At 74.5% G+C, this 51,531-nt stretch carries 45 protein-coding genes (1 of these 45 only partly in view); 21 read left to right on the top strand and 24 right to left on the bottom strand.

Features of this window, described 5'->3' with window-relative positions:
- Window positions 1–150 precede the first annotated feature (150 nt).
- Window positions 151–1,092, bottom strand: coding sequence for a DeoR/GlpR family DNA-binding transcription regulator (locus tag ACFV3R_RS08355; protein ID WP_385577543.1), 942 nt, complete (start codon window positions 1,090–1,092; stop codon window positions 151–153).
- A 256-nt stretch (window positions 1,093–1,348) separates the two neighbouring features.
- Window positions 1,349–2,788: an NAD(P)H-quinone dehydrogenase gene (locus ACFV3R_RS08350; RefSeq protein ID WP_385577465.1), complete on the bottom strand. Its 1,440-nt coding sequence runs from the start codon at window positions 2,786–2,788 to the stop codon at window positions 1,349–1,351.
- 294 nt (window positions 2,789–3,082) lie between these two features.
- Between ACFV3R_RS08350 and ACFV3R_RS08345 the strand changes: the two genes are divergently transcribed.
- From ACFV3R_RS08345 to ACFV3R_RS08335, 3 genes are all read left to right on the top strand, one after another.
- Entirely contained in the window at window positions 3,083–3,520 is a 438-nt protein-coding gene (locus ACFV3R_RS08345) for a gamma-glutamylcyclotransferase (RefSeq protein ID WP_385577462.1), read from the top strand.
- Between the two features lie 94 nt (window positions 3,521–3,614).
- Window positions 3,615–4,436 (top strand): purine-nucleoside phosphorylase, encoded by an 822-nt coding sequence (locus ACFV3R_RS08340; RefSeq protein ID WP_385577459.1) that lies wholly within the window; start codon window positions 3,615–3,617, stop codon window positions 4,434–4,436.
- A 62-nt stretch (window positions 4,437–4,498) separates the two neighbouring features.
- Window positions 4,499–6,217, top strand: coding sequence for a phospho-sugar mutase (locus ACFV3R_RS08335; protein WP_385577456.1), 1,719 nt, complete (start codon window positions 4,499–4,501; stop codon window positions 6,215–6,217).
- Window positions 6,218–6,275: 58 nt separating this feature from the next.
- Here the strand turns inward: ACFV3R_RS08335 and ACFV3R_RS08330 are convergent, their stop codons facing one another.
- Window positions 6,276–6,917, bottom strand: a complete 642-nt coding sequence (locus ACFV3R_RS08330) for a PH domain-containing protein (protein WP_385577453.1) — start codon at window positions 6,915–6,917, stop codon at window positions 6,276–6,278.
- A 199-nt stretch (window positions 6,918–7,116) separates the two neighbouring features.
- On the opposite strand from ACFV3R_RS08330, the gene deoC reads away from it, so the two are divergent.
- The 3 genes from deoC (at window position 7,117) to ACFV3R_RS08315 (ending at window position 10,589) form a co-directional block, all read left to right on the top strand.
- Window positions 7,117–8,112: a deoxyribose-phosphate aldolase gene (deoC, locus tag ACFV3R_RS08325; protein WP_385577540.1), complete on the top strand. Its 996-nt coding sequence runs from the start codon at window positions 7,117–7,119 to the stop codon at window positions 8,110–8,112.
- Between the two features lie 97 nt (window positions 8,113–8,209).
- Window positions 8,210–9,640 carry an aldehyde dehydrogenase family protein gene (locus tag ACFV3R_RS08320; protein WP_385577537.1) on the top strand — a complete coding sequence of 477 codons (1,431 nt, stop codon included), beginning with the start codon at window positions 8,210–8,212 and terminating at the stop codon, window positions 9,638–9,640.
- Entirely contained in the window at window positions 9,633–10,589 is a 957-nt protein-coding gene (locus tag ACFV3R_RS08315; RefSeq protein WP_385577450.1) for an aldehyde dehydrogenase family protein, read from the top strand. Before ACFV3R_RS08320 ends, ACFV3R_RS08315 begins: the two co-directional genes overlap by 8 nt.
- Window positions 10,590–10,630: 41 nt before the next feature.
- Here ACFV3R_RS08315 and ACFV3R_RS08310 read toward each other — a convergent pair whose 3' ends face one another.
- Window positions 10,631–11,098: a hypothetical protein gene (locus tag ACFV3R_RS08310; protein ID WP_385577447.1), complete on the bottom strand. Its 468-nt coding sequence runs from the start codon at window positions 11,096–11,098 to the stop codon at window positions 10,631–10,633.
- A 283-nt stretch (window positions 11,099–11,381) separates the two neighbouring features.
- On the opposite strand from ACFV3R_RS08310, the gene ACFV3R_RS08305 reads away from it, so the two are divergent.
- The gene (locus ACFV3R_RS08305) at window positions 11,382–11,981 is read left to right on the top strand and encodes an ATP-binding protein (RefSeq protein WP_385577534.1); all 600 of its coding nucleotides are present in this window, start codon (window positions 11,382–11,384) and stop codon (window positions 11,979–11,981) included.
- A gap of 143 nt (window positions 11,982–12,124) precedes the next feature.
- Here ACFV3R_RS08305 and ACFV3R_RS08300 read toward each other — a convergent pair whose 3' ends face one another.
- A complete protein-coding gene (locus tag ACFV3R_RS08300) occupies window positions 12,125–12,937 on the bottom strand; it encodes a SigE family RNA polymerase sigma factor (protein ID WP_385577444.1) in 813 nt (270 codons plus the stop codon).
- A gap of 383 nt (window positions 12,938–13,320) precedes the next feature.
- On the opposite strand from ACFV3R_RS08300, the gene afsQ1 reads away from it, so the two are divergent.
- The 5 genes from afsQ1 to ACFV3R_RS08275 all read left to right on the top strand — a co-directional run bounded on the left by afsQ1 (window position 13,321) and on the right by ACFV3R_RS08275 (window position 17,491).
- Window positions 13,321–13,998 carry a two-component system response regulator AfsQ1 gene (gene afsQ1 / locus ACFV3R_RS08295; protein ID WP_385577531.1) on the top strand — a complete coding sequence of 226 codons (678 nt, stop codon included), beginning with the start codon at window positions 13,321–13,323 and terminating at the stop codon, window positions 13,996–13,998.
- Window positions 13,896–15,713, top strand: coding sequence for an ATP-binding protein (locus tag ACFV3R_RS08290; protein WP_385577528.1), 1,818 nt, complete (start codon window positions 13,896–13,898; stop codon window positions 15,711–15,713). Before afsQ1 ends, ACFV3R_RS08290 begins: the two co-directional genes overlap by 103 nt.
- 29 nt (window positions 15,714–15,742) lie before the next feature.
- Window positions 15,743–16,414: a hypothetical protein gene (locus ACFV3R_RS08285; protein WP_385577440.1), complete on the top strand. Its 672-nt coding sequence runs from the start codon at window positions 15,743–15,745 to the stop codon at window positions 16,412–16,414.
- 210 nt (window positions 16,415–16,624) lie between these two features.
- Window positions 16,625–17,182, top strand: coding sequence for a VanZ family protein (locus ACFV3R_RS08280; RefSeq protein WP_385577437.1), 558 nt, complete (start codon window positions 16,625–16,627; stop codon window positions 17,180–17,182).
- Between the two features lie 78 nt (window positions 17,183–17,260).
- Window positions 17,261–17,491: a PspC domain-containing protein gene (locus tag ACFV3R_RS08275; protein WP_385577434.1), complete on the top strand. Its 231-nt coding sequence runs from the start codon at window positions 17,261–17,263 to the stop codon at window positions 17,489–17,491.
- Between the two features lie 97 nt (window positions 17,492–17,588).
- Here the strand turns inward: ACFV3R_RS08275 and ACFV3R_RS08270 are convergent, their stop codons facing one another.
- Entirely contained in the window at window positions 17,589–17,933 is a 345-nt protein-coding gene (locus ACFV3R_RS08270) for an ATP-binding protein (RefSeq protein ID WP_385577431.1), read from the bottom strand.
- Between the two features lie 196 nt (window positions 17,934–18,129).
- Complete coding sequence (locus ACFV3R_RS08265) at window positions 18,130–19,251, bottom strand: adenosine deaminase (protein ID WP_385577428.1); 1,122 nt, start codon at window positions 19,249–19,251, stop codon at window positions 18,130–18,132.
- 411 nt (window positions 19,252–19,662) lie between these two features.
- On the opposite strand from ACFV3R_RS08265, the gene ACFV3R_RS08260 reads away from it, so the two are divergent.
- The gene (locus tag ACFV3R_RS08260; protein ID WP_385577525.1) at window positions 19,663–20,520 is read left to right on the top strand and encodes an alpha/beta hydrolase; all 858 of its coding nucleotides are present in this window, start codon (window positions 19,663–19,665) and stop codon (window positions 20,518–20,520) included.
- Window positions 20,521–20,568: 48 nt separating this feature from the next.
- On the opposite strand, the gene ACFV3R_RS08255 is transcribed toward ACFV3R_RS08260, so the two are convergent.
- Window positions 20,569–21,681: a LysR family transcriptional regulator gene (locus tag ACFV3R_RS08255; RefSeq protein WP_385577425.1), complete on the bottom strand. Its 1,113-nt coding sequence runs from the start codon at window positions 21,679–21,681 to the stop codon at window positions 20,569–20,571.
- A gap of 111 nt (window positions 21,682–21,792) precedes the next feature.
- Between ACFV3R_RS08255 and ACFV3R_RS08250 the strand changes: the two genes are divergently transcribed.
- On the top strand, window positions 21,793–23,103 hold the full coding sequence (locus ACFV3R_RS08250) for an MFS transporter (RefSeq protein WP_385577423.1): 1,311 nt from the start codon (window positions 21,793–21,795) through the stop codon (window positions 23,101–23,103).
- A 102-nt stretch (window positions 23,104–23,205) separates the two neighbouring features.
- Here the strand turns inward: ACFV3R_RS08250 and ACFV3R_RS08245 are convergent, their stop codons facing one another.
- Window positions 23,206–23,793 carry a Uma2 family endonuclease gene (locus tag ACFV3R_RS08245; RefSeq protein ID WP_385577421.1) on the bottom strand — a complete coding sequence of 196 codons (588 nt, stop codon included), beginning with the start codon at window positions 23,791–23,793 and terminating at the stop codon, window positions 23,206–23,208.
- Window positions 23,794–24,130: 337 nt separating this feature from the next.
- On the opposite strand from ACFV3R_RS08245, the gene ACFV3R_RS08240 reads away from it, so the two are divergent.
- The gene (locus tag ACFV3R_RS08240) at window positions 24,131–25,318 is read left to right on the top strand and encodes a 4-hydroxybenzoate 3-monooxygenase (protein ID WP_385577419.1); all 1,188 of its coding nucleotides are present in this window, start codon (window positions 24,131–24,133) and stop codon (window positions 25,316–25,318) included.
- A gap of 91 nt (window positions 25,319–25,409) precedes the next feature.
- Here the strand turns inward: ACFV3R_RS08240 and ACFV3R_RS08235 are convergent, their stop codons facing one another.
- The 13 genes from ACFV3R_RS08235 to ACFV3R_RS08175 all read right to left on the bottom strand — a co-directional run bounded on the left by ACFV3R_RS08235 (window position 25,410) and on the right by ACFV3R_RS08175 (window position 41,753).
- Entirely contained in the window at window positions 25,410–26,687 is a 1,278-nt protein-coding gene (locus tag ACFV3R_RS08235; protein ID WP_385577417.1) for a thymidine phosphorylase, read from the bottom strand.
- Between the two features lie 128 nt (window positions 26,688–26,815).
- Window positions 26,816–27,277 (bottom strand): cytidine deaminase, encoded by a 462-nt coding sequence (locus tag ACFV3R_RS08230; RefSeq protein ID WP_385577414.1) that lies wholly within the window; start codon window positions 27,275–27,277, stop codon window positions 26,816–26,818.
- Window positions 27,274–28,572, bottom strand: coding sequence for an ABC transporter permease (locus ACFV3R_RS08225; RefSeq protein ID WP_385577411.1), 1,299 nt, complete (start codon window positions 28,570–28,572; stop codon window positions 27,274–27,276). The genes ACFV3R_RS08230 and ACFV3R_RS08225 overlap by 4 nt, the downstream gene beginning before the upstream one ends.
- Entirely contained in the window at window positions 28,569–29,708 is a 1,140-nt protein-coding gene (locus ACFV3R_RS08220) for an ABC transporter permease (protein ID WP_385577408.1), read from the bottom strand. The genes ACFV3R_RS08225 and ACFV3R_RS08220 overlap by 4 nt, the downstream gene beginning before the upstream one ends.
- The gene (locus ACFV3R_RS08215; protein ID WP_385577406.1) at window positions 29,705–31,480 is read right to left on the bottom strand and encodes an ABC transporter ATP-binding protein; all 1,776 of its coding nucleotides are present in this window, start codon (window positions 31,478–31,480) and stop codon (window positions 29,705–29,707) included. The genes ACFV3R_RS08220 and ACFV3R_RS08215 overlap by 4 nt, the downstream gene beginning before the upstream one ends.
- 289 nt (window positions 31,481–31,769) lie before the next feature.
- The gene (locus tag ACFV3R_RS08210; RefSeq protein WP_385577523.1) at window positions 31,770–32,816 is read right to left on the bottom strand and encodes a BMP family protein; all 1,047 of its coding nucleotides are present in this window, start codon (window positions 32,814–32,816) and stop codon (window positions 31,770–31,772) included.
- A gap of 164 nt (window positions 32,817–32,980) precedes the next feature.
- The gene (locus ACFV3R_RS08205) at window positions 32,981–34,324 is read right to left on the bottom strand and encodes an amidohydrolase (protein ID WP_385577520.1); all 1,344 of its coding nucleotides are present in this window, start codon (window positions 34,322–34,324) and stop codon (window positions 32,981–32,983) included.
- Window positions 34,325–34,525: 201 nt separating this feature from the next.
- The gene (locus tag ACFV3R_RS08200; protein ID WP_385577403.1) at window positions 34,526–35,137 is read right to left on the bottom strand and encodes a DJ-1/PfpI family protein; all 612 of its coding nucleotides are present in this window, start codon (window positions 35,135–35,137) and stop codon (window positions 34,526–34,528) included.
- Between the two features lie 16 nt (window positions 35,138–35,153).
- Entirely contained in the window at window positions 35,154–36,158 is a 1,005-nt protein-coding gene (locus tag ACFV3R_RS08195; RefSeq protein WP_385577400.1) for a GlxA family transcriptional regulator, read from the bottom strand.
- A gap of 122 nt (window positions 36,159–36,280) precedes the next feature.
- A complete protein-coding gene (locus ACFV3R_RS08190; RefSeq protein ID WP_385577517.1) occupies window positions 36,281–37,387 on the bottom strand; it encodes a hypothetical protein in 1,107 nt (368 codons plus the stop codon).
- A gap of 382 nt (window positions 37,388–37,769) precedes the next feature.
- On the bottom strand, window positions 37,770–38,714 hold the full coding sequence (locus ACFV3R_RS08185) for an N-acetylneuraminate synthase family protein (RefSeq protein ID WP_385577397.1): 945 nt from the start codon (window positions 38,712–38,714) through the stop codon (window positions 37,770–37,772).
- 226 nt (window positions 38,715–38,940) lie between these two features.
- Complete coding sequence (locus ACFV3R_RS08180) at window positions 38,941–40,281, bottom strand: cytidylyltransferase domain-containing protein (RefSeq protein ID WP_385577394.1); 1,341 nt, start codon at window positions 40,279–40,281, stop codon at window positions 38,941–38,943.
- A 140-nt stretch (window positions 40,282–40,421) separates the two neighbouring features.
- Entirely contained in the window at window positions 40,422–41,753 is a 1,332-nt protein-coding gene (locus ACFV3R_RS08175) for a DUF6716 putative glycosyltransferase (protein ID WP_385577391.1), read from the bottom strand.
- A 187-nt stretch (window positions 41,754–41,940) separates the two neighbouring features.
- On the opposite strand from ACFV3R_RS08175, the gene ACFV3R_RS08170 reads away from it, so the two are divergent.
- The 4 genes from ACFV3R_RS08170 (at window position 41,941) to ACFV3R_RS08155 (ending at window position 46,845) form a co-directional block, all read left to right on the top strand.
- Window positions 41,941–42,918 carry a glycosyltransferase family 2 protein gene (locus ACFV3R_RS08170; protein WP_385577388.1) on the top strand — a complete coding sequence of 326 codons (978 nt, stop codon included), beginning with the start codon at window positions 41,941–41,943 and terminating at the stop codon, window positions 42,916–42,918.
- Complete coding sequence (locus ACFV3R_RS08165) at window positions 42,918–44,300, top strand: polysialyltransferase family glycosyltransferase (protein ID WP_385577385.1); 1,383 nt, start codon at window positions 42,918–42,920, stop codon at window positions 44,298–44,300. Before ACFV3R_RS08170 ends, ACFV3R_RS08165 begins: the two co-directional genes overlap by 1 nt.
- Before the next feature lie 356 nt (window positions 44,301–44,656).
- On the top strand, window positions 44,657–45,805 hold the full coding sequence (locus tag ACFV3R_RS08160; RefSeq protein ID WP_385577382.1) for an acyltransferase family protein: 1,149 nt from the start codon (window positions 44,657–44,659) through the stop codon (window positions 45,803–45,805).
- 113 nt (window positions 45,806–45,918) lie between these two features.
- Window positions 45,919–46,845 carry a class I SAM-dependent methyltransferase gene (locus ACFV3R_RS08155; protein WP_385577379.1) on the top strand — a complete coding sequence of 309 codons (927 nt, stop codon included), beginning with the start codon at window positions 45,919–45,921 and terminating at the stop codon, window positions 46,843–46,845.
- 161 nt (window positions 46,846–47,006) lie between these two features.
- Here the strand turns inward: ACFV3R_RS08155 and ACFV3R_RS08150 are convergent, their stop codons facing one another.
- Entirely contained in the window at window positions 47,007–47,660 is a 654-nt protein-coding gene (locus tag ACFV3R_RS08150; RefSeq protein ID WP_385577376.1) for a TetR/AcrR family transcriptional regulator C-terminal domain-containing protein, read from the bottom strand.
- A 70-nt stretch (window positions 47,661–47,730) separates the two neighbouring features.
- Here ACFV3R_RS08150 and ACFV3R_RS08145 point away from each other — a divergent pair, with 70 nt between their 5' ends.
- Together ACFV3R_RS08145 and ACFV3R_RS08140 are read left to right on the top strand one after the other, a co-directional pair.
- A complete protein-coding gene (locus ACFV3R_RS08145; protein ID WP_385577374.1) occupies window positions 47,731–49,302 on the top strand; it encodes an FAD-dependent oxidoreductase in 1,572 nt (523 codons plus the stop codon).
- A gap of 75 nt (window positions 49,303–49,377) precedes the next feature.
- On the top strand, window positions 49,378–50,919 hold the full coding sequence (locus ACFV3R_RS08140) for an FAD-dependent monooxygenase (protein WP_385577371.1): 1,542 nt from the start codon (window positions 49,378–49,380) through the stop codon (window positions 50,917–50,919).
- Window positions 50,920–51,026: 107 nt separating this feature from the next.
- Here ACFV3R_RS08140 and ACFV3R_RS08135 read toward each other — a convergent pair whose 3' ends face one another.
- A protein-coding gene (locus ACFV3R_RS08135) for a gluconate:H+ symporter (protein WP_385577368.1) crosses the window boundary here: on the bottom strand, window positions 51,027–51,531 show its 3' portion. Its footprint extends 893 nt past the window's final position; 505 of the gene's 1,398 nt are visible here — the last part of the coding sequence; the start codon falls outside the window, past its right edge — the gene reads right to left on this strand; the stop codon is at window positions 51,027–51,029.

Here is a 51,531-nt window from a genome sequence, read left to right as displayed (position 1 = left end):
CGGGCCCGCACCCGCACCAGCCACTTCGCAGCACTTTGCCCCGTCGAGCTGACGCTCGACGGGGCAAAGCAGGGCCCGAATTAACCAACAGCGTCCCGCTCACGTGGCGTCGGGTCCCTGAGCGTGTGGCCGGGTCCGGCAGGGGGTGTCTCAGCGCCGCCGCGGCGCCAGGTCGGCCACCCGCCCCTGGGCGTCGCCGAGGACGGCGGCCGAGCGCAGCGGCGGGCTGCCGGGGTGGTTGCGGCGCTGCCCCGGCAGGGGGACGTCGCGGTGCGGGGCGCGGCGTGCCCTGGGGGACTGCTCGGCAGTGCCGGTGGTGGGGCCGCCGGGGGGCTGCGGCGCCGCCGGCGGTTCGGCCACGGAGACCTCCACGCCCTGGTCGGCGAGCGCCTGCAACTCGGTGGCGGCGCGGTCGTCGTGGCCGGGCGGGGCGTCGGTCACCAGGCGGGTGATGCAGTCGGTGGGGACGGTCTGGAACATGGTGTCCGTACCGAGCTTGGTGTGGTCGGCGAGGACGACCACCTCCGCCGCAGCCTGCACCAGGGCGCGGTCGACGCTGGCGGAGAGCATGTTGGAGGTGGACAGGCCGCGCTCGGCGGTCAGCCCGTTGCCGGAGAGGAAGGCCCGGGTCACCCTCAGGCCCTGGAGCGACTGCTCGGCGCCGCTGCCCACCAGGGCGTAGTTGGAACCCCGCAGGGTGCCGCCCGTCATGACGACCTCCACGCGGTTGGCGTGGGCCAGTGCCTGCGCCACCAGCAGGGAGTTGGTGACGACGGTCAGCCCGGGGACGCGGGCGAGCCGGCGGGCCAGCTCCTGCGTGGTGGTGCCCGCGCCCACGACGACGGCCTCGCCCTCCTCGACGAGTCCCGCCGCGAGGTCGGCGATCGCCGTCTTCTCGGCGGTCGCCAGGTGGGACTTCTGCGGCAGGCCGGACTCCCGCGCGAAGCCGCCGGGCAGGACGGCACCGCCGTGCCGGCGGTCGAGCAGGCCCTCGGACTCCAGCGCGCGGACGTCACGACGGACGGTGACTTCGGAGGTCTGGACGACACGGGCCAGTTCCCGGAGCGAGACCGCTCCGTTGGCGCGCACCATCTCAAGGATCAATTGACGACGTTCTGCAGCGAACACGAAACTGACAGTAACGCCAACGTCCGTCGCTTTTCAGCAGCTTGCACCGAATATCGGAAGTTGACCGCTTCTTGGCCTTCACCGTGATATAGGGATGACCACTTGGGATATGCCGGAGGCCACCCCACGGCCTCACGGTGCGTCACGGGCAGGTCGGGCCGCCCGCGGACCGGCGCGCCACACCGCGAAGACGTGTGGCGCGCGCCGGCTCGTGCGGCCCTCAGTCGCTCTCGGCGGTCTTGCGGGTGTGGAGCTGCCGGGCGACCTCCGCGATGGAGCCGGAGAGCGAGGGGTAGACCGTGAAGGCGCTGGCGATCTGCTCGACGGTGAGGTTGTTGTCGACCGCGATGGAGAGGGGGTGGATCAGCTCGCTGGCCCGGGGGGCGACCACCACGCCGCCCACCACGATGCCCGTGCCGGGGCGGCAGAACAGCTTCACGAAGCCGTCCCGGATGCCCTGCATCTTGGCGCGCGGGTTGCGCAGCAGCGGCAGCTTGACCACCCGGGCGTCTATGCGGCCGGCGTCCACGTCCGCCTGCGAGTAGCCGACGGTGGCGATCTCGGGGTCGGTGAAGACGTTGGCCGAGACCGTCTTGAGGTTCAGCGGCGCCACCGCGTCGCCGAGGGTGTGGTACATCGCGATGCGGCCCTGCATGGCGGCCACCGAGGCGAGGGCGAAGACGCCGGTGCAGTCGCCGGCCGCGTAGATGCCGGGGGCGGACGTCCGGGAGACCTTGTCGGTCCAGATGTGACCGGACTCCTTCAGCTTCACACCGGCCTCCTCCAGCCCCATGTCCGCGGTGTTCGGGATGGAGCCGACCGCCATCAGGCAGTGCGTGCCGGAGATGGTGCGGCCGTCGGAGAGCGTGACCTCCACGCGGTCGCCGACGCGCTTGGCGGAGGCGGCGCGGGAGCGGGCCATGACGTTCATGCCGCGGCGGCGGAAGACGTCCTCCAGCACGGCGGCGGCGTCCGGGTCCTCGCCGGGCAGCACCCGGTCGCGGGAGGAGACGAGCGTGACGCGGGAGCCGAGCGCCTGGTAGGCGCCGGCGAACTCGGCGCCGGTGACACCGGAACCGACGACGATGAGCTCCTCGGGCAGCTCCTCCAGGTCGTAGACCTGCGTCCAGTTCAGGATGCGCTCGCCGTCGGGCTGGGCGTCGGGGATCTCGCGGGGGTGGGCGCCGGTGGAGACCAGCACGGCGTCGGCGGTGAGGACCTGCTCGGAGCCGTCCGCGGCGCGGACCGTGACCTTGCGGGAGCCGTCCGGGGCCTGCCCCGGCTGGAGGGTGCCGCGACCGCGCATGACCCGGCCGCCGGCCCGGGTGACGGAGGCGGTGATGTCGTGCGACTGGGCCAGCGCCAGGCGCTTCACCCGGCGGTTGACCTTGCCGAGGTCCACACCGACGACGCGCGCGGGGCGCTCGTTGTAGGGGGTGTCGTCCTCGACGATGATGCCGAGCTCCTCGTAGGAGGAGTCGAAGGAGGTCATGACCTCGGCCGTGGCGATGAGGGTCTTGGACGGCACGCAGTCGGTCAGCACCGACGCACCGCCCAGCCCGTCGCAGTCGACGACGGTCACCTCCGCGCCGAGCTGCGCCGCCACGAGGGCCGCTTCGTATCCGCCGGGTCCGCCACCGATGATCACGATCCGAGTCACGCCCCCATTGTCCCGCACCCCGCCGCCGCGGCCCACGGTGGGGGCTGTCGGCCGCCGCGGGGGCGCACGTTCCACCCCCGCGCCCGCCTCCCCCGGGCGCGATCCCCCGCCTCGCCTCGCACGCCCCGCCGGAAGCCCGCGGGGCCGCTGCGGCGGTTCACCCGGTCGACGTACGCCGCTCGGGTGGTCCGCTCCGGCGGCCGGGTGGCTCGGCGGTCCGGCCGGGTCACCGCGTACCACCGTCCCGCCCGCCCAGGTGCGCCGGGACGGCGACGGCTGCGTACCCTCGGAGCCATGTCGCTCTACGCCGCGTACGCCGGCAACCTCGACGCGCGGCTGATGTCCCGCCGCGCCCCGCACTCCCCGCTGCGCGGCACCGGCTGGCTCAACGGCTGGCGGTTGACGTTCGGCGGGGAGCAGATGGGCTGGGAGGGCGCCCTCGCGACACTCGTCGAGGCCCCCCGCTCACAGGTCTTCGTCGCCCTCTACGACCTCGCGGCCATGGACGAGGAGTCCATGGACCGGTGGGAGGGCGTCGGCATGGACATCTACCGGCGCATGCGGGTGCGGGTGCACACCCTCGACGGGGACGAGGCCGCCTGGCTGTACGTCCTCAACGGCTACGAGGGCGGGCTGCCCTCGGCCCGCTACCTGGGGGAGATCGCGGACGCGGCCGAGTCGGCCGGGGCGCCCCACGACTACGTCATGGAACTGCGCAAGCGCCCCTGCTGAGCGCCGGAGGCACCGCACCGGCGGGCCGGGCGGGCCGCGGGCCGCCGCACTCCGCATCTACGCGCGTAGGCCATTTGCCGATACCCTCGTCCGCGTGAACGCAACCGCCATCGAGCACCTCGCGGACGACCCCCAGGGCGCCGCAGCCTCCGCCGCCCACCGGATCAGCGAACTGACCGGGGCCGCCTCGCACGACGTCGCCCTGGTCATGGGCTCGGGCTGGGCGCCCGCCGCCGACGCGCTGGGCACCCCCGAGCACGAGTTCCCGGTCACGATGCTGCCCGGCTTCCCCGCGCCCACGGCGGCCGGACACGGCGGGACGGTGCGCAGCCACCGCATCGGCGACAAGCGGGCGCTGGTCTTCCTCGGCCGCACCCACTTCTACGAGCGGCGCGACGTGGCCGACGTGGCCCACGGGGTCCGCACCGCGGCCGCCGCCGGCTGCCGCACGATGGTCCTCACCAACGGCTGCGGCGGGCTGCGCGAGGGCATGCGCCCGGGGCAGCCGGTGCTCATCAGCGACCACCTCAACCTGACGGCCGCCTCCCCGCTGGTGGGCGCCCGCTTCGTCGACCTCACCGACCTGTACTCGCCGCGGCTGCGGGAGCTGTGCCGGGAGATCGACCCGACGCTGGAGGAGGGGGTCTACGCCCAGTTCCCCGGCCCCCACTACGAGACCCCGGCCGAGATCCGGATGGCCCGGGTGATGGGCGCCGACCTGGTGGGCATGTCCACGGCACTGGAGGCCATCGCCGCCCGCGAGTCGGGCGCGGAGGTCCTCGGCATCTCGCTGGTGACCAACCTCGCCGCCGGCATGACCGGCCAGCCCCTCAACCACGAGGAGGTCCTCCAGGCCGGCCGGGACTCCGCCCGCCACATGGGCGACCTCCTCGCCAAGGTGCTGGGCAAGCTCTGAGCACGCGCCGACCCGGGCCGCAGGCCCGCCCCCGTCCCCGCGACCTCCCGGAAGGACACCCCGTGCAGCACGACCTCATCGCCACGGCCCGCGCCTGGCTCGCGCAGGACCCCGACCCGGAGACCCGCCGGGAGCTGTCGGCGCTGCTCGACGCGGGCGAGGAGAAGGCGCTCGCCGAACGTTTCGCCGGCACCCTGCAGTTCGGCACCGCGGGCCTGCGCGGCGAGCTGGGGGCCGGGCCGACGCGGATGAACCGGGCCGTGGTCATCCGGGCCGCGGCGGGCCTGGCCGCGTACCTGAACGAGCGGGTGCGCCCCGGCGAGGACGGTCCCGGCCTGGTCGTCATCGGCTACGACGCCCGCCACAAGAGCGCCGAGTTCGCCCGTGACACCGCCGCGGTCGTCACGGGCGCCGGGCTGCGGGCCGCCGTCCTGCCGCGTCCGCTGCCCACACCGGTGCTGGCCTTCGCCGTGCGCCACCTCGGCGCCGTCGCCGGGGTGGAGGTCACCGCGAGCCACAACCCGCCCCGCGACAACGGCTACAAGGTCTACCTGGGCGCGGGCGCCGCGCCGGAGCCGTCGGGGGCCGGCGCGCAGATCGTGCCGCCCGCGGACGAGGAGATCGCCGCGCACATCGCCGCCGTCGGCGACCTGCGCGAGGTGCCGCGCCCCGAAGAGGGCTGGGAGGTGCTGGGCGAGGAGGTGCTGCGGGCCTACCTGGAGCGCGCCGAGGGCGTGCTGACGCCGGGCTCGGCGCGTGAGGCGCAGGTGGTGTACACGCCGCTGCACGGGGTGGGCCGCGAGGTGCTGACGGCCGCGTTCGCCCGTGCCGGGTTCCCGCCGCCCACCGTGGTGGCCGAACAGGCCGAGCCCGACCCCGACTTCCCCACGGTCGCCTTCCCCAACCCGGAGGAGCCCGGGGCGATGGACCTGGCCTTCGCCACCGCCCGCAGCGTCGGCCCCGACGTGGTCATCGCCAACGACCCGGACGCCGACCGCTGCGCCGTGGCGGTGCCCGCGCCCGGGACCCCGGCCGGCTGGCGGATGCTGCGCGGCGACGAGGTGGGGGCGCTGCTCGCCGCGCACCTGGTCGCCCGGGACCGGGCGCGGGCGGAGCGCGGCGACACCTTCGCGACGACGATCGTCTCCTCCTCCGTCCTGGCCCGCATCGCGCGCGCCTCGGACCTGGCCTACGAGGAGACCCTGACCGGCTTCAAGTGGCTGGCCCGGGTGGACGGCCTGCGGTACGCCTTCGAGGAGGCGCTGGGCTACTGCGTGGACCCGGAGGGCGTGCGGGACAAGGACGGCATCACCGCGGCGCTGCTGGTCACCGAGCTGGTGGCGGAACTCAGGGTCTCCGGGCGCACCCTCGGCGACCTGCTGGACGACCTCGCCCTGGAGTTCGGCCTGCACGCCACCGACCAGCTCTCGGTACGGGTTGCGGACCTGTCGGTCATCGGCGACGCCATGCGCCGGCTGCGCGAGGGGCCGCCCGTCGAACTGGGCGGCCTGGCCGTCGAGACCGTGGAGGACCTCAGCGCGGGCGTGGCCGGACTGCCGCCCACCGACGGGCTGCGCTACCGGCTCGCCGGCTCGCAGGGCGCGGGGGTCAAGGGCGGCAGGGTGGTGGTCCGCCCCAGCGGCACCGAGCCGAAGCTCAAGTGCTACCTGGAGGTCGTCGTCCCGGTGGGCACCTCGGGGGCGCTGCCGCAGGCCCGGGCGGGCGCGGCGGAGGTGCTGGAGCGGGTGAAGCGGGACCTGGCGCGGGCCGCGGGGATCTGACGGGGACGGGCGGGCGCGTCCCGGCCGCCGGGTCCGTCCGCCCCGGGGAGCGCCGGCCTCACACCGCGAACAGGACCACCAGCGCCACGGCCCCCACCACGCACGGCGCGATGATCTCCCAGGCCCAGCGCACCTGCACGGGCCCCTGGGCGGACTCCCGGGAGCCGTGGCTCTCGCGCAGTTCGCGCAGTTCGTCCAGGGCGCGGTCGGCGGTGGCGCGGGGCGGCCCGTCGTCGGTGGCCGCGGGGCCCGGTGCGGAGCCGAAGGGCGACCGGCCGCCGCCGGCGCCGGCCGAGCGGCGGGCGGCCTGGCGGTTGGCGCGCTTGCGCTGCCGCAGCGAGACCGGGATGGACCAGAGCTGGTACTTGCCGTCGGCGGTGAAGACCTCGCTGGAGAACGCGGCCCGCAGGTCCTCGACGGCCCCCCACGGCAGCACCACGGTGCGGAAGGGGTTGCGCACGGTCAGGCGGTCCTCGCCGGCGCGCACCACGGGCCGCAGCGTGTACGCCGTCACCAGCGGCACCAGGAAGACCAGCCCGGCCAGTGCCAGCAGCCGGGTGTGGGCGACGCCGTTGACCAGCGCGTCGATCCCCAGCCACAGGGCGAGCAACAGCAGCAGCACCCCGCTGACCAGTGAGGCGGGCGAGCGGTAGGTGCGTTCCGCGTAGCCCTGGCCGGTGGACTCGTCCTGGCGGTTCATGCTGCCGATTGTGCCTGACCGTCCGGATGACGGACGTTGCGGTACGGCATCATTCGCCGCACCCCGCGGACGCGGGCCGTCCCAGGGCTTCCGGCGCGGGGCCCACCCGGCCCGCCCGGCCGGGCCCCGCACGCCCCAACCCGGCCTTTTCGCCCTCTTGTCGAGTCGCTACGCGCGTAGATATGCTCCGCTGGTGACCATGCCCTCCACGCCCTCCCGTGCCCTCGCCGAGGCGGCCGACGTGACCGCGTCGGACAGCGCGCTGCGCCGGTTCCTGCACGGCCTGCCCGGGGTGGACGCCGTCGGACTGCACGACCGCGCCGCCCAGCTCGCCACCCGCTCCGTGAAGACGACGGCGAAGGCCCACGCCCTCGACCTCGCCGTCTCGATGATCGACCTGACGACGCTGGAGGGCGCCGACACGCCGGGGAAGGTCCGCGCGCTCTGCGCCAAGGCCGCCCGCCCCGACCCCACCGACCGCACCGCACCGCAGGCTGCCGCCGTCTGTGTCTACCCCGACATGGTCGCCACCGCCCGCGGGGCGCTCGCCGAGGCGGGGGCCCCGGGCGTCCTGGTGGCGTCCGTGGCCACCGCCTTCCCCTCCGGGCGGGCGGCGCTGGAGGTCAAGCTCGCCGACGTGCGGGCCGCGGTGGCCGCCGGGGCCGACGAGATCGACATGGTCATCGACCGAGGTGCCTTCCTCGGCGGCCGCTACCTCCAGGTGCTGGAGGAGATCCGCCAGGTCAAGGAGGCGTGCCGGCGGCCGGAGGGCGACGCCGGCCGGCCCGACCCGCACCTGAAGGTCATCTTCGAGACCGGCGAACTGCAGACCTACGACAACGTGCGGCGTGCGTCCTGGCTCGCGATGCTGGCCGGCGCGGACTTCATCAAGACCTCCACCGGCAAGGTCGCGGTCAACGCCACTCCCCCGGTGACCCTGCTGATGCTCCAGGCGGTGCGCGACTTCCGTGCGGCCACCGGCGTCCAGGTGGGGGTGAAGCCCGCCGGCGGCATCCGTACCGCCAAGGACGCGGTGAAGTACCTGGTGATGGTGGCCGAGACGGTGGGCGAGGACTGGCTCACCCCGCGCTGGTTCCGCTTCGGCGCCTCCAGCCTCCTGGGCGACCTGCTGATGCAGCGGCACAAGCTGGCGACCGGGGCCTACTCCGGGCCCGACTACGTGACGGTGGACTGACGTGCCCGAACCCGCAGCCGACCCCCACCGGACCGGCGCCGGCCCCGCCGCGCCGCCCCCCGACCCGCACCCCTCCCGCACGCCCAGCGAGGCACCCATGACCTTCGCGTACGCCCCCGCGCCCGAGTCGCGCTCGGTCGTCGACATCGCCCCGTCCTACGGCCTGTTCATCGACGGCGAGTTCGCCGACGCCGCCGACGGACGTGTCTTCAAGACGCTCTCGCCCGCCACCGAGGAGGTGCTCTCCGAGGTCGCCCAGGGCGGCGAGGCCGACGTGGACCGGGCGGTGGCCGCGGCCCGCGCCGCCTTCCCCGGCTGGTCGGGCCTGCCGGGCGCCGAGCGCGCCAAGTACCTGTTCCGCATCGCCCGGATCATCCAGGAGCGCTCGCGGGAGCTGGCGGTGCTGGAGACGCTGGACAACGGCAAGCCGATCCGCGAGTCGCGTGACGCCGACCTGCCGCTGGTGGCGGCGCACTTCTTCTACTACGCCGGGTGGGCCGACAAGCTCCGGCACGCCGGCTTCGGACCCGACCCGCGGCCGCTGGGCGTGGCGGGCCAGGTCATCCCGTGGAACTTCCCGCTGCTGATGCTGGCCTGGAAGGTGGCGCCGGCGCTGGCCACCGGCAACACCGTGGTGCTCAAGCCCGCCGAGACGACGCCGCTGAGCGCCCTGTTCTTCGCGGACGTCTGCCGCCAGGCGGGCCTGCCGCGGGGCGTGGTCAACATCGTCACCGGTGACGGTTCGACGGGCGCGGCGCTGGTGGCCCACCCCGGCGTGGACAAGGTCGCGTTCACCGGCTCCACGGAGGTGGGCCGGGCCATCGCCCGCACGGTGGCCGGGACGCGCAAGAAGCTCACGCTGGAGCTGGGCGGCAAGGCGGCGAACATCGTCTTCGACGACGCCCCGCTGGACCAGGCGGTCGAGGGCGTGGTGCGCGGCATCTTCTTCAATCAGGGCCACGTGTGCTGCGCCGGGTCCCGGCTGCTGGTGCAGGAGTCGGTGCAGGAGGAGCTGCTGGACGCGCTGCGGCGGCGGATGGCGACGCTGCGGGTGGGCGACCCGATGGACAAGAACACCGACGTCGGCGCCGTCAACTCCGCCGAGCAGCTGGCCCGCATCACCGCGCTGGCCGAGGCGGGCGAGGCCGAGGGCGCGGAGCGGTGGAGCGCGCCGTGCGAACTTCCCGGGCAGGGCTACTGGTTCGCGCCGACGCTGTTCACCGGCGTCACCCAGGCCCACCGCATCGCCCGGGAGGAGATCTTCGGCCCGGTGCTGTCGGTCCTCACCTTCCGCACCCCGCAGGAGGCGGTGGAGAAGGCCAACAACACGCCCTACGGTCTGTCCGCCGGCATCTGGACGGAGAAAGGTTCGCGCATCCTGTGGATGGCGAACCGGCTGCGGGCCGGCGTGATCTGGTCCAACACCTTCAACAACTTCGACCCGACCTCGCCGTTCGGCGGTTACAAGGAGTCGGGCTTCGGCCGCGAGGGCGGCCGCCACGGCCTGGAGGCGTACCTCGATGTCTGAGAACCGCAAGGCCCGCCGCGAGGCCGCCGCACCCGCCGCCCCGCAGCGGACACCGGGCGGCGGCCGGCCCGGCGCGGGCGCCGGCTCGGCCTCCCGACTCGCCGTCCGCAAGACCTACAAGCTGTACGTCGGGGGGAAGTTCCCCCGGTCCGAGAGTGGGCGGGTGTACGAGGTGACCGACGCCGAGGGCCACTGGCTGGCCAACCCGCCGCGCGCCTCCCGCAAGGACGCCCGCGACGCGGTCGTCGCCGCCCGCAAGGCGTTCGCCGGCTGGTCGGGGGCCACCGCCTACAACCGGGGCCAGGTCCTCTACCGCCTCGCGGAGATGCTGGAGGGCCGGCGGGAGCAGTTCACGACGGAGGTCGCCGAGGCCGAGGGGCTCACGCAGGGCGCGGCGGCGGCGCAGGTGGACGCGGCGGTGGACCGTCTGGTCTGGTACGCGGGCTGGTCGGACAAGATCGCGCAGGTCGCCGGCGCCACGAACCCGGTGGCCGGCCCGTACCTCAACCTCTCCACGCCCGAGCCGACCGGTGTGGTGGCGGTGGCGGCCCCGGCGGAGCCCTCGCTGCTGGGGCTGGTCTCCGTGCTGGCCCCGGTGGTGGTCACCGGCAACACCGCGGTGGTCGTCCTCAGCGAGCCGGCACCGCTGCCCGGCCTGTCCTTCGGCGAGGTCCTGGCCACCTCGGACGTGCCGGGCGGGGTGGTCAACCTGCTCTCCGGCTCGCCCGCGGAGCTGCTGGCCCCGCTGGCCTCCCACCGCGACGTCAACGCGCTGGACCTGACGGGCGTCGCCGACCCGGCCGCGGCGACGTCCCTGGAGGAGGCCGCCGCGGACAACCTCAAGCGGGTGCGGCGTCCCGAGGACGTCGACTGGGCCGCGGACCAGGGGACCGGGCGCATGCTGGCCTTCCTGGAGACGAAGACCGTCTGGCACCCGATGGGGGTGTGAGCCGGGTCCGGGCGCGGACCCTCGCGCCCGGACGCCGTCCCTCACTTCCCGCCCAGCAGCCCTCCGGCCTCGTGGACGACCGGCAGGTCGGCCAGGCCGCCGCCGCGGGTCAGCGGGTCGGTGACGAGCCTGGTGCCCACCGGCTTGAAGTCGGCGACGCGGGTGCCGACGGAGTTGGTCAGCGGGTCGGTCGTGGTGCCGGCCAGCGGGTCCAGCCGGAGCTTGGTGATCGGCCCCACCCCTTCCCGTGCCGCCGTGGTGACGGTGTCGCCGAGCACCCCGAGGGGCCCGCTGACGGTGCGGGTGGGCGAGTTGAGCGGGGTCTTCGCGACGGCTCCGGCGACGGTGCCGGGGTCCGCCGCCCGGGTCACCGCGCCGGCGAGGTCGGCCGCCGCGGCGGCGCCCACCCCGGCGGCGAGCGCGGTGCCGGCCACCGAGAGCGCCACCGAGGCGCGCAGGAGGGTACGCGGCAGCCGGGGGTGACGGGGACGACGAGCGGGGAGGGCCATGGCGGGTCCACCTTCGGTGCGGTACGGAACGTGACGGAACGACAACACAGCGTATGACACGGTCGGGAAGGCTTCCACCATGCACGCCGCGACGGGGGTGCGAGGCCCCGAACTCCCGCCCGGTGGGCGACAATGGCTCCCCGTGAAGCCTGAGCCCGCCGGCCGGTCCGGTCACTTCGAGCCCCTCGCCCTCGTCGACACCGCGCGGGACGCTCTCCCCGCCACCGCCGGACGGACCGGGGGCACCGACGGAGGGCAGGAATCCCCCGCCGTCCGCGTCCTCCTGCTGACCGGGCCCTCGGGGGTGGGCAAGTCCTCCCTCGCACTGGGTTCGGGCCTGCCGGTCGTGGCGCTCGACGACTTCTACAAGGAGGGGAGGGACCCGACCCTCCCCCAACTCCCCAACGGCGGCGGCCCGGACTGGGACTCGCCGCTGTCCTGGGACGCCGGGGCGGCGCTCGCCGCACTGGACGCCCTCTGCCGCACCGGACGCACCGCCGTGCCGGTCTACGACTTCGCCCGCAACGCCCGGACCGGCACGGCCACGATCGACCGGGCGGGAGCGCCGGCCGTCGTCGCCGAGGGCATCTTCGCGGCGGACCTGCTCGCCGCCTGCCGGGCGCAGGGACTGCTCGCCGACGCCCTGTGCCTGTGCGGCAGCCCCCTGACGACGTTCCGCCGACGCCTGGTGCGGGACCTCCGCGAGGGGCGCAAGCCACCGCTGTACCTGGTGCGCCGGGGGCTGCGGCTGCTGCGCGGCGAGCGCGCGGTGGTGGCCCGGCAGACGGCGCTGGGCGCCCTGGCCTGCTCCGGGCAGGAGGTGGTGTCCCGTCTGGCCGCCGCGGCCGGCCCCGCCGCGGTCCCCGGGCAGCGCAGCCGCTGACCGCCCCCGCGCCGGGCCCCCGGTGACTGCCGTGCGGTCGCACGACGGCGGCGCGGGAAGGGTCCCCCGACCCTTCCCGCGCCGCCGTCACCCCCGTGACCCCGCCCGGCCCGCGACCGTCGGCCGCGTCCCCCTTCCGCGGCTCAGGCCACCAGTTCCTCGAAGCACCGTCCCTGGTCGTGGCCGGAGGCGAGCACCTGGTCCTCCCGCAGCCGGCGCAGGGTGCGCCAGATGCTGGACTTGACGGTGCCCACGCTGATGCCCAGCGTCTCGGCGATCTCGGGGTCGGTGCGGCCCTCGTAGTAGCGCAGCACCAGCATGGTCCGCTGCTGCTCGGGGAGGCGGGCGAGCGCCTGCCACAGGACGGTGCGCAGTTCGGTGCCGCGCATCGCGTCGGTGTCGCCGGCCGCCTCGGGCAGTTCCTCGGTCGGGTACTCGTTCAGCTTGCGGCGGCGCCAGGCGCTGATGTGCAGGTTGGTCATGGTGCGCCGCAGGTAACCGCCCACGGCCCCTTTGTCGCTGATGCGGTGCCAGGCGCGGTAGGTGGAGAACAGCGCGCTCTGCAGCAGGTCCTCGGCCTCGTACCGGTCGCCGGTCAGGTGGTAGGCGGCGGCGTAGAGGGAGGCGCGGCGCTCCCGGACGTAGGCGGTGAAGGCCGCCTCGGTGTCCTCGGTGTGCTGCGTCGCCGGGGCGGGCGCCATCCCCTCCGCGGCGCCCGGCCCGGCCTGCTGCTGCACCACGGGAGTCGTCGCCTGCTCGGCGGCGCCCCGGACGAGTTCGGCTATCACCGTGTCCGCGGCGGTCCCGTAGGTGGCCCGGTGGTGGCTGCGGCCGCGGGCCGCACCCCGGTGGAAGGCCGCCGCGCCGGACTCGACGCGGGTACCGCAGGTGTTGCGGCCGATGTCGTGCAGGCGCGTGACCACCGCGCCGGCGGTCTTCGAGTGCGGGGTGTCCATCTCACGCCTCCCGTCGGTTGAGCCCGGATTCCTCGGTGCCGGGGCGGTGTTCCCGGCCCGACGCCATGAACTCTGCCGAACCAGTTTCATCGCGCTGTCCTCCGACTGTCACAGAGCTGTCACAGGGCGGGTGAGCCCTGCCACACGGCCCGGTGACAGCGGGTGACGCCGGCCGGGAACTCCTCAGGTCAGGGATGGGTGGGGGCGTCGGCGGGCCGGGGCCGCGGACGACCGGAGCGAGGGACGGGGGCTTCACCGCGGGGGCACCGGCGGCCGGAGAACACCACGTCACCGGCCATGTCACCGCCCCCGCAGCCGCCGGCCCCGGCCTGCGGACCCCCGCCGGTCGATTCCCCCCGGGCCCATGGGCCAGAATGACCGACGTGCCTTTCCTGTTGCTGATCGAGGACGACGACGCCATCCGCACGGCTCTCGAACTCTCGCTGTCGCGCCAGGGTCACCGTGTGGTGACCGCCGCCAGCGGTGAGGACGGCCTGCAGCTGCTGCGTGAGCAGCGTCCGGACCTGATCGTTCTGGACGTCATGCTGCCCGGCATCGACGGCTTCGAGGTGTGCAGACGGATCAGACGCACCGACCAGCTGCCGATCATCCTGCTCACCGCGCGCAACGACGACATCGACGTGGTGGTCGGGCTGGAGTCGGGCGCGGACGACTACGTCGTCAAGCCGGTGCAGGGCCGGGTGCTGGACGCCCGCATCCGGGCCGTGCTGCGGCGCGGCGAGCGGGAGACCACCGACTCGGCGTCCTTCGGCTCGCTGCTGATCGACCGCTCGGCGATGACGGTCACCAAGAACGGCGAGGACCTCCAGCTCACACCGACCGAGCTGCGGCTCCTGCTGGAGCTGAGCCGCCGCCCCGGGCAGGCCCTGTCCCGGCAGCAACTGCTGCGCCTGGTCTGGGAACACGACTACCTGGGCGACTCCCGGCTGGTGGACGCCTGCGTGCAGCGGTTGCGGGCCAAGGTCGAGGACGTGCCCTCCTCGCCGAAGCTGATCCGCACGGTCCGCGGCGTCGGCTACCGGCTGGACGCCCCGCAGTGACCTCACGCACCCCCGGGCGCACCCTGCGCCGGACGGCCGGCCTGCTGCGGTGGACGAGCCTGCGGCTGCGCCTGGTCTTCGTCTTCGCGCTGGTCGCCCTCACGGCCGCGGTCTGTGCCTCCGGCATCGCCTACTGGCTCAACCGCAACGCCGTCCTGGACCGCACCCAGGAGGCCGTGCTCTCCGACTTCCGCGAGTCCCTGCGCGACAACGCCCGGGCGCTGCCCGCCCAGCCGCGGTGCGACGAACTCCAGGCCACCGCGCGTCAGATGGCGGCCGGTCCGCAGAACTACACGGTGCTGCTGCTGGGCGGCCGGGAGGCGGGTTCCAGCTGTGCCGCCACCAGCGACCCCGACCTGCTGACGGTGGCGACCGTGCCGGCGTCGCTGCGGCGGGCGGTGGACCGGCGCCGGACCGTCGACGCCGCCAATCCCGCCGCCTACCACCTGTACTGGCAGCGGGTCGAGATACACGGCACCCCGTACCTGGTCGCCGGCGCGAAGCTGGTCGGCGGCGGGCCCACGGGGTACCTCGCGAAGTCGCTGGCCACCGAGCGGCAGGACCTCAACTCGCTGGCCTGGTCGCTGGCGATCGCCACCGCGGTCGCCCTCGTCGGTTCGGCGCTGCTCGCCCAGGCCGCGGCCAGCACCGTCCTGCGTCCCGTGCAGCGGCTGGGGCATGCGGCCCGCAAGCTGGGCGAGGGCAAGCTCGACACCCGGCTGCGGGTCACCGGCACCGACGAACTCGCCGACCTCTCGCGCACCTTCAACCGGACCGCCGAGCGCCTGCAGCAGCGGGTGGAGGAGTTGAGCGGCCGTGAGGCGGCCTCCCGCCGCTTCGTCGCCGACATGTCGCACGAGCTGCGCACCCCGCTGACGGCGATCACCGCCGTCACCGAGGTCCTGGAGGAGGAGGCGGACTCCCTGGACCCGATGATCGCGCCGGCCGTGCAGCTCGTCGTCAGCGAGACCCGGCGGCTGAACAACCTCGTCGAGAACCTCATGGAGGTCACCCGCTTCGACGCCGGCACCGCCCGTCTGGTGCTCGACGACGTCGACGTCGCCGACCAGGTCACCGCCTGCATCGACGCCCGTGCCTGGCTGGACGCCGTGGAGCTGGACGCCGAGCGCGGCATCCTGGCGCGTCTGGACCCGCGCCGCCTGGACGTCATCCTCGCCAACCTCATCGGCAACGCCCTCAAGCACGGCGGGTCGCCGGTGTCGGTCTCGGTGCGGACGGTGCCGGAGGCGGAGGCCGCGGGCGCGACCGCGGTGGGTGCGGACGAGGGCGCGGGCACCGGCCCGCGGGCCGGCCACGCGAACGGCCGGCCCGGCACCGGCCGGCCCGGCACCGGCCGGGCCGGTGCCGACGGCGGCGAGTTCGACGGTGACGAGCCGGGGCCGCCCTGCGGCGAGCTGCTGATCCGCGTGCGCGACCACGGTCCGGGCATCCCGGAGGAGGTGCTGCCGCACGTCTTCGACCGCTTCTACAAGGCCAGCGCTTCCCGGCCGCGTTCCGACGGCAGCGGCCTCGGGCTCTCCATCGCCATGGAGAACGCCCACATCCACGGTGGGCAGATCACCGCGGCCAACTCACCCGAGGGCGGCGCCGTCTTCACGCTCCGGCTGCCGCGGGACGCCTCCCATCTGGCGGCCGAGCCGGACGGCCGGACCCAGGACGCACCGTCCACCGGCGACACCGAGGGGGAAGCGTGACGCGCCCGGCACGAACCGGAGGAGCGGCCGTGGCGGGACTGCGCGGGCTGCGGAGTGCGGCAGTGGCGGCGACGACCGTGGCGGTGGTCGTGCTGCCGGCGGGCTGCGGCATCCCCACCACGAAGGTCCCGGTGGACGCCGGGGCCGCGCCCTCGCGGGTGAGCTGCCTGGCCCCCGGCAGCGAGGCCTCCCCGACCACGCCGGACCAGGCCCCCGCCTCACCCCGGGCCGGACACGCCACCGTCTTCCTGGTGTGCGGGTCGGCTCTCGTGGCGGTGGGCCGCTCCGACGACTCCCTGGGCGCCTCGGCGTCCTCCCGGCAGGACACGGCCCGCGCGCTCCTGGCGCAGCTGCGCCACCGGCCCTCGACGGCCGAGACCCGCGCCGGGTTCTCCAGTACGGTGCCCGAGAGCCTCGTGGCCCAGGAGTCGCTGCCCGGTGATCCCCCGCGGTCGACCCGGCTGAGCGTCCAGCCGGACGACCTGCCCGCGTTTGCGCTGGCCCAGATCGTCTGCACCTTCAGCCAGGCCGCGGTCACCGGCTCCGACGGCTCGGTCTGGCTGGGCGGTCCGGCCGGTCGCCGCGGCACCACGCCGCACCGCTACGCCTGCTCACCGGACGTGCTGGCGCATCCGGACATCGCCCAGAACCGTGGCTGGGGCAGCCCTACCGCGGCGCCCAGCCCGGCGACCACCCCGTGACCCGGCGTTGACCGGGAGGCGCACCCGCCGTGCGCGGACGGCGGTGCCGCTGGGGGTGCCGCGCTGCCGCGCCGCGGCCGTGCGGCGGTGCGGCGCCGGGCCGGTCCGGCACCGCCGGGGGCTTCCCGGGCGGCCCGCGGGCCGGCAGCGGGGCGTCCCAGCTCACATCGGTACTCCGCCGGAACCGCCCCGACCGTTTTCCACGTCTGGATGAGCGTGCTGCACGAAGGCCCAGGCGGCCCCACCGCCCCCCGTCTGCGCGCCGCGGGAGCCGTGCTCCTGGCGGTGCACCTGTCGGCCGTGGCGTGGCTGACCCTCCGCCCCCGCTCCGTACCGTGGGTGACGGAGCCCAACCTCCATCTCTTCGCGACCATAGAGACCGACCTGTCGCTGGGCCCGGGGCAGGCCTGGCACAGCCTCGGTCCGGCGCTGCTCCTGCTGGCGCCGCTGGGGGTGCTGCTGCCGCTCGCCGGGGGCCGGCTGGTGGTCTCGCCGGCTGCCTCGCTGCTGCGGACGGTCATGGCGGGCGCCCTGGTCTCCCTGGCGATCGCGGTGGTGCAGACGGGGGTGCCGGGCCGGGTGCCGGACGTGGACGTGGTGCTGCTCAACACGGCGGGCGTGGCCCTGGCGCACCTTTTGCTGGTCCCCTCGGGCCGTGCCTGGCTCCGCCGCAGGGAGCAGGGGCATCGGGGTGCGACCCCGAGGGTCCCCAGGGTCGCGGTCCCCCCGCGGGCGGATGCTTTGTCCGGTTCGCGTACCTACCTTTGAGATGTGGGGGCACCCGGGGAGAGAGACCCCGGCCGGTGCGTCCCACCGTGCCGAGCCCGCCCGACAAGAGGAGTCGCGATGTCCGCCCCACTGGTCCGCCCCGAGGACAACCGCATGATCGCCGGAGTCTGCGCGGGTCTTGCCCGGCGCTTCGGCATGACACCGAACACCGTCCGGCTGATCTTCGTGGTCTCCTGCCTGCTGCCCGGCCCGCAGTTCCTCGTCTACCTGGCGCTGTGGGTGCTGATGCCGTCCGAGAAGTCCCCGCGCGCCCACGGCGGAGCCGCCGCGGGCGGCCGGGCCTGGTGACCGCGGCGCGGCCCCGAACGCGACCGCGCCCCGTCCCGTAGCGGCGTACGGGTCGGGGCGCGGTCGCGTGTGCCGGCGCGGGGGCCTGGGTGGCTGGTCAGCCGCCCAGCGGCAGCCCGGCGCCGGAGACGGCGTGGGTGACGCCGTCGGTCGGCAGGCCGCCGAGCAGCCCCGCGTTCTTCGCCTTGGCGTGCTTGGTCGCGGCCTTGCCCTTGGCGTGCCGGCCCTGGGTGGCCTTGGCGCCGTGGTCCGCGAGGGACTGGGTGCCCTGGGTGACGGCCTGGGCGCCCGCGTCGAGCACGGTGGGGGCGTTGGCCGGGAGCGTGTGGGCGGCGTTCAGCAACCCGTCCGTCGGGGCGGCGGAGGCGGACCCGGCCGCCACGGCGGCGAGGGCCGCACCGAGCGCGGCGGCACCGAGAGTCCTGATGGTTCCCTGCTTCATGCGAACACGTCCTCGTTCACGGGGGCTTGACGAGCCAGGAACCTAGTGAGGTCGCGACCGGCGCCGCAAACACCTCCGGAGGCTGTCCCGGCGGGTGACTTGCCCCCTTGCGCCGACGTCCGCATACTCCGCCGGCCGCCCGTTGCGCCGTCCCGTCGTCACAGCTCAGGAGGGGCGGAGGCACCGGCCGGGCGCCTCAGTCGGCGGTGAGGGCGGCGTAGCCCGGTTTGATGACGTCGTTGATGAGCGCCAGACGTTCATCGAATGGGATGAACGCGGATTTCATCGCGTTGACGGTGAACCACTGGATGTCGTCGAGCGTGTATCCGAAGGTCGCCACCAGGTGCGTGAACTCGCGGGTCATGGTCGTCCCGCTCATGAGCCGGTTGTCGGTGTTGACGGTGAGGCGGAAACCCAGCCGGCGCAGCAGTCCGATGGGGTGCTCGGCGTAGGAGGGTGCGGCGCCCGTCTGGAGGTTGGAGGTGGGGCACATCTCCAGGGGGACCCGCCGGTCCCGCACGTACGCCGCCAGCCGGCCGAGCTTGACCTCGCCGTCGTCCGCGACCTGGATGTCGTCGATGATCCGCACGCCGTGCCCGAGCCGGTCGGCGCCGCACCACTGGAGCGCCTGCCAGATCGAGGGCAGCCCGAACGCCTCGCCCGCGTGGATGGTGAAGTGGTTCGACTCGCGCTTGAGGTACTCGAAGGCGTCCAGGTGCCGGGTGGGCGGGAAGCCGGCCTCGGCGCCCGCGATGTCGAAGCCGACGACCCCGAGGTCCCGGTAGCGGTTGGCGAGTTCGGCGATCTCCAGGGAACGCGCGGCGTGCCGCATGGCGGTGAGCAGCACGCCGACGCGGATGCGGTGGCCGGCCGCCGCGGCCCGTCGCTCCCCCTGGCGGAAGCCCTCGTTGACCGCCTCGACGACCTCTTCGAGTGACAGCCCCCGCTCCAGGTGCTGTTCGGGGGCGTAGCGGACCTCGGCGTAGACGACCCCGTCGGCGGCGAGGTCCTCGGCGCACTCCGCGGCCACCCGTACCAGCGCCTCGCGGGTCTGCATGACGGCGCAGGTGTGGGCGAAGGTCTCCAGGTAGCGCTCCAGCGAACCGGAGTCGGCGGCCTCGCGGAACCACCGGCCCAGCGCCTCCGGTTCGGTCTCCGGAAGCCGGCTGTAGCCGCACCCGCGGGCGAGGTCGGCGACGGTGGCCGGTCGCAGGCCGCCGTCGAGGTGGTCGTGGAGCAGGACCTTGGGGGCCCGGTGGAGCTGGTCCTCGGAGGGGAGGGGCTGGTCAGCGGCGTGGACGTGGTGATCCGTCGTCATCTGGTCTCCCTGGTCGGCTTCGTACGCGCACCCCTACGCGCGTAGACGTCCGTGAACGATATCCAACGGTGATCCGTCGCCGGGGTGGCCGTGCCCCGCCCTTCTGCCATCGTTACGCCCATGGCTCAGCAGACCCCGGCGCCCCGCACGGCCCGGCTGGGAAGAAGGATCGGCCCCGACGGACCGCAGTTCTGGGAGACCACGCCGCCGGTGGCACCGCCGCGACGGCCCGGGCGGTTGCCGGCCGTGGTGCAGGACCGGGTGCCGCGGCTCATGCCCCACCAGCGCCGCGCCGGCGCGGGCCGCAGGCGCGGGCCCGCCGCCGAGGCCGAGGGCGGCGTGCCGGCCGTGGCCCCGGACGGGGTCGGCGGGGTGCATCCGCCCGGCGCGGTCGGTGCGATCGCCCTGATCCTGCCGCGGTGCGAGACGTCCGGCACGGGCCGCCCCTCGCCGCTCCCGGCGCTCGCCGCCCGTCCGCTGGCGGCCCGGCTGACCCGCGCCGGCCGCCACGAGGGGCTGGCCGCGCACGTGGTGCGCTACCGGCACCGCGGGTGGAACGGCGCCGCCGCGCACCCGGTGGCGGACGCCGGGTGGGCGCTGGAGGAGGTCGTGCGGCGCTACGGGGACGTCCCGGTCTGCCTGATCGGGATCGGCCTCGGGGCCCGGGCCGCCCTCCGGGTCGCCGACCACCCCGCGGTGGAGGGGGTGATGGGGATCGCCCCCTGGTTCCCCTCCTTGCGCCCGGCTGCGGCCCCCGGTGCGCGGAACGCGTGGCGGGAGCGCGCGGCGGGCGCACCCGCCGAGGAGGCGCTCGCGGCGCCCCACGCCGCCGAAAGCGCGCGGCCGTCGGCGGAGGAGGGTGGCGAGGAGGCCACCGGCCCGGCGGCGGAGCCGGAGTTCGCCGCTCCCCCGGCCGGCGAGGACGAGGACGACGACGTGCGCCGGCTGCTGGGCCGCCGGGTGCTGCTGGTCCACGGCACCAACGACCGGCGCGCCTCGCCCGACGCCTCCTACCGCTACGCGCAGCGCGCCAAGAAGGTCAACCCGGACGTGTGCCGCTTCGAGGTCCACGCCGACGGCCACCGGTTGCGCCAGTACCGGTCCGAGGTGCAGGCCCTGGCCGTCGACTTCACCCTCGGCTGCCTCTTCGCCCGCCCGTTCGCCCGGCCGTTGCAGGACGCCTTCGCCGCCCCGCCCCCGCTCGGCCTGGCCATGCCGCTGGCCTCCGGCTTCGGGGGTTCCCTGGACGAGGGGGGCGGCCGGTTCTGAGCCCGGCGTCCGGGCCCGGGCGGGAGTGCCCGGGCCCGGGAGGAGCCCTCACCCCAGCAGCTGCCCCCGTCGCCCCAGCAGGAACCGTTTGAAGGCGGCGACGGGCGGGGTGTCGGGGTGCCCGTCCAGCCAGGCCACGCCGATCTCCCGGACCGCGCGGGGGGCCGTGACGGTCAGCTCGACGACGCCGGGGCGCGGCACCGCCGGCGGCGGCAGCAGCGCGACGCCGAGGCCCGCCGCCACCAGCCCGCGCAGCGTCTCGGCCTCCTCGCCCTCGAAGGCGACCCGGGGGGTGAAGCCGGCCTCGGCGCAGAGGGCGTCGGTGATGCGGCGCAGCCCCCAGCCGGGTTCGAGCATGACGAACTGCTCGGCGGCGGCCTCGGCGAGGCGGACCCGGCGGCGCTCGGCGAGCCGGTGGTCCTCCGGCACGACGAGGCGCAGCTTCTGCTCGTCCAGGCGCCGCGCCACCAGGTCGGGGGTCTCCGGCAGCGGCGAGGTGAGGCAGAGGTCGAGGTCGCCGGAGCGGACCCGGTCGATCATCGCCTCGCCGTAGCCCTGGACGAGTTGGAAGCGGACGCGGGGGTGCTCGGCGCGGAAGGCGCGGATGAGCCCGGGCACCGTCTCGGGGCCGAGGGTGTGCAGGAAGCCGAAGGCGACCTTTCCGGTGGCCGGGTCCGCCTCGGCCCGCACGGCGTCGGCGGCCCGGCCCAGGGCGGTGAGGGCCCGTTCGGCGGAGGCGTGCAGGGCGCGGCCCGCGGGGGTGAGGGAGACGGTGCGGCCCCGCCGGGCGAGGAGCGTGACGCCCATGTCGGCCTCCAGGCGGACCACGGCCCGGCTCAGGGTGGACTGCGGCATGCCGAGGTCGTGGGCGGCCTGGGTGACGTGCTCGTGCCGGGCGACGGCGACGAACTGGGCGAGCCGCGGCGCGAGCAGCTGTGCCCAGGAGCCGGGGTCCAGGGGCAGGTCGGGCTCGGCGACGTCGGCGCCCGGCGCCGGGCGGGCCGCCGCCCCGGCGCCGGCCCCGCCGCTGCGTGCCCCACCGGTGCGGCCGGCCCCGCCGCGGGGGCCCGGATCGCGAGGGGCTTGCCCGCCGCCGCGGGAAGGGCGGCCGGAGGAGGGGGCGGCGGCCTGGCCCTGAGATGTCACGGTTCTGTCTTCCATGTTGCGAACCCTTGACAGCTGCCTTCCTGTACTGCGGTGATGCTCTGGAGCATGCATTATCCCAGTTCCATGCATTGGACGCATCAGTGATCGGGTCCTAGCGTCGGGGACATGCCTTCCGCTGATACCGGGGCGCCCGCCGTCGACCGTGCGGGCGCCGTCGCCTCGTCCCCCTCCTCCGACTCCGTCGACACCGCCACCCCGCTCACCAAGCTGCGGCCGGGCGGCCCCGGCTTCCGGCGCATGAGCTTCGCGCTCTTCGCCGCGGGCGTCTCCACCTTCGCGCTGCTGTACTCCACGCAGGCGCTGCTGCCGGCCATCTCCGGCGACCTCGGCGTCAGCCCTGACGCGGCGAGTTGGAGCGTCTCGGCGGCCACGTTCGGTCTCGCGCTGGGCGTGGTCCCGCTCTCGGCGCTCTCCGAGCGCTTCGGCCGGCGCACCATGATGACCGCCTCCCTGACGGTGGCCGCCGTCATCGCGCTCGTCGTCCCGTTCGCGCCCTCACTCGGCGCCCTGATCGCGCTCCGCGGCCTCCAGGGTGTGGCGCTGGCGGGCACCCCGGCCTCGGCGATGGCCTTCCTCGCGGAGGAGGTGGAGACGAAGGCGCTGGTCAGCGCGATCGGCCTGTTCGTCGCGGGCAACAGCATCGGCGGCATGTCGGGCCGCATCGTCACGGGCTGGGCCGCACAGGCCTGGGGGTGGCGCGCGGCACTGCTGACGGTGGGCGTGATGGCCGTCGCCTGCGCGGTGGTCTTCCGCCTGATGGTGCCGCGGGCCCGGCACTTCGTCTCGCGGGCGGTGGGCCCGCGGGCACTGGCCCGCACGGTGGCCGGACACCTCTCCAACCCGCTGCTGTGCCGCCTGTACGCGATCGGCGGCCTGTTCATGATGGTCTTCGGCGCGGTGTACACCGTGATCGGCTATCGCCTGGTCGACCGGCCGTTCAGCCTGCCGCAGGGCATCGTCGGCTCCATCTTCGTGATCTACCTGGTGGGTACGGTCTCCTCGGCCGCCGCGGGCCGTCTGGTGGGCCGCCTCGGCCGGCGCGGCGCGCTGTACCTGGCCGTCGGCACCACCGCCGCGGGGCTCCTGGTCTCCCTCGCCGACTCGCTGGCGGCCGTGCTGGTGGGCCTGGTGCTGATCACCGCCGGCTTCTTCGCCGGCCACGCGGTGGCGTCCTCGTCGGTCAGCCGGGCGGCCGAGACCGCCCGCGCCCAGGCCTCGGCCCTCTACCAGAGCGCCTACTACGTCGGCTCCAGCATCGGCGGCGCCCTCGGCGCGGCGGCCTTCCACGCCGCGGGCTGGCCGGCGACCGTGGCCCTCGGCCTGCTGGCCCTGGCGGCCGCCGCCGCGGTGACGCTGTACGCGACCCGGAAGGCGGTCGTGGAACGGCGCCGGCTGTCGGTGCGCGCCGCGGCCTGACCCGGGCGCCCGCAGGATGACGGAAGGCCGTCGCATGCCCCGGGAGGGGGTGCGGCGGCCTTCGACGTGTCCGGGCCCGCGCTGTTCGGAGGCGCTGCGTCCTCAGTCCGTGGGGAAGTCCGCGGTGTCCAGGGACAGGCCGAAGGGCTGCGGCAGGCTGACCTTGCCGCCGAACGGCGTGGCCGCGAGCACCCGGTAGACGTCCTCCTTGGGCTCCCCGTAGAGCGTCACCGTGGGGACCCCCGGGGCGTGGGGGTCGACCAGCAGGTAGAGCGGCACCTGTGCGCGTGCGTAACCGGCGGGCTTGGCCACCCGGTCGTGGCCGGCGTTCGAGGGCGAGGTGATCTCGACGACCAGCTCGCAGGCTGCGGCGGGGATGTGGTTGCCGGGTTCGCGGAGGGCCGTGCGCGGGACGACCGCGAGGTCGGGTACGTAGAGGCCCTGTCGGGACGGAACGGCGACACCCTGGGTCTGGTAGATCCCCAGGTCCTCCGGGAGGACGGAGTACAGCCGCCGCTGGATCAGGTCGATCAGTTCGTTGTGGCGGTTGGCGGGCGGTGGCGACACGGTGACGATCCCCTCGATGATCTCCACCTTGCTGCCCTCAGGACCGTCCGTCTCCTCCCAGAGCCGGACGAGACCGTCCCAGTCGCCCCCGTGGGCGTGCTGGTCGACGGTGAGTGCGCTCATGGCGGTCTCCTCTGCTTGTGTCGCCCATACCAGCATGCCGAACTCGCGGGGCCGCGGTCCACGCAATCTCTTCACCCGATCGAGGAAGCGCAGGTCAGCAGGCACGTTTCCGCAGCAGACCGGCGTGTCCGCACACTCCCCCACCGCCACCGCGGCGGGCGCCCACCACTCCCGTCACGGCCCGCTCCGACACGTCGCCGCCACTGGCCCGCTCCGCACCGGGCCGCCGCCCAGATGCCCCAACCGGCTTTACCCTTGGTGAAGTTACCTGGCCACGGGGGGGTGGACAGCCGTCCGGCGCAGCACACCCCACCGGCCACGACCGACGGGGGGCGTCATGCGCCAGCGCACACAGGTGGGGATCATCGGGGCGGGACCGGCGGGGCTGACGCTCGCAGGTGTCCTGCGGCAGGCGGGCATCGACGTGGTGGTCGTCGAGAAGTACGACCGGGAGCGGGTGGAGGCCCGGGCGCGGGCCGGGGCGATCGAGCACCGGGTGGTGCGGTTCCTCGCCCGGCACGGGCTGGCGGACCGGATGCTGCGCGAGGGCACGCCGCACGGCCGCTGCGAGTTCCGCTACGACGGCCTGCGGTTCTCCGTGCCCTACGCGGAGTTGAGCGGCGGCTGCCACCACTACGTCTACCCGCAGCAGTTCCTCGTCCGCGACCTCGCCGACGCCTTCCTCGCCGCCGGCGGCGACCTGCGCTACTCCCGGCCCGCCGTCGCTGTCGACCCGGAGCGGGCCGTCATCCGGGTGCGGGCCGCCGAGGACGGGGACGGCGGCAGCGGCGAGGAGTACGAGCTGGAGTGCGACTTCGTGGCGGCGTGCGACGGCTTCCACGGCGTCTCACGCCGCTCGGTCCCGGCCGGGCGGCTGCGGACGCACGAGCGCCGGCACGGCGTGGGCTGGCTGGCGGTGCTGGCGCAGGCGCCGCCGTCGACCGAGGAGATCATCTACGCCCTGCACGAGGACGGCTTCGCGGGGCACATGCTCCGCACCTCCGAGATCAGCCGCTTCTACCTCCAGTGCCCGCCCGGCGACACCCCCGCCGCCTGGAGCGAGGACCGGATCTGGACGGCCCTGGAACAGCGGCTCGCCGCCGACGGCTGGAAGCTGACGACCGGCCCCGTCACGGAGAAGGCCGTCCTGGACATGCGCAGCGTGGTCTCGGAGCGGATGGACCACGGGCGGATGTTCCTCGTCGGCGACGCGGCGCACATCATCACCCCCGCGGGCGGCAAGGGCATGAACCTGGCCCTGGGGGACGCGGAGGAGCTGGCGGCCGCCCTGGTGGACCACTACCGGGGCGAGGACACGCGGCTGGCCGCCTACTCGGCGACCCGGGTGCCGCGGATCTGGCAGGCCCAGGAGTTCTCGCACTGGCTGCTGGGCATCACCCACCGCCCCGAGGACGAGTCGCCCGACGACCTCTTCCCGCACCGCCTCCGCACGGCCCGCCTCGCCCAGCTGCGCGACTCGGTGGGGCTGGCGACCTGGTTCGCCCGCTCGTACGTGGGGGCCTGAGGTCCGCCCCGGTGGCCCCGGGGTCCGCCCGGGGCCACCGGGGCGCGGGCCCGGGGCTCACCCCGGAGGGCGGCCCCGGCCCGGCGGGGCCTCAGCCCACCCGCTCCAGCACGATCGGCGTCGTGCGGTACTCCGTCTCCGGCGGCGTGATGAGCACGCCGCCGTCCAGTGCCTCCAGGGCGTACGGCAGCTTCTCCGGGGTGTCGGTGTGCAGGGTCAGCAGCGGCTGGCCCTTGGTGACGCGCTCGCCCGGCTTGGCGTGGAGTTCGACGCCGGCACCCGCCTGGACCGCCTCGCCCTGCCGGGCCCGTCCGGCGCCCAGCCGCCAGGCGGCCAGGCCCACGGCGTAGGCGTCGAGGGCGGCGAGCAGGCCGTCCGCGGCTGCGTGCACCACGTGCTGCTCCCGGGCCACCGGCAGGGCCGCGTCGGGGTCGCCGCCCTGGGCCGTGATCATGCGGCGCCAGTGGTCCATGGCGGAGCCGTCGGCGAGCGCCTTGGCGGGGTCGGCGTCGGGCAGGCCCGCCGCGTCGAGCATCTCGCGGGCCAGGGCGAGGGTCAGCTCCACGACGTCCGCGGGGCCGCCGCCGGCCAGGACCTCCACGGCCTCCCGGACCTCCAGGGCGTTGCCCGCGGTGTTGCCCAGCGGGGTGGACATGTCGGTGAGGAGGGCGACGGTGCGCAGCCCGTGGTCGGTGCCCAGCTCGACCATGGTGGAGGCCAGTTCCCGTGCCTGGTCCAGGGACTTCATGAACGCGCCGGAGCCGACCTTGACGTCCAGGACGAGGGAGCCGGTGCCCTCGGCGATCTTCTTGGACATGATGGAGCTGGCGATCAGCGGGATGGACTCGACGGTGCCGGTGACGTCGCGCAGTGCGTACAGGCGCTTGTCGGCGGGGGCCAGGCCGTCGCCGGCGGCGCAGATGACCGAGCCGACGTCGCGGAGCACGCCCATCATCCGCTCGTTGCTGAGCGAGGCCCGCCAGCCGGGGATCGCCTCCAGCTTGTCCAGGGTGCCGCCGGTGTGGCCGAGGCCGCGGCCGGAGAGCTGCGGCACGGCGGCACCGCACGCGGCCACCAGCGGGGCGAGCGGCAGGGTGATCTTGTCGCCGACGCCGCCGGTGGAGTGCTTGTCGGCGGTGGGCACGCCGAGGGCGGCGAAGTCCATGCGCTCACCGGAGGCGATCATGGCGGCGGTCCAGCGGGCGACCTCCACCCGGCTCATGCCGTTGAGGTAGATCGCCATCGCGAGCGCCGACATCTGCTCGTGCGCGACCTCACCGCGGGTGTAGGCGTCGACGACCCAGTCGATCTGTTCGGGGGTCAGTTCCTGCGCGTCGCGCTTGGCGCGGATGACGGAGATGGCGTCCATCGGAAGTCCTCACTGCAGGTGTGGCACGGTCTTCGGAGTCCTTGCGGGAGTGTGCGGTCCGGGTGGGACTCCCGGGGTCCTCGTCCCCGCTTCGGGCCGCCTGATGCACGCGGCAGGCGCCCGGCGGCTCAGCCCCTCAGGTGGTCCGGGCCGAACGCCTCCGGGAGGAGCGCGGCCAGCGGCCGGACGCCCGAGGGCGCGTCGACCAGCAGGTGCGGGCCGCCGTGCTCGTGCAGGAGCTGGCGGCAGCGGCCGCACGGGACGAGGAGGTCGCCGGCCCGGTCGACGCAGGTGAACGCCGTCAGCCGGCCGCCGCCCGAGGCGTGCAGCGCGGAGACGAGCCCGCACTCGGCGCACAGGGACAGCCCGTAGCTGGCGTTCTCCACGTTGCAGCCGGTCACGGTCCGGCCGTCCTCGACGAGGGCCGCGGCCCCCACCGGGTAGCCGGAGTAGGGGGCGTAGGCCCGGGACATGGCGTCCCGGGCCAGGGTGCGCAGCCTCTCCCAGTCGACGTCGGCGCCTTCGGGGGCGGCCGGGGACTGCGGGTCGAGGGGGAACCGGTCGGCGGGCTGCGCGGGGGTGGTGCTCACGTGCTGTGGCCCCTTCGGTAGGGCTTGCCGTCGGCTTTGGGCATCCGCAGCCGTTGTGCGGCAAGCGAGAGGACCAGCAGCGTAGCGATGTAGGGGGCCACCGAGACGACCTCCAGCGGCACCGAGTCGCTCAGCGCGTACCACAGGCCCAGCACCACGGCGACGAGCACGCCCGCCCCGCCCTGGATGCGCCGCCCGGCCCGCAGCTTCCACACCCCCAGGGCGAGCAGCGCCAGGGCGAGGAGGAGCAGCAGGGCGTGGATGACGGGGCTGCCGCTGCGGAGCTGGAGGGCGTCGGTGAAGCCGAAGAGGCCGGCGCCCAGTGCCACGCCGCCGGGCCGCCAGTTGCCGAAGATCATCGTGGCCAGGCCGATGTAGCCGCGTCCGCCGGTCTGACCGTCCTGGTAGATGTGGACGTAGATGGCCAGGAACGCGCCGCCCAGGCCGGCCAGCGCCCCGGAGACGGTCAGCGCGGCGTACTTGTGCAGGTAGACGTTGACGCCCAGCGACTCGGCCGCGACCGGGCTCTCGCCGCAGGCCCGCAGCCGCAGGCCGAACGCGGTGCGCCAGAGCAGGAAGAAGCTGCCGGCGAACACCGCGACGGCGACCACGGTCAGCCAGCTCACCTGGGTGACGAGGGAGCCGAGGATGCCGGCCAGGTCGGAGAGGAGGAACCAGTGGTGTTTCTCCACCGACAGCAGCCCCGAGGAGAGCCCGGGGACGGTGAAGGTGGGCATGTCCGCCATGACGGGTGAGGACTTGTCGGTGCCGCCGGCCTGCGCCGCGGCACTGCCGTCGGCTCCGAACCAGAGCTTGGCCAGGAACTGCGTCAGGCCCTGCGCGACGATGTTGAGTGCCACGCCGGAGATGATGTGGTCGACGCCGAAGGTGACGGTCGCCAGGGCGTGCAGCAGGCCGCCGAGCGCACCGCCGACCACACCGGCGAGGGCTGCGGCCCACGGCCCGTACTGCCAGCCGATCCAGCCGGCGGCGAAGGTGCCGAGCATCATCATGCCTTCGAGGCCGATGTTGACGACGCCGGAGCGCTCGGCCCACAGCCCGCCGAGTCCGGCGAGGCCGATGGGCACGGCAGCGGAGAGCGCCGCGCCGTACTGGCCGGAGCCGGTGAGGTCGTCGGCGCCGGTGACGACGCGCAGCAGGGAGAGCAGGACGAGGGCACCGGCGAGGATCAGCAGCACGCGGGGCGTGGTGAGCCGCCGGGTGACACGGGCGCGGACGGTCGGTGCCGCCGGGGCGCCGGCCTCCTTGGTCGCTTTCGTGAGGTTCTGGCTCACGCGGACACCTCCGCCGTGTCGGTGCGTTCGGGGTGGTCGCCGGCGGGACCGGCCTGGGCGGCGAGTTCGGCGCCGACCCGTCGTTGCTGGCGCTTGAGCCCGTAGCGGCGCACGATCTCGTAGGCGATGACCACGCAGAGCACGATGACGCCCTGCATCACGCCGACGATCTCCTGCTCGTACCCCTCGAAGTCGAGCTGGGCGCCGGTGCGTTCGAGGAAGCCCCACAGCAGCGCGCCCACCGCCATGCCCACCGGGTGGTTGCGGCCCAGCAGGGCGATGGCGATGCCGGTGAAGCCGATGCCCTCGGGGAAGTCGGTGCCGTAGTTGAAGGACTCGCCGAGCAGGGTGGGCATGCCGACCAGGCCCGCCGCGGCGCCGGAGAGCAGCATGGAGGTGACGACCATCCGCTTCACGCTGACGCCGCCGGCCAGTGCCGCCGACTCCGAACGGCCCACGGTCCGCAGGTCGTAGCCGAACCGGGTGCGGTTCAGGACGAACCAGTAGACGACGCCGACCAGGGCGGCGACGACCACGAAGCCCTCCACGGGGTCGGGCTGGGTCGGGAAGGTGAAGAAGTGGGCGGCGGCGGGCAGGTTCGTGGTGTGGAAGAGGTTGCCGTCGCGGACCGCGAGGCGGCCCTCCTGGAGGAAGTAGCCGATGACCGCACCGGCGATGGAGTTGAGCATGATGGTCGTGATGACCTCGCTCACCCCCCGGGTGGTCTTCAGCACGCCGGCGATGCCCGCCCAGAGCGCGCCGACCACCATCGCCGTGAGGATGACGACGGGGATGCGCAGGCCGCCGGGCAGGTCCAGCGCCCCGCCGACGACCGCGGCGAAGAACGCCCCGATGCGGTACTGGCCGTCGACGCCGATGTTGAACAGGTTCATCCGGAAGCCGACCGCGACCGCGAGCGCGGAGAGGTAGTACGGGACGGCCTTGTTGATGATCCAGACCTGGCTGTCGCTCTTGGAGCCGTAGTCGGCCATGACGAGGTAGGCGTGGATCGGGTCCTTGCCGGTCGCCAGGATGATCAGGGAGGTGACGGCGAGGGCCGCGACGACGGCGAGGACGGGGGCGGCGATGCCGAGCGCCAGTCGGGTGCCGTCGATCCGTTTGGTGGTTGCGCTCACGGGCGTTCGCCCTTCTCGGTACCGGCTGCTTCGTCGGGGGCGGCCTCCGCCGGGGCCGCGGGGGCGTCGGGGGTCTTCGGGGCGTTCCCGGCCGCGTCGGGCGCCGCGTCGTCCGGGGCTGCGGCGGGTGCGGGGACGCCGGGGGCCGCCGGGGCCCCCGGGGGCTGCGGGCCCTCCTCGGCGTCCGGGTGGGCGAGGTGGCCGCTGGCCGCGCCGGTCATGGCGGAGCCCAGCTCCTCGGGGGTGATGGTGGCCGGGTCGGCGTCGGCCACCAGTGCGCCCCGGTACATCACGCGCAGGGTGTCGGAGAGGCCGATGAGTTCGTCGAGGTCCGCGGAGATCAGCAGCACCGCGAGGCCGTCCCGGCGGGCCTGCCGGATCTGGTCCCAGATCTGGGCCTGGGCGCCGACGTCCACCCCGCGCGTCGGGTGCGCGGCGATCAGGAGCTTCGGCTGGTGGCTCATCTCCCGGCCGACGATCAGCTTCTGCTGGTTGCCGCCGGAGAGCGAGGCCGCGGTGACCTCGATGCCGGGGGTGCGCACGTCGTACTCGGCCACGATGCGGCGGGTGTCGGCGCGGGCGCCGCGGATGTCCAGCAGCGCGCCCCTGGAGTTGGGCCGCTCGGTGACGTGGCCGAGGATGCGGTTCTCCCACAGCGGCGCCTCCAGCAGGAGGCCGTGGCGGTGGCGGTCCTCGGGCACGTAGCCGATGCCCCGCTCGCGCCGGGTGCGGGTGGGCAGCGCGGTGACGTCCTCGCCGGCCAGGACCACGGACCCGGCGTCAGGCACCCGCATCCCCATGATGACCTCGACCAGTTCGGCCTGCCCGTTGCCCTCGACCCCGGCGATGCCCAGCACCTCGCCGGCGCGGATGCGCAGGCTCACCTCGTCCAGGAGGGGGCGGGCCACTCCGTCGGCGTCGGCGGCGGTCAGCCGCACCCCCGCCACCGTGAGCGTCTCGGTCTCCTGGACGGTGGACTCGCCGGTCTGCGGCGAGGGCAGCTCCTGGCCCACCATGAGTTCGGCGAGCTGGCGGGGCGTGGTGGCGGCGGGCGCGAGCGAGGCGACGGTGGTGCCGCGGCGGATGACGGTGATGTCGTCCGCGACCGAGAGCACCTCGCCGAGCTTGTGCGAGATGAACAGCACCGTGAGCCCCTCGGCCTTGAGCTCCTGGAGGTTGGCGAAGAGGGCGTCGACCTCCTGGGGCACCAGCACGGCGGTCGGCTCGTCGAGGATGAGGGTGCGGGCGCCGCGGTAGAGGACCTTGAGGATCTCCACCCGCTGCCGGTCGGCGACGCCGAGGTCCTCCACCAGCGCGTCGGGCCGCACGCCGAGCCCGTACTTCTCGGAGAGTGCGAGCACCGCGGAGCGGGCCCGGCCGCGGATGCCGTGCAGCCGCTCGGCGCCCAGGACGGTGTTCTCCAGGACGGTGAGGTTGTCGGCCAGCATGAAGTGCTGGTGGACCATGCCGATGCCGCGGTCGATGGCGTCGGCGGGGCTGTGGAAGTGCACCTCCTCGCCGTCGATGCGGATGGTGCCCTCGTCGGGCTTCTGCATCCCGTAGAGGATCTTCATCAGCGTCGACTTGCCGGCGCCGTTCTCACCCACCAGCGCGTGCACGGTGCCGCGGTGGACGGTGATGTCGATGTCGTGGTTGGCGACGACGCCGGGGAACCGCTTGGTGATGCCGCGGAGTTCGACGGCCGGCGGCTGCTCGGCGGGCACGCCGTCGGCGGCGGGACCGGGCTGCGGTGGGGGGCTGCTGGCGGGCATGGTGGCGCACTCTCCTCGGGGAGCAGGGAGCGGGGCGGGCCGGCGCGACGGGCGGGCCGGCCGGCGGGTCCGGTGCGGGCCGGCGGCGCGGTCCGGACACCCGGCTGCGACCGTCACCGGCACGGGGTGGGAGCCGGTGCGGGGCGCGGCGGCGCACCCGGTGGTGGGGGCGTCCGCCGGCGTGGACGAGGCGGTCGGCCGACCCGGTGGGCACGTCCGGCGTTCCCGCGGGCCCCGGCCGCCGTGGGCCGGGGCGGCGCCCCCGGCCGCTGCGGCCGGGGGCGGACGGTCACTTCTTGGGCGTGAGGGCGACCTTCACCTTGCCGTCGGCGATCCGCTTCTTCGCCGCGGCCAGCTGCGGCTGGATGTCGTCGATGAAGCCGCCGGAGGTCGACAGGCGCACGCCGTCGTCCTTGAGGGTGTAGGTGCCGGTGCCGGTGAGCGGCTTCTTGTCCTTCACCACGCTCTTGACGAGGTCGTAGACGGCCACGTCGACGTTCTTCATCACCGAGGTGAGGATGGAGTCGCGGTACTCCTTCAGACCGGTCTGCGCGTACTGGTCGGAGTCGACGCCGATGGCCCAGGCGCCCTTCTTGCCGGCGACCTCCTCGATCGACCCGGCGCCGGAGAGGCCGGCGGCGGTGTAGATCACGTCGATGCCGTTGTCGAGCATGCCCTTGGCCTTGCCCTTGGCGGCGGCCGGGTCGTTGAAGCCCTTGTCGTCGTCGGCGTAGAGGTACTGCGAGGTGATCCGGACCTTCTTGTCGGTCTCGGCGACGCCCTGCTCGAACCCGGCCTGGAACTTCTGGATCAGCGCGTTGTTGACGCCGCCGATGAAGCCGACCTTGTGGGTCTTGGTCTTCAGGGCCGCCGCGACCCCGGCGAGGTAGGAGCCCTCCTGCTCGGCGAAGGTCATGCCGTAGACGTTCTTCGCCTCCGAGGCGGAGTCGACGACGCCGAAGGTCACGTCCTTGTACTTGGCCTTCTTGGCCACGGCGTTGATGGCCTTGCCGTAGTTGAAGCCCACCCCGATGACCGGGTTGTAGCCGGCGTCGGCCAGCGAGACGAGCCGCTGCTCGCGCTGCGACTCCGTCTCGCCGTTCTGGGCCGTCATCATCTTCGACTTCACGCCGAAGTCCTTCTCGGCCTTGTCCAGGCCGCGGGCGGCGGCCTCGTTGAAGGAGTGGTCCTGGCGCCCGCCGACGTCGAAGGCGAGACCCACGCCCATGTTCTTGCCGGACTTGGCGTCGGTGGACGACTCGCCGCAGGCGGTGAGGGAGACGGACAGGGCCGCGGTGGCTAGGCCCGCGACAGCGATGGTGGATACCCGGCGCACGAGGATGACCCCTTCGACTGGTGGACGCGACACGTGTGACACGCGAGGCGTGTGCAACTCGTAGCGCCGACCTCGGCGCTGGTTGCGCCGCATCGTAACGCGCGTAGATACCCGTTTCCGGGGGTCGTTATCGGATCGTCGCGAACGACGGATGACGGCCGCGCCTACCCGTGGTGTCCGTCCAGCAGCGCCGCCGCGGTGAACAGCTCGACGCCCACCCTGATGGCCTGCTCGTCGACGTCGAAGTCACCCCGGTGGAGGTCGCGCCGCGTGGGCCCCTCACCGCCGAACCCGGTGGCGCCCGCGGCCGCCGCCTCCCCGCCGGGCCGCACGCCGAGTCTGGCCATGGCGCCGGGGACCTTCTCCAGGTACCAGGAGAAGTCCTCGCCGCCCAGGGACTGCTCGGTGGACTCGACGGCGTCGGCACCGCGCCGCTCGGTCATGGCCTGCTCCAGCAGCTTGACCGACTCGGCCTCGTTGACCACCGGCGGGACGCCGCGCACGTAGTTGATCTGCGACTTGGCGCGGTGCAGGCCGGCGACCTCGTCGATGGCGGCGTGCACCAGGTCCGGGGCGGCCCGCCAGGCGTCGATGTCCAGGCACCGCACGGTGCCCGAGAGTTCCGCGTGCTGGGGGATGACGTTGCAGGCATGGCCGGTCTCCATGCGGCCCCAGGTGACGGCGAGCCCGGAGCGGGCGTCGACCCGGCGGGCCAGCAGCGCGGGGACGTCGAGGGCGACGCGGGCGGCGGCCGTCACCATGTCGGTCGTCAGGTGGGGGCGCGCGGTGTGGCCGCCCGGGCCGTCGAGTTCGACCTCCAGGCGGTCGCAGGCCGAGGTGATGGCACCGGTGCGCAACCCGATGCGGCCGACCTCCACCCGCGGGTCGCAGTGCACCGCCAGGATGCGCCCGACCCCCTCCAGCACGCCCTCCTCCACGACGTCGGAGGCGCCGCCGGGCAGGACCTCCTCCGCCGGCTGGAACAGCAGGCGCACCGGCCGCGGCAGCCGCCCCTGCCGGGCGAGTTCGGCCAGGACCAGCCCGGCGCCCAGCACGACCGCGGTGTGGACGTCGTGCCCGCAGGCGTGGGCGCGGTCCGGGACGGTGGAGCGGTAGGAGACGGTCTTGGTGTCCGGGATGGGCAGGGCGTCGATGTCCGCCCGCAGGGCCAGCATCCCGCCCGCGGGCGCCCCGGCCCGCGAGTCGGGCACGAAGGGGCCGGTCAGGGGTGCGCCGGCCGCGCCCGTGGTCTCCCCGGCCGGCAGGCCGACGTCGCAGACCAGGCCGGTACCGCCGCTGAGCAGCCGGGGTTCGAGACCGGCCTGCTCCAGCCGGGCCTTGATCGCCGCGGTGGTGCGGAACTCCTGGTGCCCCAGTTCCGGGTGCATGTGCAGGTCACGGCGGAAGGCGATCAGCTCGGCGCCCAGTTCCTCGGAGAGCAGCCCCGGCACCGACTGCTCCCCTGCGTCGGTGGTGCCGGTGTCGGCGGGCTGCGGATGGGCGGGCATCAGGTGGCTCATCCTGGGAACCCTACGGCTCTTTTCCGGCCAACTGCCGGGCCTCAGGCAAAACTTCAACCGTCCGGGCGAACATTTACCCGCCCTTGGGGGGTTGGCTCAGGATGTGGACGGGTATACATGCGCGCTTCGCCGTGCACCTGTGGACGCCCCCTTGCGGTGGCGGCGTCCGCAGGCGCCGGCGAGCCGCCCTCAGCCCGCCGCGGGCAGCGGCTCGTCCGCCAGGTAGGGCGGCGCCGGCTCGTACTGGAGGTGCCGGCGCACCGCCCGCGCGTGGTCGCGGCCGTACAGCCGGCCGACCAGCCACAGCGCCATGTCGATGCCGGCCGAGACGCCCTGGCTGGTGACCAGGTTGCCGTCCACCACGTAGCGCGCGTCCCGCACCACCGTGACCTCCCCGCGGGCCTCCATCGTGTCCTCGAAGGCGTGATGGGTGGCCACCCGCCGGTTCCGCGCCGGCCCCGCCTCGTGCAGCAGCAGCGACCCGGTGCACACGCTGGTCACCCAGTCGGCGTCGGCCGCCGCCTTCCGGATCCACCCGGTCGTCGCGGGGTTGCCGACCTCCCGGCGGGTTCCCTGCCCGCCGGGTACCAGCAGGACGTCCAGGGGCGGGTGGTCGGTGAAGGTGTGGTCGGGCAGGACCCGCATCCCCTTGGCGCAGCGGACCGGGTCGCTCCGCTCGGCGACCAGCACCGCGCTGTCGGCCCCCTCCCGCAGGGCGGCGGAGACGGTGAGGACCTCCCAGGGGCCGACGAAGTCCAGCTCCTCGGCGCCCTCGAAGACCAGCAGGCCGTAGGTGGTCATGGTTTCCCCTCCGGGGTCAGGTGTGGTCCGGGGCCTGGGCGGCCCGGACGCCGTCGTGGTCCGGGCCGTGGGCGGACCGGAAGCGTGCGCGGTACTCCGTCGGCGTCACGCCGACGTGCCGGTGGAAGACCCGCCGCAGCGTCTCGGCCGAGCCGAGGCCGGCCCGGCGTGCGACGACCTCGACGGGGTCGGCGCCCTCGGCGAGCGCGCGCTGCGCCGCCTCGACGCGGACCCGCTCGACGTAGGCCGCCGGCGGCAGGCCGAGCTCCGAGGAGAAGCGGCGCTGGAAGTGGCGGGGACTCAGCCCGGCCAGTGCGGCGAGGTCGGCCAGTGCGTGCCGCTCCCCCGGGTCGGCGTGCACGGCGTGGACGGCCGACCTGACCGGGTCGCTGGTGGGTTGCCTCGTCCACAGCGGAACGCTGAACTGCGACTGGCTGCCGGGCCGGCGCAGGAACATCACCAGCTGCCGGGCCACCTGGTGGGCGACGTCACGGCCGAGGTCGTCCTCGACGAGGGCGAGCGCGAGGTCCATGCCGGCGGTCACGCCCGCCGACGTCCACACCCGGCCGTCGCGCAGGAAGACGGGGTCGGGGTCCACCCGCACGTCGGGGTGGGCGGCGGCGAGTTGTGCCGCGCGCTGCCAGTGCGTGGTCACCCGGCGTCCGGCCAGCAACCCGGCCGCCGCCAGCAGGAACGCCCCGCTGCACACGGAGGCCACCCGCCGCGCCCGCACCGCCGTGGCCGCGATCCAGCCGGTCAGCTCGGTGTCGCCGCACGCCACGTCGACACCCCGGCCGCCCACCACCATCAGCGTGTCCACGTCCCCCGGCGCGTCGCGGACACCGTGCGAGGCCAGCACCGGCAGCCCGCCGGAGGAGGTGACCGGGCCGGGCCGGACCGCCACCACGTCGCAGTGGTAGCCGCCCGCCAGGCGGTCCGCGTACCGGAACACCTCGTGCGGGCCGGCCAGGTCCAGGGACTGGAAGTCCTCGAACACAGCGAAGAGCACGCGTCGTTTCACGTCTCCATGCTGGCCGCGGCCGGCGGGTGGCGTCCACGACGCACACCCCACACTTCGCGCCACCCCGGGTACACGTGCGCCCCGCGGGCGGGGCGCCGCGGGGCCGGGTGGGCGGCCTGCTGCTATATCGGCGAGACCGCCCCGTCCGCCGTGGCCCGCGTCAGGCGGTGGACGGTGCGGGCGGTGTCGGTGACGCCGGTAAGGAAGCCCTCGGCGCGCGGCGACGCCTTCTTGGTGAGCCAGGCCGGGTCGATGTCGCAGACCGCCACCTCGACCCCGGTGCCCTCCAGCGCCAGGGGCAGGGTGTGGACGACGGTCGAGGGGAAGCTGAGGATCTTGCGGCCGATGGGGCCCCGCCGGGCGATGAGCTCCAGCGGCAGGTCGGGGCGGACCACCTCCAGCCCGGTGGCGGTGGCCACCTGGTGGAGCTTGTCCGCGCTCTCGCGGCGGTGCGCGAAGTAGCGTCCGGCGCCGTGGTGGTCGGCCAGCGCGGTGACGGCGGCGAGGTAGGCGCATCGGTCCACCACGCCGGTCTCCACCAGCGAGGTGCCCACGATGTCGGTGCCCCTGGTCAGCCGGGGCGGACCGAACCGGTCGCGGGTCCACGCGAAGGCGTTGGCGGCGACGGTGACGCCCTCGGGCGGCTCGACCGGCATGGCGGAGAACACCGCCACGCTCCGCCCGGTTCCGCCCGGGCGCGGTGCCAGCCGCCGGCGGACCGTGGCGGAGACGGGCGCGAAGAGCAGGTCGCGGGCGCCGCGGCCGTTGCCGTGCCGGTGCCAGCGCACCAGCTTCTCGCCGCGGGCGAGCTGGGTGACGAACTCCATGGTCGCCGTGCCGTCGTCCACCACCACCAGCTCGCGGGCGGGGGTGAGGGTGAGCAGGAGCTGCACGTAGCGGGAGAAGGGGTCGCCGATGACGACGCGGTGCGCGCGGCGCAGGTGCGGGGTGAGTCCGCCGATGGTGCGCAGCGGGGCGGTCGCGCCGCCGCGCGCCTCCTCCCAGCGCACCGAGCAGCCCTCGTCGCGGGCGAGTTCGGCCATGCGCCGCAGCTGGCCGCGGGTCATGGGGTCGTGCGGGGAGAGGACGACGAGGGTGAGGCCCGCCGCGACCTGCTCCAGGTGGGCCCACTCCAGGACGTTGAGGAGCTGGACGGGGCTCTCGACGAAGGCGAGCGTCCCGGCGCCGGGGCCGGTGGCGCCCGCGCGCCGGCCGCGCTGCCGGGGCACCGCGCGGAGGCGGCGGTCGGCCACCGCCTCCGCTGAGGGCACCGGGCCGGGCGGGCCCACCGTCGCGGCCCGGCGGACGCCGGCGGCGGGCCCGGTCTCCCCGGTGAGGGGGGCGGGTGCCTGGTCCGCGGGGCGGGCGGGCCGCGCCGGTTCGCCCGGGGCGGGCACGGTGGCCTCCTCGGCCGGGTGGCCCGGCGCCTCCCGGACGGGGGCCGCGGTCCGCTCCTCGGCGGACCGGCCCGCCCCCTCCTCGCCCTGCCGCACCACCTTCTCCTCACGCCGGGGCGCGGGATCGGTGGCCGGCTGTGCTGCCGCCTCGTGCCCCGGGTCGGGCCGGGCGGCGCCCTCTGGTGACCTCACGGTGCAGGTGTCCTGGCGGGGTTCAGGCCGAGACGGGCTCGGAGACGGTGGCCTCGGTCTTCGCCTCGGCCTCGGCGACCACACCGGCGACGCGGCGCAGCTTCTTCATCGGGCCGAGCTCGCTCTCGTAGACCTTCTTGACGCCGTCGCCCAGGGAGGCCTCGATGGTGCGGATGTCGCGCACCAGGCGCTGCAGGCCCTGCGGCTCCACGGAGGCGGCCTGGTCGGACCCCCACATGGCGCGGTCCAGGGTGATGTGGCGCTCGACGAAGGTGGCGCCCAGGGCGACCGCGGCGAGGGTGGTCTGCAGGCCGGTCTCGTGGCCGCTGTAGCCGATCGGCACGTTGGGGTACTCGTCCTGCAGCGTGTTGATCATGCGCAGGTTGAGCTCCTCGGCCTTCGCCGGGTACGTCGAGGTGGCGTGGCACAGGACGATGTTGTCGCTGCCCAGCACCTCCACCGCGTGGCGGATCTGCCGCGGGGTGGACATGCCGGTGGAGAGGATGACGGCGCGGCCGGTGGCCCGCATGGCGCGCAGCAGGTCGTCGTCGGTCAGCGAGGCGGAGGCCGCCTTGTAGCAGGGGACGTCGAACTTCTCCAGGAAGGCGACGGACTCGACGTCCCAGGGGGAGGCGAACCAGTCGATGCCGCGCTTCTTGCAGTGCTCGGAGATGGCCTGGTAGCCGTCCTCGTCGAACTCCACGCGGTGGCGGTAGTCGATGTAGGTCATGCGGCCCCAGGGGGTGTCGCGCTCGATCTCCCACTGGTCGCGCGGGGTGCAGACCTCGGGGGTGCGCTTCTGGAACTTCACGGCGTCGCAGCCGGCCTCGGCGGCGGCGTCGATGAGGGCGAACGCGTTGTCCAGTTCGCCGTTGTGGTTGATGCCGATCTCGCCGGTGACGTAGACGGGGTGGCCGGGGCCGACGAGCCGGTCGCCGAGGGAGCGGGTGCGGGCGTTGCTGGTCATCAGCGAATGTCCTTCGTGGTGGGTGATCCCGCCGGACGGGTCGTCGTGGCGGAGTCGCAGACGGGACGAGGTCTCGGCCTGTCGTGCGGGCGGGTGCCGGGAGGGCCGTCACCGCCGGCCGGTGTGCCGGGGTGGCGGTGCCGGGGTGGGTCGCGTCGGGGACGGTTGCTGGGGGTCGGGGGACTCGCGGTCGTGCACCGCGCCGGCCGGGTGGTCGGCCGGGGTTCTACAGGGACGGGCCGAGGAGCCAGGAGGCGATCTCCCGGACGGCGCCGTCGCCGCCGGCCCGGGTGGTCACCGCGCGCGCCGCGCCGCGCACCACGTCGTGGGCGCTGCCGACGGCCACGGGCCACCCGACCAGTTCGAAGCAGGGCAGGTCGTTGGCGTCGTTGCCGACGTAGAGGACCCGCTCGGGGCTGATCCCCTGCTCGTCGCACCACTGCTTGAGGGCGGCGTCCTTGCGGTCGATGCCGTGCAGGACGGGGATCTTCAGCTTGCGGGCACGGGCCGCCACCACCGGGTTGACCTCGGTGGAGAGGATCAGCAGCGGGACGCCGGTGCGGCGCAGGGCGGCGATCCCCAGCCCGTCGCCGCGGTGGACGGTGACGAACTCCCGGCCGTCGGCGTCGATGAGGACCCGGTCGTCGGTCTGGGTGCCGTCGAAGTCGAGGACGATCGCGTCCACGTCCTCACGGGTGGGGAGCGCCGCGGCCTCGGGGCCGTCCAGCAGCGGGGCGAGGGCGCGGGCCCGGGCCAGGTCGTGCGGGTCGTCGATCTCCAGGACGCGGGCCGGGTCGGTGCGGACCAGCTCGGTGCGGCCGAAGAAGCGGTGCCCGGCCTCGCGGAAGCCGGTGGCGCGCATGCCGTAGACGGCGCCGGTCTCCAGGAGGTCCTGCGGGCGGTCCTGCCGCATGGGGCGGAAGGACTTGTCGTGGTTGACGCCCCAGCCGCCGCTGGGCGCGGGCACCGTGGCGGTGACCGTGGCGGCCTCGGCCTCCTCGACGACCTCGGCCGCCGCGACGCCCACGCTCTCGGCACCGGCGTGCCCGGCGCGGGCCGCGGGGACGCCGGAGGCGGCGGCCGGGACCCTGGCGGCCTCGGCCTCCTCCCGCCAGACGAAGCCGTGGAAGGGCGCGACGGTCAGGGCGCTCTCCGCCTCGCCCTCGGTCACCGCGGCGGCCACCCCGTCGAGGTCGCCGGGGGTGATGAAGGGGCTGGTGCACTGGACGAGGAGGACGGCGTCCACGGGGCGGCCGTGCTCGCGCTCGTAGGCGTCCATGGCGTGCAGCACCGCGGCCTCGCTCGGCGACTTGTCGCCGGCGATGGTGCCGGGGCGGCGGACCACACCGGCCCCCGCGTGGCGGCCGGCCGCGGCGATGGCCTCGTCGTCGGTGGAGACCACGACGTCGGTGACGAGCTGCGCGGCGCGGCAGGCGCGGACCGCGCGGGCGACCAGCGGTACGCCGCCGACCACGGCGAGGTTCTTGGCGGGCACCCCCTTGGAACCGCCGCGGGCGGGGATGACGGCGAGGACGGTGGGCCTGCCGGGCGGCTCTGCGGACGGCATGGCGGACTCCTTCTGGGGCGGGTGGTCGCCGGTGGCGTCCGGCGGAGTGGGGGCGTGCGGGGCGGTGCGGCGGTTCGCGGGCTCCGGTCGTCCCGGACGCGGGGCCTGCGGGGCCGTGCCCCGGTGGGGGTGGGGGGCACTCACAGCTGGCCCCAGCGGCGGATGGCGGGGGCGACGCGCTGCACGCCGTGGCGGTAGGCGCCGCGGGCGGCCTCCCGCACCGTCTGGCGGGCGATGCGGCGCAGTCCGCCGGTCCCGGTCTCCTCGGTGTGGCCGGGCAGGACGGAGCCGTCGGGCGCGAAGCCGTGGCGGGCCAGGATGCCGGGCAGGTAGCCGGGGGCCGTGCGGTCGGTGTAGTAGGGGTGCGGGGGCGGAAGTTCGGCGGCGGCGACCAGCTCGGTGACGCGGTCGCGGGCGGCGTCGAAGGCGGTGGCGTAGGGGCTCTGGCCGTCCGCCGCAGCGGGGGCGACGCCCTGGCGGGCCACCCATGCCGGGTCGGCCACCGGTTCGTGGCCGGCGTCGAGTTGGTCCCAGGAGGCGAGGCAGCCGGAGCCGAGGAAGTGGTGGTTGCCGAGCGCCTCGCGGATGCCGAGGTCGGTGAGGACCGCGGTGGGGATGGAGCGGTGCAGCGACTCCAGGGCCGCGGTGGAGCTGACGGTGACCATCAGGTCGGTGGAGTCCAGGACCTCGCCCATGTTCCCGTACACCAGGCGGCAGTTGTCGGGAAGCCCGCCGGGGAGGCGCTGCGCGAGCTTCTGGTAGGGGAGTTCCTCGATGTGGGTGGTGTGCTCCCCCGGCTTGCTGCGCAGCTTGACCAGCACGTCCCGCTCGGGGTGGCGGCGGGCGTGCTCGGCCGCGCGCTCCAGCAGGTAGGTGCGGTCGGTGCGGTTCTCGGGGACGGAGGGCTGAGCGGCGAAGACGACGGTGTAGCGGCCCTGGCGCCCGGTGTGGGGGGCACCGCCGAGGAAGGGCAGGGCGCACTCGACCACGCAGCTCTCGTCGGCGCCGACGCCGCGGTAGACCTCGCGGAACCGGTCCGCGTCGTGTGCGGAGTTGGCGAGGACGACGTCGGCGCCGTGGCGGAGCAGCAGGCCGTCGGCCAGCTTCTCGTAGACCACGCCGACGTAGCCGGTGACCACCACGGGGCGGCGGGCGGCGCCGCGCCAGGCGTGGGCGAGTCCGTGCAGGACGGCCTGCACCCCGCCGCCGACGCAGGCGAGCACCACGACGTCGTAGGCCGTGCGGTCGACGGTCCTGGCGAAGTCGACGGCACGGATCTCCCGCAGCGTGTCCGCGCGGGCTCCGACCTCGTCGAGTTGGCGGACCGTGGGGGTCGCGCGGCCACGGAGGAGGAAGCCGTCCAGTCGGGCGTCCGGCTGGAGTCGGTACGCCGTCGAAGCGCCCCATTTCCATCGGGTGTCCGAATCGGCGAGTACGGCGACCCGCGGCTGAGAAGTGGTACGTGATGGCACGTCGATGAACCTAGGAAGGGTGTGAGTGCGGCGGACCAACTGGGGCGCAACAGCAGGTTAACAACAGGTCGACCATAGACGAACCGGCAAGCCGAACAGGGCGGTTCACCCTTTGGCCATGTGCGATTCACCCGTACGACGGTTTCAGTCCATGACTTCCGCCGGAGTGACGCCTAACATCACCAGAGTGGTTAAGCTCTCGGTCATCGTGCCGTTCTACAACGTGCAGTCATATGCGCCCGACACTCTCAGAAGTCTGGCAGCAAACGCCCGCGACGACATGGAATTCCTCTTTGTCGACGACTGTTCCCGCGACGAGACGCCGCACATCCTCGAACGCGCGCGACAAGATCTCCCAGGTGTACGAGTCCTGCGGCACGAGAAGAACGGCGGACTGGCCACCGCGCGGAACACCGGCCTCGACGCCGCGAGCGGTGAGTACGTCACCTTCCTGGACGGCGACGACTGGCTCGCGCCGGGGTACTACACCGATCTCCTCGCCGCCATCGAGTCCCTGAACTGCGACTTCGTCCGCACCGACCATGTGCAGTGCACGGCGCGCGCCAGGGCGGTGCACCGCGTCCCGCACGGTCGGCGCGGCGTCGTACTGAATCCGCGCGACCTGATTCTGCCGGCCACCCGTTCCACCTCGGTGGACTATGCGTACGCCTGGGCCGGCATCTATCACCGGCGACTTCTTGACGACGGTGTACTGCACTTCAAGGACGGGCTGCGCACGGCGGAGGACCGGCCGTGGATCTGGCGGCTGCACCGTGAGGCGAAATCGATGGCGGTGGTCGGTCTGCTCGGCGTCTATTACCGTCGCGGCGTCGCCTCGTCACTCACCCAGATCGGTGACGTGCGACAGCTCGACTTCATCCGCGCATTCGACCAGGTGATCGAGGAGACGTCCAAGGACCCGAACGCCGAACATCTGTTGCCGAAAGCCGTTCGTACGTACTGTGCGATCATCTCCCATCACTTGGGCACCATGGAGCGATTCGAGCCCCGCGTGGCCCGTGCGCTGAAGTCCATGAGTGCCGCCGCCATGAAACGGATGCCGCAGAGCGTGTTGGAAGACGCATTGAATTCGATGGACCTCCAGCGGGCCTCGCGCCTCCGTCGCCTGCGGCGGCGCCCGGTCACCGCGGAGGTGGCTGCCTGATGTCCGCGACGTCCCCCGGTGCGCCGAGCGCTCCCCGCCGCACCCAGATCCTGCTGGCCTCCACGCTGTACGGCGCCGCGACCCTCGCCGCCGCCCTGGACGACGAGGCGCTGCCCGCCGCGGACCGCCGGCTGCTGCTGGTGTGCAACAACGCGGCGACGCCGGAGACCACGCCCGGACTGACGGAGATGGCGGGGTTCCAGGAGCTGCGCGGCCGGTTCGACGAGATCCGCTCGTGGAACGAGACGATCAGCCCGTTCCACCCCGGGGGCTGGGGCCCGCGCCCGGACGACGTCGTGCTCTGGGAGCGGTACCTGCGGCTGACCTGGGGCCTCGGGGACGACCCCGTCGAACTCGTGGTGGAGTCCCTCCAGGTCAACCCCGCGCTCGCGGTCTGCCAGATCTTCACCGGCGCACCCGTGACGGTCTACGCGGACGGGCTGATGAGCTACGGCCCCACCCGCAACAAGCTGGACCCGCTGGTGGGCACCCGCGTCGACGGCCTGCTCCACCTCGACCTGGTCCCGGGCCTGCGCCCGCTGCTGCTCACCGAGTTCGACGTGCCGGCCCGCACCGTGGCGACCGGGACCTTCCTGAAGGTGCTGGGCGAGATCACGACCGCCTCCCCCGAACTCTCCGGGGTGCGGGAGGGTGCGGCGCTGCTGCTGGGCCAGTACCTCTCGGCGCTCTCCATCCTCACCGCGGAGGAAGAGGAGGAGCTGCACCTGTCGATGCTGCGCGGCGCCCTCGCCCGCGGCCACCGGGACGTCGTCTTCAAGCCCCACCCCTCGGCTCCGGCACGGTTCTCCCGCCGCCTGGAGGCGGAGGCGGAGAAGCTGGGTGTGCGGCTCACCGTCCTGGACGTCCCCGTGCTGGCCGAGGTGGTCTACGAGCGTGCCCGGCCCGCACTGGTGGTCGGCTGCTTCTCCACCGCGCTGCTCACCGCGAGCGCCTTCTACGACCTGCCGACGGCGCGGCTGGGCACCGACATGCTGCTGGAGCGGCTCGCCCCGTACGAGAACAGCAACCGGGTGCCGGTGACCATCGTCGACGCGCTCGTGCCCGACCTGGCGGCGGAGCCCACCGCGCAGCCCGCGCCGACGGGGGTGGCGGAGCTGACCGGGTTGCTGGAGGCGGTGGGCTACGCCATGCAGCACCAGATCTACCCGAACCTGCGCCCCGCGGCGGAGCGCTACCTGGCCGCCCACCTCACCCAGCGGACCTGGCGCTACTTCAAACGGCGCCGTCTGACGGTGCTGGGGCTGCCGGGTGCGATCCCCGCACAGCTGGCGTTCATCCCCCGCAACCAGACGGTGCGCGCGATGGCGCGGCGGGCCCGTGCGGTACAGCGGCGGCTGAAGAAGCGGGCGGCGTTCTCCTGAGCCCGCCCGGCCCGCTCCTCCCGCGTTTCCCGCACCCCCTGGCCCCTTCCCGGCGGCCGGGGGGTGTGTGCGTTCCGGGCCGCCGGTGCACGGCGGCGGCGCCCGGGTTGTGCTGGGGCTGCTGCGGGGCCGCCGCTCCCCGCTCACCGACGCGTTGCCCGGTGTTCACCCGGCTTCGCCACGCTTCCCGTACGCCTGTTCACCCCGGGCGTCCTCCGGCCCGACCCGCGTTGTGCCCCACCACAGCGAGCACGGCCCGTCCGCGGCGTCCCCGTCCGCGTCGCAGGACCCGCCGTGCCGTTCCGGAAGGCCCACCGCCCCGGCGCGAGCCGGGCCCGCACGCACCAGGAGTCCCGTTGACGCTGCAGGCCACACCCACCACCCCCGTCATAGCGGAGCCCGTCCGGGGCGGCCCGGCGGTCACGGCGCGCCCCGCGCCGGCGCGACTGCGGGCCCTGGACGGGCTGCGGCTCCTGGCGGCGCTGATGGTGGCGCTGTACCACTACGGGGGCCGGGACGGGGAGATAGCGCAGGCCTGGGGCGGCTCGCCCGCCGGGCAGTTCCCGACGGCCTCCTCCTACTTCGCCTACGGCTGCCTGGGCGTCCAGGTCTTCTTCGTCATCAGCGGCTTCGTGATCTGCATGAGCGGCTGGGGCCGGACCGTGCGGGCCTTCGCCGCCTCCCGGTTCTCTCGGCTCTTCCCGGCCTACTGGCTGGCGGTGCTGCTGGTCACCGCGGTCTTCGCGCTGCCGTGGGTGGCCTACCGGGCGGTGAGCCCCAGCGACCTGCTCACCAACCTGACGATGCTCCAGATGCCGGTCGGCGCCGACCGGGTGCTGGGGGTGTGCTGGACGCTGTGGGCGGAGGGCCGTTTCTACCTGCTGTTCGCGCTGTGCGTGGTGCTGCCGGGGGCCAACCGGTCGCGGGTGCTGATGTTCTGCGGCGGGTGGACGCTGGCCTCGGTCCTCGCGCAGGCCGGTGGCTCGCAGACGCTTCAGGTGGTGCTGATGCCGCAGTACGCGCCGTTCTTCGTCGGCGGGATCGGGCTCTACCTGGTCCACCGGTTCGGCGCCCGCGACTGGTCCGCCTGGGTCGTGGTCGGCGTGAGCTGGCTGCTGGGCCAGCACTTCGTGATGGCCGACCTGTGGCACCCGCGCACCACCCACGCCTTCTCCTACCGCTCCGCCCTCGGAATCATCGCGGTGGTCACCTTCGGCTTCGTGGCGGTGGCGCTCGTCGCGACCCGGCGGCTGGACCGGGTGAACTGGCGGTGGCTGAGCGTGGCCGGGGCCCTCACCTACCCCTTCTACCTGATCCACGAGCACCTGGGCTGGGTGGCGGTCGGCGTCCTCCACCAGCGCCTGCACCTCCCCTCGGCTCTGACGCTGCCGACCTGCCTGGCGCTGATGCTGGCGGCGGCCTGGCTGATCCACCGCTTCGTGGAGCGCCCGCTCACACCACGCCTGCGCAAGGCGCTCAACCCACCCGTCCGGCCGACGCGTTGAGGACGGCTCCCGCAGGACACGACGGGGGCGGCGCGCTGCCGCCCCCGTACGCACCGACCCACCCCCACCGAGATACCAGGACAGGCACCATCCCTCCTTCCGAAGGTTCCCGCATGACCACCGCACCCCTCCCGGCGCAGCGTCCTCGCGAACTGAACGACGTACGCGGCTGGTTCCCGCCGCTCGACCAGGTCCTCTTCGAGTGGACCCTCGACCGGCAGGAGGCCCGCGGTCTGCGCGGCGACCTGCTGGAGATAGGCGTCTTCCTCGGCAAGAGCGCCATCTTCGCGGGCCGCCACCTCCAGGACGGCGAGTCCTTCACCGTCTGCGACCTCTTCGAGGGAAAGGCCCCCGACGAGGCGAACAGGGCGGAGTCGACCAAGTCCTACTCCGCGCTCACCCGCGCTGCGTTCGAGGCCAACTACCTGGCCTTCCACCAGGAACTGCCCCGGGTGCTCCAGGGCCCCAGCTCCCTCGTCCCCGGCGCGGTCGCCGCCGGCTCCTGCCGCTTCGTCCACGTCGACGGCTCCCACCTCTACGAGCACGTACACCAGGACATCACCGCCGCCCGCGAGGTGCTGCGCCCCGGCGGCGTGGTGGTCCTGGACGACTTCCGCTCCGAGCACACCCCGGGCGTGGCCGTGGCCGCCTGGGAGGCGGTGCTGGTCCGGGGGTTGCGGCCGGTGTGCCTGAGCACCCAGAAGCTGTACGCCACCTGGGACGACCCCACCGCGATGCAGGACGAGCTCATCGAGCGGTTCCGGGGGCGCGCCGACTGCCACCTCAGCGTGCAGCAGGCGGCCGGGCACCGCCTCGTCCGGCTGAAGTCGAAGGGACTGGCGGCACCGGCGTTCCCGCAGTCCCGGCACGCCACCGGGGAGCCCGCACCGGTGCCCGCCCTCCGTCCCGCGGCGCCGGGGGGCCCGGCGCGTGGGCGCGGGGCGGCACGGCGGGTGGCCGCGGACCTGCTGCCGCCGGTGGTGACGCGGGCGGTGCGGCGCTCTCGCGCGGCCCGGCGGGCCGCGAACGGCCGCGGCTGATCGTCCCGGCCCGTCAGCGGGCCCGTACCGGCTCCGGGCCGGCATCCGCCAGGGCGCCGGCCCGGAGGTGTCTCACAGGTCGCGGTCCGGGGGCCCCGGCAAGCGGGCCGGGTGGCGGCGGAGGCCCGGGCGTTCCCCTGCGCCCGGCACCGGCGCCCTGCTCACTCCAGGCCGTAGCGGGCCGCGATCCCGGCGATGATCAGCTCCAGGCTCTCCTCGAAGGTCGCCGCGGTGTCCTCGAAGATCACGTCGCCGGCCCGGGCCGCCAGCGGGTACTCCGACTCCAGCGAGGCCCTGCGCCGCTCCAGGTCGTAGGCCGGGTCGCGGTGGTCGGGCGCCGCGGGGTCGGGGTGGATCGACTGCTCCTCGACGGCGGCGGCGGTGGTGTAGTTGGCGACGGTCGTCCAGGCCCGGGCGGCCTGCTCGACGGTCAGCCCGGCGTCGACCAGGATGCGCAGGGCCCGCTCCTGGGCCTCGACGTGGACGGGCGCGGTGAGGCGGGTGCCGCCGAAGACCCGTGCGCCGTCGCGGTAGGAGAGCAGGTGGCGGCGGAGTCCGCGGGCGGAGGAGCGCAGCAGCTCCCGCCACGGCTGGGACGCCGGCCTCGCCCACTCCTGCACCACCATCCGGCGCAGCATCTCGGTCGCCATCTCGTCCAGCAGTTCCTGCTTGTTCTTGAAGTGCCAGTACAGGGCCGGGGCCTGGACGTCCAGCTCCTTGGCGATGCGGCGCAGGGTCAGCCCTTCGAGGCCGACCTCGTTCAGTAGCCGCAGGGCCGTCTCGGCCACTCGTGTCCGGTCGATGCGTGCTGCCATGTTGACAACTTAACCGCGTTAAGGCCACTCTCGTCCACATCGGCGATTTAACGTTGTTAAGGAGTGCGTCATGACCTCCCCTCTTCCCGCGGGCCGCACCACGCCGCCGGCCGCCGCACTCCCTCCGGCGGTGGACGTCCTGATCGTCGGGGCGGGCCCCGCCGGTCTGACGCTCGCCGTGGACCTGGCCCGGCACGGTGTCCGCGCGCTGCTGGTCGAACGGGACGCGTGGCTCGCCCCCGGAGCCCGCGGCACCGGCCTCAAGCCCCGCACCCAGGAGGTCTACGACGACCTGGGCGTACTCCCGGCGATCAACGAGTGGGCCCGGCCCTACCCGCCGGCGGCCGTCTGGGTGGACGGGCGGCCCACCGGCGAGGAGACGCTGATCGAGCAGGTGGACCCGTCACCGTCCGTGCCGTACTCGAACACCCTGCGCATCCCGCAGGACCGCACCCTTCAGGCGCTGTACGGGCGGCTGCGCGAGCTGGGCGGCGAGGTCGCCTTCGCCACCTCGCTGGTGGACTGGACCGAGGACGGGGAGGGCGTCTCGGCGCGTCTTGACCGCCACGGCGCACCCCGGACCGTGCGGGCCGCCTACCTGGTGGGGACCGACGGCGGCCGGTCCACCGTGCGGCGGGCGCTCGGCGTGGGGATGACCGGGCACGGCCTGGGCGTGGGCACGGGCGTGGTCGCCGACGTCCGGGTCAGCGGCCTGGACGCGGGCCACTGGCACCAGTGGCGCCACTCCACGGGCGGCATGTTCGCGCTGCTGCCCCTGGGCGAAGGGGACCGGTGGCAACTGGTCTCCTACCAGCGGGAGGGGGACGTGCCGCTCACCGCCGACGGTGGCCCCGACCTGTCACTGGCCGGACTGCGCGGCCACGTAGAACGGTTCAGCACCCTCACCCCCGACCGGCTGGCCGCCGTGGACTGGGTCTCCGCCTTCTCCCCGAGGGCGGCGCTCGCCGAGCGGTTCCGCGCCGGCCGGGTCCTGCTGGCCGGCGACGCCGCGCACATCCACTCCCCCGCCGGCGGCTTCGGCCTCAACACCAGCGTGCAGGACGCCTACAACCTCGGCTGGAAGCTGGCGGCGGTGCTGCGCCACGGGGTGGACGAGGCGCTGCTGGAGACCTACGAGGCCGAGCGGCGCCCGGTGGCCGAGGACATTCTGACGCGCAGCTCGCACCTGCACCGCACGCGCATCCTGCGCCGCGGCCGGGAGCTGAACCAGCTCGACGTGGGCTACCCGGGCGGGCCGCTGGCGGACGAGCGCCGCACCGGCCTGCCCGAGAACGCCCTGCGCGCCGGCGACCGCGCACCCGACGCCCCCCTCACCACCCCCGACGGCCGGCCCCGCACCCTCTTCGACACCTACCGCGGCCCCCACTTCACCCTCCTCACCCTCGGCGACACCCCCACCCCCCACCACACCGACCCCCGCCTGCGCACCATCCGCATCGGCGGCCCCCACCCCGACCTCCTCGACCCCCACCACCACGCCACCACCGCCTACGCCCCCACCGGCCACTTCCTCATCCGCCCCGACGGCTACCTCCACACCGCCGCCCCCACCCTCACCCCCCACGACCTCACCACCGCACTCCACACCACCGGGTCGGCGCCGGTCGCGACCGTCCGCTGAGGACCCGGGCCCGGCGACGCCCCTTGTGCGGGCCCCGCCACACCTCCACCACCCCCGACACCGAAGGGAATTCTCATGACGCACCCGACCCGGACCACCGCCCCCGCCCTCCCTCGGGCCACCGACGTGCTGGTCGTCGGGGCGGGCCCCACCGGCCTCGTCCTCGCCGTCGACCTGGTGCGTCACGGCCTGCGTCCGCTGGTGGTGGAGCAGGGCGACGGCCTCGCCCCCGGTTCGCGGGGGACCGGGCTCCAGCCGCGCACCCAGGAGGTGCTGGCGGATCTCGGGGTGCTCGACGCGCTGCTGACCGTCGGCGGCCCCTACCCGCCCAGGGCGATCTGGGAGGGCGGCCGGGTGGTCAGGGAGGTCGCGTTGAGCGAGCCGACCCCGGCAACCCCGGACGTGCCGTGGCCCGAGCCGCTGCTGGTGCCGCAGTGGCGTACGCAGGAGGAGCTGTACCGCAGACTGCGCGAGCTGGGCGGCGAGGTGGTCTTCGGGACGCGGGTGGAGTCGCTCGCACAGGACGCGGAGGGGGTGACCGTGCGCCTGGCGGCCGGGGGCGCTGAGCACACGGTCCGCGCCCGGTACGTGGTGGGGGCCGACGGCGGGCGCAGCACGGTCCGCGCGGGCCTCGGCATGGCGATGGTGCCCGGTGCGCTGACCGAGGCGATGCCGGCGTTCGTCGCGGACGTGGCGGTCCCGGGTCTGTCCGAGGACCGGTGGCACATGTGGCGCTCCTCACCGCTGGGCGGCGCGGCCCTCAAGCCGCTCGCCGGCACCGGCCTCTTCCAGGCCGTGGCCGTCGCCACCGACGCGTCGAAGGAGTGGGAGGTCACCCCACAGGGGGTGCGCGCCGCGCTCGCCGACCTGACCGACCTCACCGCGGACCAGGTCACGCAGGTGCGCTGGGTCTCGGCGTTCCGGCCGCGGGCGGCGATGGCCGAGCGGTTCCGCGTCGGCCGGGTCCTGCTGGCCGGTGACGCCGCGCACGTGCACTCGCCGGCGGGCGGGCAGGGCCTGAACACCGGGGTGCAGGACGCCTACAACCTCGGCTGGAAGCTGGCGGCGGTGCTCCGGCACGGCGTCGGCGAGGCGCTCCTGGACACCTACGAGGCCGAGCGGCTGCCGGTGGCGGCGCGGGTGCTGGAGATCAGCAGCCACCTGCACATGACGCAGTCCTGGCAGCGGGACAAGGAGCTGCGCCAGCTCGGGATCGGGTACGGCGACGGGCCGCTGGCCGACGAGCGCCGCACCGGCCTGCCCGAGGACGCCCTGCGCGCCGGCGACCGCGCACCCGACGCCCCCCTCACCACCCCCGACGGCCGGCCCCGCACCCTCTTCGACACCTACCGCGGCCCCCACTTCACCCTCCTCACCCTCGGCGACACCCCCACCCCCCACCACACCGACCCCCGCCTGCGCACCATCCGCATCGGCGGCCCCCACCCCGACCTCCTCGACCCCCACCACCACGCCACCACCGCCTACGCCCCCACCGGCCACTTCCTCATCCGCCCCGACGGCTACCTCCACACCGCCGCCCCCACCCTCACCCCCCACGACCTCACCACCGCACTCCACAGCACCGGAGTGGGGCGGGGAGCGGCAGTGGCCTGAGCGGGCTGGCACACAACGGGAAGAGGGGCACCGCCCGCAGGCGGTGCCCCTCGTGGCTCCTCGCTCCCGTCAGCCCTCGGCCGCGGCGCGGTGTGACCGGGCCGGGGTCAGAAGACGAGCGAGAGCAGCAGCAGGAACAGCAGAGAGACGACGGAGATGATGGTCTCCATCAGGGACCAGGTCTTGACCGTCTGCCCGACGTTCATCCCGAAGTACTCCTTGACCAGCCAGAACCCGGCGTCGTTGACGTGGCTGAAGAACAGCGAGCCGGCGCCGACGGCGAGGACCAGCAGGGCGGTGTGCGCGCTGGACATGTCGGCCGCCAGCGGCGCGACCAGGCCGGCGGCGGAGATCGTCGCGACGGTCGCCGAGCCGGTGGCCAGGCGGATGCAGACGGCGATGAGCCAGCCCAGCAGGATGGCGGAGATGTGCCAGCCCTTGGTGACGTCCAGGATCATCTGGCCGACGCCGGCGTCCACCAGCGTCTGCTTGAAGCCGCCGCCCGCGCCGACGATGAGCAGCACGCCGGCGATGGGCATCAGGGACTTCTCGACGGTCGTGGCGATCCGGTCACGGCCGAAGCCGGCGGCCCGGCCGAGGGTGAAGATGCCG

It is taken from the genome of Streptomyces sp. NPDC059740 (genome assembly GCF_042733155.1).
Lineage (GTDB): Bacteria > Actinomycetota > Actinomycetes > Streptomycetales > Streptomycetaceae > Streptomyces.
This window is presented reverse-complemented; position numbering and strand designations above follow the sequence as displayed.

Excerpts from the sequence above, each read along its gene's own strand:
- ACFV3R_RS08155 (WP_385577379.1), top strand. The coding sequence starts at position 45,919 with ATGACCACCGCACCCCTCCCGGCGCAGCGTCCTCGCGAACTGAACGAC.
- ACFV3R_RS08345 (WP_385577462.1), top strand. The coding sequence starts at position 3,083 with ATGTCGCTCTACGCCGCGTACGCCGGCAACCTCGACGCGCGGCTGATG.
- ACFV3R_RS08205 (WP_385577520.1), bottom strand. The coding sequence starts at position 34,324 with ATGCCCGCCCATCCGCAGCCCGCCGACACCGGCACCACCGACGCAGGG.
- ACFV3R_RS08270 (WP_385577431.1), bottom strand. The coding sequence starts at position 17,933 with ATGAAGCAGGGAACCATCAGGACTCTCGGTGCCGCCGCGCTCGGTGCG.
- ACFV3R_RS08215 (WP_385577406.1), bottom strand. The coding sequence starts at position 31,480 with ATGCCCGCCAGCAGCCCCCCACCGCAGCCCGGTCCCGCCGCCGACGGC.
- ACFV3R_RS08265 (WP_385577428.1), bottom strand. The coding sequence starts at position 19,251 with ATGACGACGGATCACCACGTCCACGCCGCTGACCAGCCCCTCCCCTCC.
- ACFV3R_RS08180 (WP_385577394.1), bottom strand. The coding sequence starts at position 40,281 with ATGCCGTCCGCAGAGCCGCCCGGCAGGCCCACCGTCCTCGCCGTCATC.
- ACFV3R_RS08235 (WP_385577417.1), bottom strand. The coding sequence starts at position 26,687 with ATGGACGCCATCTCCGTCATCCGCGCCAAGCGCGACGCGCAGGAACTG.
- ACFV3R_RS08165 (WP_385577385.1), top strand. The coding sequence starts at position 42,918 with ATGTCCGCGACGTCCCCCGGTGCGCCGAGCGCTCCCCGCCGCACCCAG.
- ACFV3R_RS08245 (WP_385577421.1), bottom strand. The coding sequence starts at position 23,793 with ATGAGCGCACTCACCGTCGACCAGCACGCCCACGGGGGCGACTGGGAC.
- ACFV3R_RS08255 (WP_385577425.1), bottom strand. The coding sequence starts at position 21,681 with ATGGAAGACAGAACCGTGACATCTCAGGGCCAGGCCGCCGCCCCCTCC.
- ACFV3R_RS08240 (WP_385577419.1), top strand. The coding sequence starts at position 24,131 with ATGCGCCAGCGCACACAGGTGGGGATCATCGGGGCGGGACCGGCGGGG.
- ACFV3R_RS08310 (WP_385577447.1), bottom strand. The coding sequence starts at position 11,098 with ATGGCCCTCCCCGCTCGTCGTCCCCGTCACCCCCGGCTGCCGCGTACC.
- ACFV3R_RS08200 (WP_385577403.1), bottom strand. The coding sequence starts at position 35,137 with ATGACCACCTACGGCCTGCTGGTCTTCGAGGGCGCCGAGGAGCTGGAC.
- ACFV3R_RS08315 (WP_385577450.1), top strand. The coding sequence starts at position 9,633 with ATGTCTGAGAACCGCAAGGCCCGCCGCGAGGCCGCCGCACCCGCCGCC.
- deoC (WP_385577540.1), top strand. The coding sequence starts at position 7,117 with ATGCCCTCCACGCCCTCCCGTGCCCTCGCCGAGGCGGCCGACGTGACC.
- ACFV3R_RS08320 (WP_385577537.1), top strand. The coding sequence starts at position 8,210 with ATGACCTTCGCGTACGCCCCCGCGCCCGAGTCGCGCTCGGTCGTCGAC.
- ACFV3R_RS08185 (WP_385577397.1), bottom strand. The coding sequence starts at position 38,714 with ATGACCAGCAACGCCCGCACCCGCTCCCTCGGCGACCGGCTCGTCGGC.
- ACFV3R_RS08330 (WP_385577453.1), bottom strand. The coding sequence starts at position 6,917 with ATGAACCGCCAGGACGAGTCCACCGGCCAGGGCTACGCGGAACGCACC.
- ACFV3R_RS08250 (WP_385577423.1), top strand. The coding sequence starts at position 21,793 with ATGCCTTCCGCTGATACCGGGGCGCCCGCCGTCGACCGTGCGGGCGCC.
- ACFV3R_RS08145 (WP_385577374.1), top strand. The coding sequence starts at position 47,731 with ATGACCTCCCCTCTTCCCGCGGGCCGCACCACGCCGCCGGCCGCCGCA.
- ACFV3R_RS08140 (WP_385577371.1), top strand. The coding sequence starts at position 49,378 with ATGACGCACCCGACCCGGACCACCGCCCCCGCCCTCCCTCGGGCCACC.
- ACFV3R_RS08280 (WP_385577437.1), top strand. The coding sequence starts at position 16,625 with ATGAGCGTGCTGCACGAAGGCCCAGGCGGCCCCACCGCCCCCCGTCTG.
- ACFV3R_RS08355 (WP_385577543.1), bottom strand. The coding sequence starts at position 1,092 with ATGGTGCGCGCCAACGGAGCGGTCTCGCTCCGGGAACTGGCCCGTGTC.
- ACFV3R_RS08275 (WP_385577434.1), top strand. The coding sequence starts at position 17,261 with ATGTCCGCCCCACTGGTCCGCCCCGAGGACAACCGCATGATCGCCGGA.
- ACFV3R_RS08300 (WP_385577444.1), bottom strand. The coding sequence starts at position 12,937 with ATGGACACCCCGCACTCGAAGACCGCCGGCGCGGTGGTCACGCGCCTG.
- ACFV3R_RS08150 (WP_385577376.1), bottom strand. The coding sequence starts at position 47,660 with ATGGCAGCACGCATCGACCGGACACGAGTGGCCGAGACGGCCCTGCGG.